Here is a 54446-nt window from a genome sequence, read left to right on the forward strand (position 1 = left end):
CGTCACTGCATATCTGAACTGCATCATCACACTCCTAATTAATTGTCCACCGCTGACATTTGCAAAGTAATGCTCAATGACGTGGGAATTATCGTATTTCACTTTGGTTAATCAAGTCGATACCGCCACAAATTGCCGTCGGCCATAGCTGGACAAGAATCGGGTGGTTTCAAGGCCTAACCCGGCGAACCTCTTCCAGATAGAAGCGATCGGCAAATTCCTGCATGCTTTTGTCGCGCGCTCGATCTTCGCGAAACCGGCCTGAGAAGTCAGAATAGCGTGCGAGCGAGGCCGTCAGAAATTGCGTGAGGGGCAGTGGCGGGACGCCCTCTCCCATTTCGCGCGTCTCTTTCTTGACCGCCACCAATTGCAGAATTGTTGCCCGAATATCCTTGGCTATGTCGATGTCTGCGAGACATTCGAGCATGTTCATTGGCGGCAATTTGGCAAAATCCGTCTGACACATCCATTCGAGCGCTATCGCCGGACGAATGGAATAGAGCAGCTTCTTCAAGCGAACAGGCTCGGCTCCATCGTCTGGCTGATGCCGTTTCATTAAGCCGACATAGTGCTGAGCGACCTTCTCCGGCACCATGATCGCATCCAGCAGCGCGCCGAGGCGATCTCGAAAGCCGGGCTCTTCCTCATAGACGATCGGTGATTTCAGCCATTCGACAAGAACGGCATTGCCCTTCAGTGCCAAAAGCAGCGCCTTGCGCAGATCCCACCCACCGGTATCGATATCGTCAACGATGGGAAACTCGATGACGTCCCGATGCGGGAACAAAGTCAGATGATCCCGCTCCTGCCTGATATAGACGAAGCGGCAATCATAATCGCTATCGGGCGAGGGAAAGCCCCAGGCGCGGCTGCCGCTTTCGATGGCAAGACCGATGCGAATGCCCTCGGCCTTGACCGAAGCAAGCCGCAACCGAATTTCGGCCACGGCCTCTGGCGCAAAGCCTTCTATCGTCATGCGAACATAATCCTCATCGCCGCCGAATTGGCGAATGATGGTCGACGGTCAAACCCGCCGTTCGACCATCATCTTCTTGATTTCGGCGATTGCCTTGGCCGGGTTCAGACCCTTCGGGCAAGTCTGGGCGCAGTTCATGATCGTGTGGCAGCGATAGAGGCGGAACGGATCTTCGAGATTGTCGAGACGTTCGCCCTTGGCCTCGTCTCTGGAGTCGATCAGCCAGCGATAGGCCTGCAGCAGGACGGCAGGACCCAGATAGCGGTCGCCATTCCACCAATAGCTCGGACAGGAGGTCGAGCAGCAGGCGCACAGGATGCATTCGTAAAGGCCGTCGAGTTTCAGGCGGTCTTCGTGGCTCTGCTTCCATTCCTTGGCCGGCGGGGGCGATACCGTCTTCAGCCAGGGTTCGATCGAACGATGCTGCGCGTAGAAATTCGTCAGATCCGGCACGAGGTCCTTCACGACGGGCAGATGCGGCAGCGGATAGATCTTCACCGTACCCTTGATCTCGTCCAGACCCTTGGTGCAGGCGAGCGTGTTGGTGCCGTCGATATTCATCGCGCAGGAGCCGCAGATGCCCTCGCGACAGGAGCGGCGCAGCGTCAGCGTCGGGTCGATCTTGTTCTTGATGTAGAGCAGACCGTCGAGCACCATCGGGCCGCAATCGTCGATATCGATGTAATAGGTATCGATGCTCGGATTCTGGCCGTCGTCCGGGCTCCAGCGATAAACGCGGAATTCGCGCGTATTCGTGGCGCCGACCGGCTTCGGCCAGACCTTGCCTTCGCGCATCTGAGAGTTCTTGGGGAGAGCGAGTTCAACCATGGTCAGTTCCTCTCAGATCAGTACACGCGTGCCTTAGGCTCGATCTTATGCGGATCGATGCCTTCGGCGATCAGGTCAGTATGGACGGGACGATAGTCGAGCTTCACATCGCCGGCCTCGTTGACCCAGGCAAGCGTATGCTTGCGCCAGTTCTCGTCGTCACGGCCGCCGAACTTGCCCTCGGTGTAGTCCTCGCGAGCATGCGAGCCGCGGCTTTCCTTGCGTGCCTCGGCGCCGTAGATCGTCGTGATGGCATTGGACATCAGATTGTGCAGTTCCAGCGTCTCGACGAGATCGGAATTCCAGATCAGCGAACGGTCCGTGACCTTGATGTCGGACAGTTCCTTCCAGATCTCCGAAATGCGGCGGCAGCCGGATTCCAGCGATTCCTGCGTGCGGAACACCGCGGCGTCTTCCTGCATGGCGCGCTGCATTCTCTCGCGCAGCGCCGCCGTCGGCGTGCTGCCGCTGGCGTGGCGCAGACTGTCGAAGCGTTCCATGATCTTGTCGCAGGCGGCAACGTTAACAGGCGGAACCGGGCCGACGCGGTCGATGACCTGACCGGCGCGGATGGCTGCGGCACGGCCGAAGACCACAAGGTCGATCAGCGAGTTGGAGCCGAGACGGTTGGCGCCGTGCACCGAGGCGCAGCCGGCCTCGCCGACGGCCATCAAGCCCGGCAGAATGCGCTCGGGATTGTTGCTGTCGGCATTCAGCACTTCGCCCCAATAATTGGTGGGAATGCCGCCCATGTTGTAGTGGACGGTCGGCAGCACCGGGATCGGCTCGCGGGTCACATCGACGCCAGCGAAAATGCGCGCGCTCTCGGAAATGCCAGGCAGGCGTTCGTGCAGCACGGCCGGATCGAGATGGTCGAGATGCAGGAAGATATGGTCCTTGTTCTTGCCGACGCCGCGACCCTCGCGGATTTCCAGCGTCATGCAGCGTGAAACCACGTCGCGCGAGGCAAGGTCCTTTGCCGAAGGAGCATAGCGTTCCATGAAGCGCTCGCCCTCGGAATTGACGAGATAGCCGCCTTCACCGCGCGCGCCTTCGGTGATCAGACATCCCGAACCATAGATGCCGGTCGGGTGGAACTGCACGAATTCCATGTCCTGCAGCGGCAGACCGGCGCGGGCCACCATGCCGCCGCCATCGCCGGTGCAGGTATGGGCCGAGGTCGCCGAGAAATAGGCGCGGCCGTAGCCGCCGGTCGCCAGCACCACCATCTTGGCGGCGAAGCGATGGATCGTGCCGTCGTCGAGACACCAGGCGACGACGCCGGTGCAGCGGCTGCCGTCATCCGACATGATGAGATCGAGCGCGAAATATTCGATGAAGAATTCGGCATTGTTGCGCAGCGACTGGCCGTAGAGCGTATGCAGGATGGCGTGGCCGGTGCGGTCGGCGGCAGCGCAGGTGCGCTGCACCGGCGGTCCATCGCCGAAATTCTGCATGTGGCCGCCGAACGGGCGCTGATAGATCTTGCCTTCCTCATTGCGCGAGAAGGGCACGCCGTAATGCTCGAGCTCGTACACGGCCTTCGGCGCTTCCATGACCATATATTGCATGGCGTCGACGTCGCCGAGCCAGTCGGAACCCTTGACGGTATCGTAGAGGTGCCACTGCCAGCTGTCCGGCGTCATGTTCTGCAGCGAGGCGGCGATGCCGCCCTGGGCTGCGACCGTATGCGAGCGGGTCGGGAAGACCTTGGTGATGCAGGCGGTGCGGAAGCCCTGCTCGGCCATGCCGAGCGTAGCGCGCAGGCCGGCACCGCCGGCGCCGACGACGATCACGTCATAGGAGTGATCGACATATTTGTAGGCTTTGCCATTCTGAGCGGGTGAGGTCGGTGCCATGATACAATTATCCTACGAACGCGATCTTCAGAATGGCGAAAAGACAGAGCCCCGCCACGAAAATCGCGAAGAATGTGTTGAGCATGAGAAGGACGATCTTGCCGAATTCGCCGTGGACATAATCCTCGATGATGACCTGCATGCCGAGCTTCATGTGAATGACGCCGGAGATCACCATGAGCCCCATGATGACGGCGACGAGCGGGTTCGACAGCGCATGCACGACTTCCGCGTAAGGCGCGCCGGCATAGATCAGCAGGAAAATGACGAAGAAAATGAAGAGCGGAACGTTGGCGACGGCGGTCAGGCGCTGACGCCAGAAATGATCGGTGCCTTCCTTGGCGGAACCGAGACCGCGGACTTTACCCAAAGGGGTGCGCATATCCATGAGAAATATCCTCTAAAGCATGATCCCGAAAATCATCGAGCGGTTTTCGGAAACGATCACACCAATCAACCCAGCCTGATGACGATGCCGATGATCCAGACCAGCACGGTGAGACAGATCGACGCGATAAGCGTGACCTTGGCCATCCTGGTCGAGACGGCAGGATCGAAACCGTAACCGAGATCCCAGACGAAATGGCGCAGGCCGCCGATCATGTGATGCAGCAGCGCCCACGTATAGCCGAACAGGATGATCCGGCCGATGATCGTGCCCAGGATCCAGTTGACCAGATCGAAATAGCCCTGGCCGGTCGCCGCGGCGATCAGCCACCAGGCGACCAGCACCGTGCCGAAGTAGAGCGCGCCGCCGGTGATGCGGTGAACGATCGACATGACCATGGTGGGAATGGGTTTGTAGATTTGCAGATGCGGCGACAGGGGCCGGTTTTGTGTGACGTTCGCCATCAGAACCTCGCGGCGTTACGATACGCTTAAAACCCGGATATCCGGGACAACGCGCGCGCAAAGACATGCTGTGTGCGTTGCATCATTGCGACCATTAATCACCCGGACGCCTATCGACAAGCACAATTGATGCCTGCACCGAATTTAATCGATTGGGATCGCTTTGCACTTTAGCGAGTATGCAAGGACGCGCTCCCCATTCGACCTCATTTACCATTTCCTCAACCCTGACGTGGACTTCGCGCCGGTCTTGGGGCAATCTGCCGTTAAGATTTCATTAACCGACCCAAACGGGGGCGAATCATGAGCTTGCATCTTTTCAGGGCATCAGCGCTCGTTTTGGCGGCAACAGCCGCATTTTCGTCAAGCGCGGTGCTGGCAGGCGATTACCGTCACTGGCATCACCGCGACCATTCGGGCCTCGTGCGCCTGAACCAGACATCGGCGCCGCAGGGTTCCGGGCAGCAGCAGCCGACCAGAATCATTCTCATGGAACCACGCGAAGCCGCAGACACCGGCACCTATGCCGGTACGGCCGATGTCTATCAGGCGAATGGTGGCACCTATGTCGTCGGCTATGGCGGCTACAATCCTTATGCCCGCCCTGCCGCGATGCAGCCAAGGCCGCGCGCCAAGGTCATCAACGTACGCTATGCCGACAATCCCTGCTCGTACGAAGCCGGCGTCTGCGTGATCAGGCCCTGACGGTCTTCAGCCGGCAAGAAACCGCCAGACAGTGGTCTTCTTGATCTCGCTGTCCTCCAGCGCCCGCGTTACCGGCACCTGATAGGTCGCCTGCTCTTCCAGGCGATCCTTGGGAAGATAGGCCCTGCCGGGATCACCGACCAAAACCAGCTTCCCCTCGCCTGCCAATTGCCGCAGCCAGGGAACCAGGCTCCCGGCAAAATCGTGGTCGTAAAAGACGTCACCAGCAAGTATGACGTCCGCCTCCACAGCGTGGCCGATGATGTCGTCGCCGGCGAAGTCGAGATCGACACCGTTTTCGTCCGCATTCAGTCGTAACGCGGTACCGGCCCATGGATCAATATCGACCGCCAGCACATGGCGGGCGCCGGCGCGCTTCGCCGCAATCGCCACGAGCCCGGAGCCGCTGGCGAAATCCAGCACCGTCCGGCCGGCAACCATTTCAGGATGGTCGAGAATGTAGCGTGCCAATCCTTGCCCGCCCGCCCAGGCAAAGGCCCAGAAGGGCGGCGGCAGGCCGATCTCTTCCAACTCCTCTTCTGTCTTCAGCCAGAGTTCATGTGCTTCGCTTGCCAGATGCAGCCGGACCTCCGGCACATGCGGCGGCGCCATGAGGCTGGTATTGGCGCGGATGAAGCTTTCCGGATCGGTTTTCAACGATTCCTCGAACCGGGATCAGACGGGAGGATTGTCAAGTTCGCCCATGCGGCAAACTTCGAGCCATTCTTCGTCGGTTACCGGCTGGACCGAAAGCCGCATGGAGGTGACGAGCGCCATCTGCGACAGCTTCGGATTGGCCTTGATATCCTTCAAGGAGACTAACTTCGGCATGTCGCGGACGGCGCGGATATCGACGCATTCCCAGCGCGGGTCGTCCTTGGCGGTCGAATCCGGATGCGCCAGCGCGCAAACCTCGACGATACCGACGATCTCCAGCCCATCATTGGAATGGTAGAAGAAACCCTTGTCGCCGATCTGCATCGCCCGCATGTTGTTGCGGGCGAGATAGTTGCGCACGCCGGTCCATTCGGTCCCCTTTTCGCCAGCCGCCTTCTGCTGCTGCCACGACCAGGAAGACGGCTCGGATTTATAGAGCCAATGCGCCATGCCTCATGCCTCCGGATTGTTGAAGACCCAATTGAACGGCTTGATCTCGACGCTCTCGAACAGGCCGGCCTTCGTATAGGGATCGGCATCCGCGATCGCCTTGGCCGCCTCGATGGTCTCGGCGCTGACGACGACGAGGCTGCCATTCGGCTTGCCGTCGGCATCGAGGAAAGGCCCCGCTATCTTCAGCGTTCCTTCGGCATTCAGCTTGTTCAAATGCTCCACATGCGCCGGGCGCGTCTCCATGCGGACATTCAGATGACCGGGTTTATCCTTGCAGACAAAGGCGAACAGCATTGCTTGGGCTCCTTCAGATATCGAGAAAACTATTCCGTGGTGATAGGCCGCGTCATCAATTGGCCGATGGCGGTCGCTATGTCGAGCTTGCCGTCGATGATGGCCGAAACTGCTTCGGTAATCGGCATGTCGACGCCGATTTCGCCAGCCAACCGCGCGGCGATAGAGGCGGCATAAGCACCTTCAACCAGCGTGCCGTGCGTCGGATCGCCCGCTTCTCCGCGACCGAGCGCGATGCCGAATCTGAGATTGCGGGATTGATGGCTGGTGGCAGTCAGCACGAGGTCGCCGAGACCGGAGAGCCCGCGCACCGTCTCCGCCTTGCCGCCCTTGGCCGCGACGAAGCGTGACATTTCGGCCAGGCCGCGGCTGATCAGGGCCGCACGCGCGGAATCGCCGATGCCACGGCCTTCGACGATCCCGCAGGCAATGGCCAGCACATTCTTCAAGGCGCCCCCGAGCTGCACGCCGATGCGATCGTCCGATGCATAGAGACGGAAACTCGGGCCGGAGATCGCCTGCGCAAGCCTTTCAGCCACGGCCATGTCGGCCGCCGCGATCGCCATGGCCGTCGGCAGGCCCTTGGCGATATCGGTGGCAAAGCCCGGTCCGGAGAGGACGGCGATGGCATGTTGCGGCAGTTCCCGCTCGAGCATGTCGGTCAAAAGATCACCCGAGACCTTGTCGATGCCCTTGGCGCAGGTGACGACGACGGCGTCCTTGGCAAGGTAAGGCCCATAGAGCCTGGCCGCATCGGCTTGCGCTTGCGACGGCATGGCGAAGAGCACGATGCCGGCATCGGAGATGGAATCAGGTTCGGCCGAAAACCGCAGCGAATCCGGAAGCAGGATCCCGGGCAAGACGGCATCATGCATCCGGTCGGCTGCGAGATCCGCCATCAGCGCCGCCTTGCGCCCGACGAGCGTCACATCGCTGCGGCCGGTCAGTGCGATGACGGCCGCGAGCGCCGTGCCGAAGGCGCCTGCGCCGATGACTGCGATCCGTTCGTTGCCGCTCATGCCTTCGCTCCGCGTTTGCCATGACCCAGGAGAGTTTCCGCCTTCTGATCCAGCGGCCAGCGCGAACGCGGCTGCACATCGAGATCGTCAGGTGCTGCGCCCTTTGCCATGCGCTCCAGTCCGGCCCAGGCGATCATGACGGCATTATCCGTACACAGTCTCAATGGCGGCGCGATGAAGCGAAAGCCGTTGGTGTCGCAAAGCTCCTGCAGGGTGCGGCGCAGCTCGAGATTGGCGGCAACGCCGCCGGCGACCACGAGCGCCGGCGTTTCCGTCGTCTTCGGGAATTCCGCCTTGAAGCGTTGCAGGCCGCGGCCGATGCGATCCTTCAACGTGCGCGAGACCGCCTTCTGGAAAGAGGCGCAGATATCGGCAATGTCCTGCTCCGTGACCGGCGCGATGGCCGTTGCCGCCTGTCGTACCGCGGTCTTCAGGCCGGAAAAAGAAAAATCGAGGCGCGTTTCGCCGACGAGCGGCCGCGGGAAATCAAAGCGATCCGCATTACCGCTTTTGGCCGCCGCCTCCACGGCCGGGCCGCCGGGATAGGGAAGACCCAGGAGCTTGGCCGTCTTGTCGAAGGCTTCGCCCAGCGCATCGTCGATGGTCGTGCCCCAGCGCTCGTATTCGCCGACGCCGCGCACGAGGATAAGCTGCGTATGGCCGCCGGAAACGAGCAGCATCAGATAGGGAAAGGCAAGCCCATCGGTCAGCCTCGCCGTCAGAGCATGGCCTTCCAGATGGTTGATGGCATAGAGTGGCTTGCCTGTGGCGCGCGAGATCGCCTTGCCGGTCATCAGGCCGACAAGCAGCCCGCCGATAAGGCCTGGGCCCGATGTTGCGGCGATGGCATCGACGTCCAAGAGCGACACATTGGCGCGTTTCAATGCCTCGTCGATCAGCGTATCCAGCGCCTCGACATGCGCACGCGCAGCAATTTCCGGCACGACGCCGCCATAAGCGCTATGCTCCACCAACTGGCTGAGGACGACATCGGAGCAAATCGTGGACGTGCCGTCTTCTAGGCGTTCGACAATGGCTGCAGCGGTTTCGTCGCAGCTTGTTTCGATGCCGAGAATACGAAGAATGGACGCCATGGAAGCTGTTCGTTGCCTTTTGGTCGATTGCGATGAAGCGGAAATATGGTTACGGGAACTGTCGGTAACAACGGATCAAAGCGGATGCAAACAAAACCTTTCCGGATCGGCACGCGCGGCAGCCCGCTGGCGCTCGCCCAGGCACATGAGGCACGCGACCGCCTGATGGCGGCGCACGGCCTTCCGGAGGAGATGTTCGAAATCGCCGTGCTCACAACCAAGGGCGACCGCATCACCGACCGCTCGCTGGCGGCGATCGGCGGCAAGGGCCTGTTCACGGAAGAGCTTGAAGAGAAGCTGGCCTCGGGCGAGCTCGACTTCGCCGTGCACTCGGCCAAGGATATGGCGACGAAACTTCCGGAAGGCCTGGCGCTATCAGCCTACCTGCCGCGCGAGGACATCCGCGATTCCGTCATCGGCCGCACGGCACCGAGATTGATCGAGCTGCCGCGCGGCGCGACCGTCGGTTCCGCGTCGCTGCGCCGCCAGGCGCTGATCCGTCGGCTGCGCCCCGATATCAACGTCATCACCTTTCGCGGCTCGGTCCAGACCCGGCTGCGCAAGCTGGAAGAGGGGCAGGCAGACGCAACGCTGCTCGCCGTTGCCGGCCTGAAGCGGCTCGGCAAGGTCGAAGTCATCACCGATATCCTCGATCCCGACGAATTTCCGCCGGCACCGGCACAGGGCGCGATCGCCATCGAAAGCCGCATTGGCGACGCCAGGATGAACGACCTGCTCGCCGCCATCAATGACGGCCCTACCTTCGATACCGTCTCCTGCGAGCGCGCATTTCTCGCCGCGCTTGACGGCTCCTGCCGCACGCCGATTGCCGGCTATGCAATTTGCGAGGGGGATCACCTGCGGTTCTTCGGCATGATCCTGACGCCTGATGGACAGCAGGTGCATACGACCACCATCGAGGGCAACCGCCGCGACGCCGAGGCGCTCGGCACCAATGCCGGCCAGGCTATACGCGCAGAGGCAGGCAGCACCTTCTTCGAAGACTGGATCTGACATCCGATGCGCGTTGTCGTCACCCGTCCCCAGTATTCGGGTGAACGCACCATCCGGCGACTGACGCAGATGGGTCACGAGGCGCTGCTGCTGCCGCTGGCAGAGCCGGTCCATCATGCCGACGAGGCCAGGCGCGCGCTCCTGGACACACAAGGCGCCATTGCCGTCACCAGCGCCGAAGCTATTCGGGTTCTGGCCGCATTGGGATCCGATCTCGGGCCTTATCTCGGCCGACCGCTCTTTGCGGTCGGCAAGGCAACCGCCAAAGAGGCGGCAAGCCTCGGCTTCACCAATGTCGTCATATCCGAAGGGGGCGGCACGGAGCTTGCGGCCTTGATTTCCGACCAAGCGGCAAGCCTTGCCAAGGCTCCCCTCCTCTATCTCGCGGGCCATCCCCGCGCCGCCGGCTTCGAGGCGAGATTGGCGGAGCTGCAACTGCCGTTCTACACGGTTGAATGCTACCGGATGCGGGATATCGCTCCGAAAGATGATATTCTTCGCCGGCTTTTTATCGATATCAGCGCCAATGCGGTGCTGCTTTATTCCCATCAGACGGCGCAGCGTTTTTTCGGCCTGTCTTTCGTGCAGGAAAATCCTGAGATCTTCGCCGAAACGCACTTCCTCTGCCTGAGCGAGGCCATCGCGGGAGCGATTCCCCCTCAGATGCGTTTACACGTCGATATCGCTGACATGCCGAATGAGGACCGACTTCTGGCGCTGCTCGACGCTGAGTAAGGCCGCAATTTTGATCTAAGGTCTTTCCATAATCGCCTTGTCTGTCTAACTTCGTTGCAGCGCATGAAAAGAGGACCTCATGGTACCGGGAAAACCGCCTAACCATTCGAAGCCCAACGACGAGCCGGTCACGATTGATCTGGAGGCCGAAAAAACTGCGCAGGACGCAGCCCCCGAGGATATGACGGAGCACGCCCACGGCGAGTTCGGCTCATCCTCCGCCAATGAAGTGGAAATGCCGCTGGAGGCGGACAAGGAGCCGCTGCGCGAGGAGCCTCGCGAGCCCACCCCTGATCCCGTCCCGGAAGAGCCGCAGGCCACGACGACGCGACAGGCCGAACCTCATGCCTCCTATGCAGAACATCAGCAGCGACGGGAAGGTTCAACCTCCGGCCTGATCGCCGCCGGCATCGTCGGCGGCCTGATTGCGCTCGTTTGCGCCGGCGCCGTTCAATATGCCGGCCTGTTGCCGGGCGGCGGCTCGCGCAAGGACAATTCCGCCGATATTGCCGCACTGAACGCTGAGATCGACGGGCTGAAGCAGAGCATCGCCAGCCTCGCCGCAGCGCCTGCAGCAAAGCCCGACGGCGCTCTTGCTGCCCGCATTTCAGCGCTCGAAACGGCTGCCGCCAACGGCACCTCGACTGGCGGATCGGCGGGAACGGCAAGCGCCGATGCTGATCAGAGGATCGCTTCCCTGAGTGCGGAAGTCGATCAGCTGAAGGCGGACCTCGGCAAGGCAACCCAAAGCCAGGCCAGCTCCGACGCCGAGGTCGGCAAGCGTCTCGACGACGCAGAGAAGAAGCTCAATCAACCGAGCCAGGAAAGCGCGGTCGCCCGCGCGATTGCCGCCGCGGCACTGAAGGCGGCGATCGACCGGGGCGGCCCCTTCCAGCCCGAGCTCGACACCTTTGCCAACGTCGCCTCGGACGACCCTGCCGTTGCCGATCTCAAGACCTTCGCCCAGACCGGCGTTCCCTCCCGCGCCGACCTGATCCGTCGGGTCACGGATGTCGCGACCGCGATCGTCGCTACGACTGAGAGCAACGATCCGAATCAGAGCTGGAGCGACCGCCTGATCTCGAGCGCCAAGACCCTGGTGCAGGTCCGCCCCGTCGGCAACGTTCCCGGCGACAGCGTCGATGCGATCGCCGCGCGATTCGAAGACAAGGTGAAGAATGGCGATCTGCCGGGTGCGGTGACCGAGTGGAACAGCCTGCCCGATGCCGCCAAGTCGGCCTCCGCCGCCTTCAAGCAATCGCTGGAAGCCCGCATCCGCGTCGAGGATCTGGTGAGCGATGCGCTGTCGAAGGCAATCGCTAACACCGGGAAACAGAATTAAGGACGGAGCGCAGGAATGATCAGACTGCTTATCTTCGCCGTTTTCGTCCTGGCTCTCGGCTACGGCTTCTCTTGGCTCGCGGATCGCCCCGGCGATCTTTCGCTGGTCTGGGAAGGCCAGCTTTACCAGACCAGGCTGATCGTGGCCGCCGGCATCCTGATTGCGTTGATCGCCGCCGTCATGATTGTCTGGTGGTTCCTGCGTTTGATCTGGACCTCGCCGCATTCCGTCACCCGCTATTTCCGCGCCCGTAAACGCGACCGCGGTTATCAGGCGCTCTCCACCGGGTTGATCGCCGCCGGTGCCGGCAACGCCCTGCTCGCACGGAAGATGGCGGCGCGCACGCGCGGCCTCATCCGCGCCGATCAGGAACCCCTCATCAACCTGCTCGAGGCGCAGGCGGCTCTGATCGAAGGCAAGCACGACGAGGCGCGCCAGAAATTCGAGCTGATGGCCAACGATCCGGAAACGCGCGAGCTCGGGTTACGCGGCCTCTACCTCGAAGCCAAGCGCCTCGGCGCGCACGAAGCGGCGCGGCAATATGCGGAAAAAGCGGCCGATCAGGCTCCCTATCTGCCCTGGGCGGCACAGGCGACGCTGGAATATCGCAGCCAGGCCGGCCGCTGGGATGATGCCATCAAGCTTCTCGACCAGCAGAAGATCGCCCACGTCGTCGACAAGACCACCGCGAACCGCCAGCGGGCCGTGCTGCTGACGGCACGCGCCAACGACAGGTTGGAGAGCGATCCGGCCGGTGCCCGCGACGATGCGCTTGCGGCCGTGAAGCTGGTGGATGATTTCGTGCCGGCGGCGCTGATAGCGGCGAAAGCTCTCTTCCGCGAAGACAAGGTGCGCAAGGCCGCCTCCATGCTCGAGCAGGTCTGGAAAGCGCATCCGCACCCCGAGATCGGCAGGGCCTATGTGCGTGCCCGCAGCGGCGATTCCGTCATCGACCGGCTGAAACGGGCCGAACGGCTGGAGGCCATCCGCCCGAACAATGTCGAAGCGTTGCTGCTGACGGCAAAGGCGGCGCTGGATGCCGGGGATTTCAACAAGGCCCGCGCCAAGGCCGAAGCCGCCGCGAGGATCGATGCGCGCGAAGGCGCCTTCATGCTGCTGGCTGATATCGAGGAGGCCGAAACCGGCGATCAGGGCCGCGTGCGTCACTGGATGGCGCAGGCATTGCGCGCCCCGCGCGACCCGGCCTGGGTCGCCGATGGTTTCGTATCCGACAAGTGGCTGCCGCTGTCGCCCGTGACGGGCCGCCTCGACGCCTTCGAATGGAAGGCCCCCTTCGGCCAGATCGAGGGACCTGTGGAAGAAGGTTCTGCCGTGTCTGTCGATGCAGCGTTGAAATCGCTGCCGCCGGTGCGCGAGGCGGTTTCCGCAACCGTGCCAGCGAAATCGACCTCACCGAAAGTTGCATCGCCGGCAGCCGATGCCTATGTCATGGAGTTGGAGCCGGCGGCGGCAAAACCCGCGCCCGACGCATCCGCCGCAGCGTCAGAGCCGGCTCAACAGGAGCCGGAACCGCGGCCCTTCTTCGGCGGTGCGCCGGACGACCCGGGTGTGAAAAATCTAAAACTTGAACCGGAACCCAAGACACGGCTCAAGTTGTTCTAAAGCATGGTGCCCCAAGAACCCTGCTCGACTTGTTTTAAGAATGGAATCGGATGTTTGAACGCTTTCAGGAATTCTTCCATAACCTGACCCAGGATCGCCCCAAATCCGGCTTTGCTCCCGATGATCCGCGCATAGCGGTGGCGGCGCTCTGCATCCAGGTCATGGAAGCGGACGGCAAGATCGAGAACAGCGAGAAGAAGCGGCTTCGCAAGCTGCTGAAGGAGCAATATGGCCTGGACGGCCGTCAGCTCGATCGGCTGATCGCCGCCGGCGAGGAGGCCGAAAGCGAGGCCGTCGACTATTATCGCTTCACCTCGGACTTGAAGCGCCATCTCGACAATGCCCAGCGGCTGGAGCTGCTCGGCATCCTCTGGGATATCGTCTATGCCGATGGCGAGCGCAGCGAGATGGAAGATCACGCGATCTGGCGCATCGCCGACCTCATGGGCATTTCCGATCGCGAACGCATCATGAAGCGCCAGGAGGCAGCAGCCCGCGCGCCTGGTTCCAAGATGGAGACAGGCAATGATGATTGAAGCGCCGGAGAGCGCTGGCCGCCCCATTTTGATCGTGCTCCATCAGGAGCACTCCAGTCCGGGCCGCGTCGGCCAGATGCTGCTGCAAAAGGGCTACGATCTCGATATCCGCCGCCCGGTTCTCGGCGACGGCCTGCCCTCCACGCTTGCGGCCCATGCCGGCGCCGTCATCTTCGGCGGCCCGATGAGCGCCAACGACCCGGACGAGTTCGTCAAGGCCGAGATCGATTGGCTGAAAATCCCGCTCAAGGAAAATCGCCCCTATCTCGGCATCTGTCTCGGCGCGCAGATGCTCGCCCGTCATCTGGGCGCCAAGGTGAAGGCGCGCGACGACGGCAAGACCGAGATCGGCTGGTATGCGCTGAACCCGACGGAAAAGGGCCGGCTGCTGATGCGCTGGCCGCAGATGGTCTATCATTTCCATCGCGAGGGTTTCGAACTGCCGCGCGGCGCCGATCTGCTTGCGACGGCCGAGACCTATCCCAACCAGGCCTATCGCTACGGCGCCAACGCCTGGGGACTGCAGTTCCATGCCGAACTCACGCGCGCCATGATGCAGCGCTGGGTCGTGCATGGCGAACACCGTTTCTGCATGCCGAACGCCCAGCAGGGACGCGAGCATCTGGAAGGCCGCATGATCTTCGACTCGGCGCTCAAGGCCTGGCTTTCCGAATTCATCGACATGGTTTTCGAAGGCAAGCAGGCCATGGCTGCCTGAGGCGGCCAACCCAGCTTGTTTCCGGGTCGCCCCTGTCCGTTCGGCCGTGAATGGCGACGACGATCGGTGATTTTGACACCAGACCGAGAGCCATCGGCTCGTCGAAACGTTCGGAGGTGACGTGCAGCTCATGGTGCGACCTGTCCGTAGCCAACCCCTCGAAGCAGTAGAAGGAAAAGCTCTCCGCCGCTATTTCAAGCGTGATCTGCGAGGTGGCCGGCTCAATGAAGCCGCCATGCGGAGCGATAACAACGACACGCGACGACCGATCCTCAATACGGATGCGATAGTCAACGCCCTCCGCTTCATGTTCGCGCAGCGCTGAAAACGAACCGTATCGATCAGGCTGCCTTTTCATTCGGCAACCTCACGCCGGCTGCGGCTCGCCCTTGCGATCGGGCGCGTTCAGGCTGTCGATCCGGCGAAGCTGCGGGAAGGCCGTCGCCCAGAGGGCGGCCACGGCGAGCGTGCCGACGCCGCCGATGACGACGGCGGGGATCGCGCCGAAATAATGGGCCATGGTGCCGGCGCGGAACTCGCCGAGCTCGTTCGACGCCCCGACGAAGACCATGTTGACGGCGTTGACGCGGCCACGGACGTGATCCGGCGTCCAAAGCATGATCAAGGTTTCGCGGACATAGACCGAAATCAGGTCGGATGCCCCCATGATGGCGAGTGCGGCAATCGACAGCCAGGCCGTATGCGAAATGCCGAAGATCAGCGTTCCCAGGCCGAACAAGGCAACGCCGATGAACATGCAGATCCCGGCGCGATGCCGGATGGGATAGGTCGCCAGAAACAGGCCCATGGCGATCGCGCCGAAGCTCGGCGCGGCGCGCAGCAGGCCGAGGCCCCAGGGGCCGAGCGTCAGGATATCGCGTGCAAAGATCGGCATCAGGGCAACTGCGCCGCCGAGCAGCACGGCGAAGAGATCGAGCGAGATCGCGCCGAGCACCACTTTTTCCGACCAGATGAACCGGAAGCCGGCGAGCATCTCGTTCAGGCTTCGCGCCTCATGGGCGACGCGCTGCTGCGGCTTCGGGATCAGGAAGGTCAGCACCGAACCGGCCGCAAAGAAAAGAACGGCCACAGTATAGGCAACCTCGGGACCGACGCCATATAGCAGACCGCCGGCCACCGGCCCGAGGATGGCCGCAGCATCCCATGACATCGAATTCCACGTGATGGCATTCGTCAGGTCTTTGGGCGGTATGAGATTGGGCGCCAGCGATTGCATCGCCGGCGTCATGAAGGCGCGCTCGATGCCGAAGACGGTGAGGATCATGAAGACCGGCAGCGGTGCGAAGGTGCCGGAGACCGTTAGGAACAGTAGGGCGGCCGTACAGAGGGTGCCGATGAAAATGCAGGTGGCGGCAATCATGCGCCTGTTATAGCGGTCGGCAACCGTGCCCGTCACAAGGATAAGCAACAACGAAGGCAGGAACTGTGCCAGGCCGATAAGGCCGAGATAGATCGGCTGGCCGGTATGCGCATACATCTGCCAGCCAACGGAAACGCTGACCATTTGGGTGGCGAAGCCAGTCAAAAACCGCGCAAAGAAGAAATAGGTATAGGCGATGTGCCTGAAGGCGGCAAACCGGTCTCCGCTTGCAGCGAACGACATTGGGCGAGACTTTCCGGCGCGGCGGCCTGCACTAAAAGCACGCTCGGCTGCCTTTTAAACATGATTCAACATGCATCAGTGCATGGGACTTGCCCGTTTAGTCGTCAATGTCTACATGTCTGTCAACCGCGAAATGGAGACGGATATGCTCGCCTTATTTCAAACCATTGATCTGGCTTTGAATCTTTATACCTGGGTGCTGATCGCCAGCGCCATCTTTTCATGGCTCCATGCTTTTAATGTCATCAATTCGAGCAATCAGTTCGTCAACTCGGTCGGCAATTTCCTCTATGCCGTGACGGAGCCGGCACTGCGCCCGATCCGCCGCATCCTGCCCGATCTCGGCGGCATCGACATCTCGCCCGTCATCCTGCTCCTGATCATCTTCTTCGTCCGCTCGCTGATGTGGAACTCGCTGGTTCCGCTTTTCTTGCGGTGAGCACGCCCTGGCAGGTGTCTTCGGATCACCTGCGACTATCCGTCCGTCTCACGCCCAATGGCGGTCGTGACGCGATCGATGGCGTGGAGACCGGCAGCGAGGGCGAGTGCTATCTGAAGGCGCGTGTCTCGGTCGCCCCGGAAAAGGGTAAGGCCAACAAGGCGCTGATCGCGCTCATCGCCAAGAGCATCGGCATTCCCAAATCCGCGCTCAGCCTGGTCAGCGGCGAGACCGCGCGTAAAAAAATCCTCCGGATCGAGGGCGAGCCGGAGGATTTGATAGAAAGATTAAAGGCTATCGCGAAGAACTGATCAGGCCTTCTTGGCGCGCTCGATGGCTTCAAGAATGAGCTCGCCAGCTTCCTTGGAGCCGCCCCAGCCAAAGATCTTCACCCACTTGCCGGGCTCCAAATCCTTGTAGTGCTCGAAGAAGTGCTCGATCTGCTTCAGCGTGATCTCGGGCAGGTCGGTATGTTCCCTGACCTTCTCGTAGCGCAGCGTCAGCTTCGGCGAGGGAACGGCAATGATCTTCTCGTCCCTGCCGGAATTGTCTTCCATCTTCAGCACGCCGATCGGGCGGACATTGATAACGCAGCCCGGAACCAGCGGACGGGTGCTGGCGATGAGGACGTCGATCGGGTCGCCGTCTTCGGAGAGCGTGTGAGGCACGAAGCCGTAATTGCCCGGATAGGTCATCGGCGTGTAGAGGAAACGGTCGACGACCAGCGTGCCGGCCTCCTTGTCCATTTCATACTTGATCGGATGACCGCCGACCGGCACTTCAACGATGACGTTGACGTCTTCGGGCGGGTTCTTGCCAATGGAAATCGCGTCGATGCGCATGCGTGTCCCCTAATAAGGATGGTTGCCGCCAGCCAAATAATAGGAATCATGGCGCAACGCAACAATCCATCGAGAAAGCAGAGGATTTAGTTGGCGTCAGGGCCAGACGAAGCCGATCTTCTTCAGCTGTCGATGATCGAAGGTTTCGATGCCCTCGCAGAAATCGGCGCCACCCTGCCCTCGATAGAACTGGTAGGCATTTTCGTTTTCCTCGAGGCACCAGACGACGAGCCCCTTGCAGCCGAGCGACTTCAACAGCCGGCGCGCCTCGCCGAAAAGCATCCGCCCGAGGCCGAGGCCCTGATATTGCGGGCGCAGATAAAGCTCATAGATCTCGCCTTCCTGCGGAAGGGCGCGGGCGCGGTTGAGCCCAAGCGTGGCATAGCCCGCAATCTCGCCGGCGACATCGAGAACCAAGAGCGTGGCCGGACCGCTGGTTGCCTTGCGCCACCAGGATTCGCCGCGGCGTTCGATCATCTGGCCGAGTGCGCGATGCGGGATAATGCCGGCATAGGTGTACTGCCACGACTGGCGGTGCACCTCCGAAATGGCCCGGGCGTCATGGGGTTCTGCCCGCCGAACATCAATCGACAACGTCTTCATAACGTCTACTCTGGTCTCGCGACTCCGAATTAACCATCCTCATTCATAAAGACGGCAGACTTGCCCACAGCCTTTATCCGTGGATGATCGCTGAAAATTAACGCCTTTTTAACCTTTCCCACAAGGGTCCAAAAATCGAACACACAAAATAAAACCCCGGCACAATGGCCGGGGTTGATTGGTTCGAAGCGGTACAGGCTTTGCCGTTACGCGGAACGCGCCTTTTCGAAGCGCTTGCGCTCGTTCGGGTCGAGATACATCTTGCGCAGGCGAATCGACTTCGGCGTGACTTCCATCAGCTCGTCGTCCTGAATCCAGGAGAGAGCGCGGTCGAGCGTCATGCGGATCGGCGGGGTCAGCTTCACGGCTTCATCCTTGCCGGCGGCGCGGATGTTGGTGAGCTGCTTGCCCTTGAGCACGTTGACTTCGAGGTCGTTGTCTCTGGAGTGAATGCCGATGATCATGCCGGCATAGACCTTTTCACCCGGTTCGATGATCATCGGACCGCGGTCTTCCAGGTTGAACATCGCGTAGGCGACTGCTTCGCCTGAAGCGTTGGAGAGCAGGACGCCGTTGGTGCGGCCGCCGATCGCGCCCTTGAAGGGCTGATAGTCATGGAACAGGCGGTTCATGATCGCGGTGCCGCGCGTATCCGTCAGCAGTTCCGACTGATAGCCGATGAGACCGCGGGTCGGCGCGAAGAATTTCAGGCGCAGGCGATTGCCGCCGGACGGACGAAGCTCGACCATTTCGGCCTTGCGCTCCGACATCTTCTGCACGACGACACCCGAATGCTCTTCATCGACGTCGATGACGACTTCTTCGATCGGCTCCAGCATCTGGCCGGTGGCTTCGTCCTTGTGCATGACGACGCGCGGACGCGACACGGCAAGCTCGAAGCCTTCGCGGCGCATGGTTTCGATCAGAACAGCAAGCTGCAATTCGCCGCGGCCGGAGACGTAGTACGAATCCTTGCCTTCGGCTTCCTCGATCTTCAGCGCGACATTGCCTTCGGCTTCCTTGAAGAGGCGATCGCGGATGACGCGTGAGGTAACCTTGTCGCCTTCAGTGCCAGCGAGCGGGCTGTCATTGACGATGAACGACATGGTGACGGTCGGCGGATCGATCGGCTGGGCGTGTAGCGCCTCGGTGACGGACGGATCGCAGAATGTGTCGGCGACGGTACCCTTGGACAGACCGGCGATGGCGACGATATCGCCTGCATGAGCTTCCTCGATCGGCGTGCGCTCGATGCCGCGGAAGGCGAGGATCTTGGAAATGCGGCCGGTTTCGATCAGCTTGCCATCCTGGCCCAGAACCTTGACGGACTGGTTCGGCTTGATCGAGCCGGAATGAATGCGGCCGGTGATGACGCGGCCAAGGAAGGGATTGGCTTCGAGAAGCGTGCCGATCATGCGGAATGCGCCGTCTTCTTCGCCGACACTCGGCTCCGGCACATGCTTCAGCACCAGATCGAGAAGCGGGCCAAGGCCATCCTCGACGGGGCCTTCCGGCGAATAGTTCATCCAGCCGGCGCGGCCCGAGCCATAAAGGATCGGGAAATCGAGCTGCTCGTCGGTGGCGTCGAGCGCTGCGAAGAGATCGAAGACCTCGTTGATGACTTCTTCGTGGCGCGCATCCGGACGGTCGATCTTGTTGATCGCGACGATCGGGCGGAGGCCGACTTTCAGCGCCTTGCCGACCACGAACTTGGTCTGCGGCATCGGGCCTTCCGAGGCATCGACCAGCACGATGGCGCCATCGACCATCGAAAGGATGCGCTCGACTTCGCCGCCGAAGTCGGCGTGGCCAGGCGTGTCGACGATGTTGACGCGAACGCCCTTCCAGACAACGGAGGTCGCCTTGGCGAGAATGGTGATGCCACGCTCTTTTTCCAGATCGTTGGAATCCATCATGCGCTCAACGGTGCGCTGGTTCTCGCGGAAGGAACCGGACTGCTTCAGAAGCTCGTCAACGAGGGTGGTTTTCCCATGGTCAACGTGCGCGATGATCGCGATGTTGCGGAGTGTCATAATGTTATATCTCTGAGGCTGAGGCGCGATATAAAGTAAACACGCCAATTACGTTTGGCGCGCTCATAGCCTTTTTTTCGCGATTGCGAAAGGGGGGAGGCGCGAAAGCTCGCTTGCACGCCTCTTCAACCCATCAACAACATGGTCCCGACCTTCGAACCCAAGGGCGAGGATCAGGCCGCCAGCCCCTTCTTCTTCAGCATCGCATCCGGGCTCGGCAGCTTGCCGCGGAAGGCCTTATAGGCGTCTTCCGGGTCGATCGAGCCGCCGACGGAATAGATGTTGGCCTTGAGTTTCTCGGCCATGTCGGCATTGAAAGCATCGCCGGTTTCCTCGAAAGCGGAGAAGGCGTCCGCATCCAGCACTTCCGACCACATGTAGGAATAGTAGCCGGCCGAATAGCCATCGCCGGCGAACACATGCTGGAAATGCGGGGTGGCATGACGCATGACGATCGATTTCGGCATGCCGATCTCGGCAAGCACTTGCCCCTGCACCGCCATCGGATCCTCGACGGCGCCGCGAGTATGGAACGCCATGTCGACCAGCGCCGACGAGGTAAACTCCACCGTGTTGAAGCCGGCATTGAAGGTGCGGGCTGCCAGCACCTTGTCGAGCAGCGCCTGCGGCATCGGCGCGCCGGTCTCGTAGTGGACGGCATATTCCTTCAGGATGGCAGGCACGGTCAGCCAGTGCTCGTAAAGCTGCGACGGCAGCTCGACGAAATCGCGGGAAACGCCGGTGCCCGATACCGAGGGATAGGTGACGTTCGACAGCATGCCGTGCAGCGCATGGCCAAACTCGTGGAACAGCGTGCGGGCATCGTCGAGCGACAGCAGCGCCGGCTTGCCTTCGGCCGGCTTGGCGAAATTGCAGACATTGTAGATGATCGGCAATTCGCCCACGTCACCGTTCTTCAATGGCAGTTTGTGCTGCGATTGGAACGAGCTCATCCAGGCGCCGGAGCGCTTGGAGCTGCGGGCAAAATAATCGCCAAGGAACACCGCGACGAGCTTGTCGGAACGGTCGCGGATCTCGAAGACACGCACATCGGGATGATAGGCGGGAACGCCCTTCTGCTCGACGGCATGAATGCCGAACAGGCGGCCGGCGACATCGAAGCAGGCGGCAATGATCTTTTCCAGCTGCAGATAAGGCTTGAGTTCGGTTTCGGAGAAATCGAACTTCTGCGTGCGGATCTTTTCGGCATAGTGCCGCCAGTCCCAGGGCATGACCTCGTGGTTGCGGCCTTCCTCGGCGATCAGCGCGGCAATATCCTTTTCTTCTTCGGCAGCGCGTGCTGCCGCCTTCGACCATACGGTCATGAGGAGGTCATTCACTGCGTCAGGCGTCTTCGCCATGGTGTTGTCGAGCTTCAATTCGGCAAAGTTGCCGTAGCCGAGCAGCCTCGCCTTCTCGGCTCTGAGCGCCAACATCTCGCGAATGATCTCGCGGTTGTCCGTCTTGCCGCCATTGGCGCCGCGTGCCACCCACGCCTTGAAGGCCTGCTCGCGCACATCGCGGCGCTCGGATGATGTCAGGAACGGTTCAATGATCGAGCGCGACAGCGTGACGGCATATTTGCCCTCTTCGCCGCGCTCGCGCGCCGCGGCCGCCATTGCATCGCGCAGATAGCTAGGAAGGCCGGCGAGATCGGCCTCCTCCGACAGCAACAGCGCCCAGTCCTTTTCATCGGCAAGCACATTTTGCCCGAACTGCGCACCGAGGCCGGCAAGCTTTTCGTTGATCGCGGAAAGCCGCTCCTGCTCCGCTTTCGGCAGCTTGGCACCCGACTTCACGAAACCCTTCCAGTGCCGTTCGAGCACGCGGGTTTCCTCCAGCGTCAGACCGAGTTCGTCACGGCCCTCCCAGAGAGCGTCGAGGCGGGCAAAGAGCGCGGCATTCGTGCCGATCTTGGAATAATGCCGCGCCATCTTCGGCGCGATCTCGCGCTCCAGCGCCTGGATCGTCTCGTTGGTATCAGCACCGGCCTTGTTCCAGAACAGCGCCGATATGCGCGACAGCTCATCACCGGCGAGTTCGAGCGCTGTCACCGTATTGGCGAAGCTCGGCGCATCGCTATCCCCGGCAATCGCATCGATCTCCGCCTCGTGGAACACAAATGCGGCGTTGAAGGCGGGAGCGAAATCCGTGTCCTTCACCGCGTCGAAGCGTGGCAGCCCTCGATGTCCGGTCCATTCGACGAGCGCGGGATTGACGGCGGCGTGGGAAGACATGCAGGGCATCCTTTCGACAGATATCTGATCGAAGCACGATATAAGGCCCGCCCCGCCAAATTGGTATGGCGGCGACAAACAAATTCATGGGGAAGGGTCAGGCCTTGCGCCAGCCGAGCAGGCCAGGCGTGGCGTGCCAGAGCGCCTGCGCCGCAAAGCCCATGAAGAGCACGCCGGAGCAGCGCACGATCAGCCGTTCATGCGCGCGATAGAAACGTCGCACAGCCCCCGCGCCGATAATGCTGATCAGGATGATATCCGCTGTCACGAAGCCGGCGAAGGAAACCGTGAGCAATAGCGGCAGCGCGCTGAAAGTCAGCGCTCCGGCTGAACCCGCCACCAAAGCGGTGAACGTCGCCAGCGCAACCGGATATCCCTTCGGGTTGGTGACGCCGAAGATCAGGCCCCGGCGGAACGGCCGGTCGACATTGACAAGCGATTTCCCATCTCCCTTAGGCTTGGCCGTCACCGCGCTCCAGCCGATCCAGGCAAGATAGAAGCCGCAAAGCAATCCGAGCAGATCGAAGACGAAGGTGCCGATGGTCTTGGCGCCGACGATGGCGACCAGCGCAAGCGACGACCAGACGATATCGCCCAGCAGATGGCCGCTGACGAAAAATGCGCCGGCCTTGCGCCCTTGCCCCGCGCCGATGCCCAGCAGCGCCAGAAAAGCCGGGCCCGGAATAAGGACATAAAACAACGCGGCCAGGAAAGCGCCGACAACGAGCGATTGCGTCATGATGGAGGTCCCCACTGCTGATCGCGGGAGAGTAGCAACCTGCTGAATCGGGTCAAGTCGCTGTTCGTTTTATGACAGAAGAAGCCGTTGTGTTCATGGGTTTAAACCAATAAGAACGTATCGGGGCCCAAGAACTGAAAAGCGTAGGTAGGGAAGCGCTTATGAACAGCAGGATTAATACGGATTCGCTCGCCTTTCTTGTGAGCGATTGCGCCCGATTGATCAGGACGGCCTTCGAGCGACGTATTCTTGTCGCAGGGCTCGGCCTGACAGCGGGTGAAGCACGAACGCTGATGCAAGTCGCTGCCATTAACGGTAGTCGGCAGCTCGACATCGCCTCCCGCATGGGGTTGGAGCCGATGACCGTCAGCGCCTTTCTGGACAAATTGCAGGCGCGGGGCCTGATCGAACGCCAACCCGACCCGCTCGACCGCCGCGCCAAGCGGATCGTCTTGTCGGAAACGGCCGCCGCCAAGCTGAAGCAGATCGACAGAGAGGTTTGCGAGGTCGAGCGCAATGCGACGCAAGGCTTCGATCAGGGATTGCAGACGCAGCTGCACGACGCGCTCTGTACGTTCCGCAGCAATCTGCAGAAGGCAGAACTGCCCGCCGAGACCGAACGTGAGTTGAGGCCGGTCGACTAGAGCGATCCCGGTAAAAGTGCGTAGCGGTTTTCCGTCCGGAATTGCGCAAAACAACAACATAGAGCGGTCAGGCGTTTCACGGAATCGCCTGACCGCTTAATGTCCGGCACAGTTCCGCTTTCCAGCAAGAAAAACCCGCCTCCGGCAACCGGAAGCGGGTCTTTTGTTGTTTGGATTCTGATTACTTCGACAGGTTACGCTTGGCGAGCGTGCGCAAGCGCAAAGCGTTGAGCTTGATGAAGCCGGCTGCGTCCTTCTGGTCGTAGGCGCCCTGATCGTCCTCGAATGTGACGAGCTTATCGGAGTAGAGCGACTTCGGGCTTTCGCGGCCGATGACCATAACATTGCCCTTGTAGAGCTTCAGCGTCACTTCGCCTTCGACATGTTCCTGGCTCTTGTCGATGAGGGCCTGCAACATCTCGCGCTCCGGCGAGAACCAGAAGCCGTAATAGATGAGCTCGGCATAACGCGGCATCAGCTCGTCCTTGAGGTGCGCGGCACCGCGGTCGAGCGTGATGGATTCAATGGCGCGATGGGCCGCGAGCAGGATCGTGCCGCCGGGCGTTTCGTAGACGCCGCGCGACTTCATGCCGACATAGCGGTTCTCGACGAGGTCCAGACGGCCGATGCCATTATCGCGACCGTAATCGTTGAGCTTTGCCAGCAGCGTCGCCGGGCTCAGGTGCTGACCATTGATCGAGACGGCATCGCCCTTTTCGAAGCCGACCTTGATAACCGTCGCCTTGTCGGGAGCGGCTTCAGGGGAAATCGTGCGCATATGCACATATTCCGGCGCTTCCTGCGACGGATCTTCCAGCACCTTGCCCTCCGAGGAGGAGTGCAGAAGGTTGGCATCGACGGAGAACGGCGCCTCGCCCTTCTTGTCCTTGGCAACCGGAATCTGGTGCTTCTCGGCAAATTCGAGCAGGTCGGTACGGCTCTTGAACGACCAGTCGCGCCAGGGAGCGATAATCTTGATGTCGGGGTTCAGCGCATAGGCCGAGAGTTCGAAACGAACCTGGTCGTTGCCCTTGCCCGTCGCGCCGTGCGCGATGGCGTCAGCGCCGGTCTTTTTGGCGATCTCGATCAGGTGCTTGGAGATCAGCGGGCGGGCGATCGACGTGCCGAGCAGGTAGACGCCTTCGTAGACGGCATTGGCGCGGAACATCGGGAAGACGAAATCGCGCACGAATTCCTCGCGCACATCCTCGATATAGATTTCCTTGATGCCGAGCATTTCGGCCTTCTTGCGCGCCGGCTCCAGCTCTTCGCCCTGGCCGAGATCGGCGGTGAAGGTGACGACTTCCGCACCCAGCTCCGTCTGCAGCCACTTCAGGATAATCGAGGTGTCGAGACCGCCGGAATAGGCGAGAACGACTTTCTTCACGTCTTTATGTGATGCCATGATGAGATCCGTTTCAATGCAAGCCGAAGGAAAGGCCCGCAAACCCTGTATCGCGGCACTTTTAGCGAGATTATCGCGAGGCGCAAGGGGAAGTGCGGCGGAGCGCCTCGCACGGGTTCGACGCGGGTTTGACTCGCCTCGGGAAAGCACCATATTCGGCGGCGAGCAAGCAATGCCTCGGAGGGCACCCTTTGACCGATATTCAAGACATTTTCAAGAAATCCAATGTAGCCGTCATCACCGGCGGCGCGTCCGGCATCGGCTTTGCTGCGGCGAAATATTTTGCTTCGCTCGACATGAGCGTCGTCATTGCCGATCTCGGCGGCGACCGCCTGGCGGAAGCGAGCGCCGAGCTCAAGACGATCACAGGCGAGGAGCATGTGATGGCCATCGAGACCGATGTTTCCAGCAAAGACTCGTTGGAGGCGTTGGAGCGCGCAGTCCTGCAGCGCTTCGGCCGGGTGCATGTGCTGATGAACAATGCCGGTATCGGACCGGAAACCTCGATCTTCAGCGCACAGGCCGGCTGGGATGCCATTCTCGGCGTCAATCTGCTCGGCGTTATCAACGGCACGCGGACCTTCGGGCCCGGCATGCTGGCCCATGGCGAACCGGGTGTTATCATCAACACCGGCTCGAAGCAGGGCATCACCACGCCGCCAGGCAATCCGGCCTACAATGTCTCAAAGGCCGGCGTGAAGGTGTTCACCGAAGCGCTGCAGCACGAGCTACGCAATACTGCGGGCGCGAAAATATCAGCCCATCTCCTTATCCCCGGCTTCGTCTTCACCGGCCTCACCAAGGGCGAGCGCAGGGAAAAGCCGGCCGGTGCCTGGACGCCGGAACAGACGATCGACTTCATGGTGGAGAGCCTGAAGCGCGGCGACTTCTATATTCTCTGCCCTGACAATGACGTGGCCCGTCCGACCGACGAGCGCCGCATGCTGTGGGCCGCCGGCGATATCGTCGAAAACCGTCCGCCGCTGTCGCGTTGGCACCCCGACTATGCCGACCAATTCAAGGCATTTCTCGAAAAGAAGGATTGATTTGCAATCCCCCCAAAGCCGGATAAGAGAACACGGATCCCCTATCCGGCTTTCGGAGCATCTCATGGACTTCATACCCAGCCTGCCGACCCTTCTCGCCTTTTCGGCGGCAAGCCTGTTGCTGGCGCTGACCCCCGGTCCCGACATGACGTTGTCGATCAGTCGCGCTTTGGCGCAGGGCAAGAAGGCAGCGCTTTTCGTCGTTCTCGGCACCAGCCTCGGCGTCATCGTTCACACCTGTTTGGTGGCCTTCGGCATTTCGGCGCTGATCACCGCTTCGCCGGTCGCCTTCACGGTGCTGAAAACGGGTGGTGCCGCCTATCTCCTGTGGTTGGCGATCCAGGCGATCCGCTTCGGTTCCAGCTTGTCGATCAAGAAGGTCGATGCCGTCAAGGGCACGCCGCTCGCCAATATTTCCACCGGCTTCTCAGTCAATCTGCTGAACCCCAAGGTCATCATCTTTTTCATGACCTTCCTGCCGCAATTCGTCACGGCAGGCGATCCGGCCGTGACGCACAAGCTGCTGTTCCTCGGCTTCTTCTTCATCGTCATCGGCATTCCGGTGAACGTGCTCATCGTTCTTGCCGCCGACGGCCTGTCGTCCTGGCTGCAGAAGAACCGGGGCGTCATGCGCGGCCTCGACTATGCCTTTGCCACCGTCTTCTCGATCTTCGCGGTGAAGATCTTCTTCACTCAGGCTCGTTGAGGACTGGGCCTCGCCCGGCGAACCGGCCGGCGATCCACCAATAGACGGTGGCGCTGACTGCCCCCAAGAAGGCGAAGCAGACCGCGATCGTGATCAGATTGAGGGTCTGCGGCTTTTCCACGCCGCCGGAAATAAGGATGGAGGCCACCGCAGACAAGACGGCGCCATAGATCGCATAACCGTACCAGCGACGCATACCGCGCCATTCCAGAATGGGGATGACGATGAGCGACGGCAGAATGCTGACGATCATTGCGAGCTTGGTGAGCGCAATCGTCAGGACGAAAAGTTCGGGGGCGGCCGTCTCCGGCACCGTCCACGCTGCAACGCAGGCCAGCACGAAGCCCATCAGAGCGCAGGCGGCGACATAGCCCCACAGGAGGCGTATCGGCTTGCGCAGCCCAACGAGCATCGATCTCAATCCTCACCGTGATTGGCGATCATCATCGCTTCGAAGGCCAGGCGTTCGGTCTTGCGCATGCGCTCCGATTCCGACTTTAGCTGGCCGCAGGCGGCGAGGATATCACGCCCGCGCGGCGTGCGGATCGGCGAAGCATAGCCGGCCGAATTGATGAAATCAGCGAATTTCTCGATCTGCTCCCACTCCGAACACTGGTAATTCGTGCCGGGCCAGGGATTGAAGGGGATCAGGTTGATCTTGGCCGGAATGCCCTTCAGCAGCTGGATCAGCCCCTTCGCATCCTCGAGGCTGTCGTTGACGCCCTTCAGCATCACATATTCGAAAGTGATGCGCCGTGCGTTCGAAAGGCCGGGATAGGCGCGACAGGCATCCATCAGCTCCTTCAGCGGATATTTCTTGTTGATCGGCACCAGCATGTCGCGCAAGTCGTCGCGCACCGCATGCAGAGAGATCGCCAGCATGACGCCGATCTCATCGCCTGTGCGGTAGATTTCCGGCACGACGCCCGACGTCGAAAGGGTGATGCGTCGCTTCGACAGAGAGAGGCCGTCGCCGTCGGAAGCGATCAGCAGCGCCGTCTTGACGCTGTCGAAATTATAGAGCGGCTCGCCCATGCCCATCATGACGACATTGCTGACCTTGCGGCCTTCCGCCGGCATGACCGTGCCCTGCGGCGCTTCGCGGTCGGGGAAATCACCGAGCCGGTCGCGCGCCAGAAGCAGCTGCGACAGGATCTCTTCCGCCGTCAGGTTGCGCACCAGGCGCTGCGTGCCCGTATGACAGAAGGAGCAGGTCAGCGAACAGCCGACCTGGCTGGAAATGCAGAGCGTGCCGCGGCCCTCTTCCGGAATATAGACGGCCTCGATCTCGACGGGACGGCCGGCGCCGCGCGGTGGGAAACGCAGCAGCCATTTGCGGGTGCCGTCGTTGGACACCTGCTCCTCGACGATTTCGGGACGTGCGACGGTGAAGTGCGTCTTCAGCATTTCGCGCATGTCCTTCGAGACATTCACCATGGCATCGAAATCGGAGACACCGCGCACGTAGATCCAGTTCCAGAGCTGGCTGACGCGCATCTTGATCTGCTTGTCGGCAACGCCCTTTTCCTTGAGCGCGGCACCCATTTCCTCGCGCGTCAGACCGATGAGCGACGGTTTCGGCGAAAGCTCCACCGGCTGCGACAAGGGCATCGGCTTCAGCTTGGGATGGGTCATGATATCGGTGGCGGACATAGGATCATTCCAACGGTTCACATCGGCGATGCCGCAAAAGCTGAAAGAAGCTGCGGATGCGGGCAAGGCACGGAAATCTGAAGATTCATGCGGTGGCGGGACAAGCTGTCTGCCGCACACCTGCTGTTGGCGCGGCCTTTAGCACTAATTTCCGCTCGCGTCATCCCTTTCCCTCAAAAGCAAAGGCCGGCGTGCTTGCCGGCCTTGTCATCACGGTCGCGGCGGCAGGACGATCACATTGACGTGATCCCTTGGCCCTCGAACTTACTTGCAGTTCTCGATCTGCTTCAGCGCGGCGGTAACGCCCTTCAGCGAATAGGTATAGGAAGTGGCCGTACCCTTTTTCGAAGTCGCCGAAACCTTCAGCGAATGGCCTGATTTGAGGGCTGCGACCAATGCAGGCTCCTGCGCGGCATTCTCGACCCAGGCAGCCTTGTCCTTGGTGAACATCACGAAGGTCTTGTTGTCGATAATGACGTCGACCTTCGAATTGTCCTTGAGCGGATAACCCATCATCGCCTGCGGTTCATAGGAGATATTCTGGCCCGGACGCTGGGATACGATGAAGAAATTGTCGCCATGGTCGATGCCGGCGGTCGGCGCCTTGGCGGTGGGCACGGAGAGAACGTAGCAGACCTTGCCCGCCGCGGACTGGTAGGAATAGGCGCCCCAGGCGTCGAACTGCTGGATGCGCGTCGGAGCCGCCGGCGCTGCTGCTGCCGCTGCCTGCGTCTGCTTCTTGGTCTGGGCGGAGGCAATGCCGGTGCCGGCGAGAACAAGCGAGAGGGCGATTGCGAAGCTTTTTACAAACATGGTTTCCTGCCGATTTCTTGCGGTCCAGAGCGCGTGGCGAGTCGATTAACGCACGCCTATGCTCGTGAGCTGCCTTATTTTGACTTTATTCAGGTTACCAAACCGTCAACGGAGCACTAACCGCCCTTGGCTCCGTGCCATTTCAACCCAGGTATTGCGCAGAGCTTGAAACGCTTCAGAAGGAATTGGAAAACCCGGATGGTGGAACACCACCCTACGGGATCGATTTAAGACAGAAAGATTCAGGCAAGAATTTGTCCTCGCTAAAATCAGTGGGGCCTCATAAAGGTCTGGAAACCCGAGAGGATTCAGATCGACCCCTGTTGGGCGGGCATCAAGCCGTTTTTACAGCCTCTGGCTCGTTCTCCAACGCCCTGTCGGCAGCGTCGTAATGTTCCTGGCGGATATGGCCCCTGATCATGCTGAAGGCGAGCGTCAGCACCGCGACATCGTCCGTAAAGCCGACCACGGCAAAAAAATCGGGGATAACATCGAACGGCATGACGAAATAGCCGAGCGCAGCCAGCAGGATGCCGCGGACACGAGTCGGTGTCTGCGGATCGAACGCGCAATAGAAAGCCGCCACGACGTCGCGGGAAAACGGGATATGACGAGCCGCCTTCCGCAAGGTCGGCCAGAATTTGCTGCGCACCGTCTTCTCCTGCTCCTTTTGGGTTTCTTCATCACCAGGCATCAGGATTTCCCCGTACTTGATGTCATCCATTCCATTCACCTCTATCGAGACCCGTTGCCCGGGCCGTGTAAACATATGGTGATCGCATCAGGCGATTCAATCGATCCGCCGGGCCGCCGCCTTCTCCATCGCCTTCGCGAGCTTGATGTCGTGATCCGTCAGACCGCCAGCATCATGCGTCGTCAGTTTGACGTCGACACGGGAATAGACATTGAACCATTCCGGGTGATGATTGAATTTCTCCGCCGAAAGCGCCGCCTCTGTCATGAAGCCGAAGGCCTCGACGAAATTGCGGAATTTGAACGTCTTCGAAATCGAAATGCGGTCGCCCGAAAGCGTCCAGCCGTCCAGTTCCTTCAGGCTTTCATCGATTGCGGTCGGCTCCAGCTTCTCGTATTTCATGGCAAGGTCACTCCTCTCTAGCGATTGAACGATATCATGGATCGTCAAAGGATTCTTTTTGTCTGCGCCGGCAACATCTGCCGATCGCCGCTTGCCGAAGGCATTTTCAGGCATCTGGCGACCGAAGCCGGTCGCTCCCTTGAATTCGAGATCGATTCGGCCGGCATCGGCGGCTGGCATCAAGGCGAGCGACCGGATCGCCGTTCGGTGGCTGTTGCCGCCGGCCGCGGAATCGATATTTCCAGCCAGCGCGCCCGCCGCATCGCATCATCAGATTTCGGCAGGTTCGATCTGATCCTGGCAATGGATCGGGACAATTTAAAGAATCTACGCAAAGTCGCGCATGCCGATCTTCACGGCAAGCTGCACCTCTTCAACGCCCTTGCGCTTGGCAGCAACAAGGACATTCCCGACCCGTATTATGGCGGCCGCGATGATTTCGAGGCTGTTTACACCATGCTCTTGGCCGGCTGCAGCGCGTTGTTGCCCAAGGCCGGGAAGGCGCTGTGGGGTTCGTGAAGCGGAAATATCTCTTCGGTGAGATAGGGTCCGCCGCCAACCGATTCGCGCGATGACAGAAGCACGAAGCGCCCCACCGTGAACGGCTGGGTATAGAAGTTGCCGCGGCCGGAGAGGTAGTGCACGACATCGTCGACCCGCGAGGACTTCAACCTGGCGAGCGTGACGTGCGGCGTGAACTTGCGGGGATCGGACTGTAATCCGATACGCTGGCAGATGCGCTCGATCTCGCCTTGCAGCGCGTACATGTCCGGTGTCTGCGAGACCCCGGCCCAGACCGAATGCGGCTTCTTGGAACCGAAGGAGCCTATGCCCTCCAGACGAAGCTGAAATTCTGGGCGGTCTATCCGGTCCAGCCGGTCGACGATCTCATCAGCCGTCCGACCATCGACATCGCCGATGAACCGAAGGGTAATGTGATAATTTTCAACGTCGATCCACCTGGCTCCGGGAAGACCACCGCGCAACAACGAGAGGCTCATGGCCGCGTTGCGCGGAATTTCGAGGGCGGTAAAAAGTCTCGGCATCACGAGCACTCCCCGAATCTCTTGCAGGTATAAGTAGGGAATCACGCATTTGCAGTCGGTGCAAGCACCTATTTCGCACCTGCGTCAATCATCCCTACGAAAGTGACAATAGCTGGCAGAATGCGCTCGACCATTACATCGACGCCCTTAGGATTCGGATGCATGCCGTCGGACAGCTGCAAATCCGCATGCGTGGCCACGCCGTCGAGGAAAAACGGATAGAGCGCGAGCTGATATTTGTCGGCCAGGCGCTTGTAGATCGGATTGAACTTCTCGGCATAATCCGCCCCCATGTTCGGCGGTGCCAGCATGCCGACGAGGAGAACCGGGATCTTTCGCTGCTTGAGCTGGCCGATCATCGTTTCGAGATTCTTTTCCGTCTGTTCCGGCGGAATGCCGCGCAGGGCGTCATTGGCGCCGAGCTCGAGAATCACCCCGTCCGTGCCATCGGGCACGGACCAGTCCACGCGGGAAAGCCCGCCGGATGTCGTGTCGCCCGATACGCCGGCATCGGCGACGGCCACATCAAGCCCCTTGGCCTTCAGCGCCGCCTCCAGTTTGGCGGGAAAGCCGTCGCCCGGCGGCAGTTGATAACCGGCCATCAGGCTGTCGCCCAATCCGACGAGCTGGATGGTCCGCGCCTCGACGGCATCCACAGCGCCAAACAAAAGACCGAAAGTGATGACAGCGAAGTGAAACGCAGCAACTTTAAAACTCATGATCAATTTCCTAAATTCGCTGTCCGGGCCAATTTGCGCCCGCCACTATCTCTGATGTTCTCTGATATATAGGGCGTTCGCATTGGCAAAAACCATCATCGAGCTGAAGAAGGCGGATTTAACGCTCGGCAGTGCCGCCGCCTCCGTCCATGTGCTGAAGGGCATCGACCTCACCGTCATGGAGGGCGAGGCCGTGGGTATCGTCGGCCCTTCCGGTTCCGGCAAGTCGACGCTGCTGATGGTGCTGGCCGGCCTCGAGAAGCTCGACAGCGGCGAATTGCTGATCCGCGACACGCCTCTGCATAGCCTGAGCGAAGACCGCATCGCCGATTTCCGCGGCCGCAATATCGGCATCGTCTTCCAATCCTTCCATCTCATCGCCAATATGACGGCGCTGGAAAACGTTGCCGTGCCTCTGGAACTCGCCAACAACAGAGACGCCTTCGACATCGCCCGGCGGGAGCTGCAGGCGGTCGGTTTGGGAGAGCGGCTCAATCACTATCCCGGCCAGCTTTCCGGCGGCGAGCAGCAGCGCGTGGCGATTGCCCGCGCACTTGCGCCCTCGCCTGCTGTCCTCATCGCCGACGAACCGACGGGCAATCTCGACACGGATACCGGCCGGCAGATTGCCGACCTGCTCTTTGCCCAGCAGGCCGAGCGCGGCACCACCATGCTGCTCGTCACCCACGACCCGGCGCTTGCCGCCCGCTGCTCGCGCCAGATCCGCGTACGATCAGGCGAAATCGAGAAGGATAGCGCTCCGTCGCGCGTCAATCAGGCGGCCATCGCATGAACATGGCGGGGATGCGCCTGACGCTCGCCTTCCGCCTTGCCTTGCGCGAACTGCGCGGCGGTCTTGGCGGCTTCTATATCTTCCTCGCCTGCATCGCGCTCGGCACCGGCGCCATCGCCGCCGTCAACTCCGTATCCCGCTCGATCACCGATGCCATCTCGACGCGGGGCCAGTCGCTTCTGGCTGGCGACGCCCGCTTCGAGCTGCGCAATCGCGAGGCAAGCCCTGAGGAACTGGCCTATCTCCAAGGCCTCGGCAAGCTCTCCCGCTCCACCAGCTTGCGTTCCATGTCCCGCCTGCCCGACGGCTCCGACCAGGCGCTGGTCGAGGTCAAGGCGGTCGATGACGCCTATCCGCTCTATGGCACCTTTCAGGCCGATCCCGACCAGCCGCTATCGACCCTGCTTGCCGCCAAGGATGGCGCCTTTGGCGCCGTCGTCGCTCCCCTCCTGCTCGAGCGTTTGAACCTCAAGGTTGGCAGCGATCTGCTGCTGGGCAATACAAAGCTCCACATCACCGGCACCATCACGAATGAGCCGGATGCCGTCTCCGAAGGCTTCGGCTTCGCCCCCCGTCTGCTCACCAGCCGCGATGCCTTGGCCGCCTCCGGCCTGATCACCACTGGCAGCCTCGTCGAGCAGGCCTACAGGATCCGCATGGACGATCCCGCGACCGGGCTGCGCAACCTCGGCGATCGCGCCAATGCCGCCTTCCCGCAGGCCGGCTGGTCGATCCGCACCAGCAGCCGCGCCGCACCCGAGCTTGCCGACAACATCACCCGCTTCTCGCAGTTTCTAACATTGGTGGGACTGGCGGCTCTCATCGTCGGCGGCGTCGGCGTCGCCAATGCCGTGCGCGCCTTCCTCGATTCGAAGCGCACCACCATCGCCACCTTCAAATGCCTGGGCGCCCCGGCCTTCGTCGTGGTGCTGATCTATCTCATCCAAATTGCCGTCATTGCGCTCGCCGGTGTTGCCGTCGGCCTGGTCCTCGGCGCCATCGCGCCGCTGGTCGCCTCGCAATTCATGGCGGAATTCCTACCCATATCGACTGCACCGCGGCTCTATCCCGGCCCCTTGATGCTGGCGGCCCTCTTCGGTCTGCTGACGACGCTTGCCTTTGCCATCCCGCCGCTCGGCCACGCCCGCGAGGTGCCGGCGACGGCACTTTTCCGCGAACAGGGCTTTGAAGCGCGCCGCCTGCCCGGCTGGCCCTATCTGCTCGCCGCCGGCGTGCTGATGGCGGCTCTTGCGGCTCTCGCGATCGTCACCGCCTATGATCGCTTCATCGCCATCGTCTTCGTCGTCTCCATCGCCGCCGCCTTCGTCGTGCTGCGCGTGGTCGCCGCACTCCTCTCCCGGCTCGCCCGCCGCAGCCCGCGTGTGCGCTCGCCGGCCCTGCGGCTTGCGATCGGCAATATCCACCGGCCCGGCGCGCTCACGGGTTCCGTCGTGCTGTCGCTCGGCCTCGGCCTGGCGCTTCTGGTGACCCTGACGCTGATCGACGGCAACATGCGCCACGAGCTGACCGGACGCATGAGCGAAAAGGCGCCGAATTTCTTCTTTGTCGACATACAGGGACCGGAACTTGAGGGCTTCCGCAAGATCGTCCTCAACGAGGACCCCAAGGGCAAGCTCGTCGAGGCGCCGATGCTGCGCGGCCGGATCGTCGCCTTCAACGGCGAGGATGTCACGAAAATGAAGGTGCCGGCGGCCGGACAATGGGTGTTGCGCGGCGACCGCGGCATCACTTATGCCGAGACCTTGCCCGAAAACGCCGCCCTTACCGAAGGGCAGTGGTGGGACAAGGATTATAGCGGCGAGCCGCTGGTCTCCTTTTCCAACGATGAAGGCAAGGCGCTCGGCTTGAAGATCGGCGACAAGGTGACCGTCAATGTCCTCGGCCGCAACGTGACGGCAAAGATCGCCAGCTTCCGCAAGGTGCAATGGCAGTCGCTGTCGATCAACTTCGTGATGATCTTCTCGCCCAACACCTTCAAGGGAGCCCCGCATGCGTGGCTGGCAACCCTGACCGATGCCTCCGCCACCTCGGCGCAGGAGGCGGCGATCCTGAGGAAAGTCACCAACGCCTATCCGACCATCACCAGCGTCCGCGTCAAGGATGCCCTCGATGTCGTCAATACGCTTGTGGGACAGCTCGCCACCGCCATCCGCGCCGCCGCCTCGGTCGCGCTTATCGCGTCAGTGCTGGTGCTCGCCGGCGCGCTTGCCGCCGGCAATCGCGCCCGCACCCATGATGCGGTCATCCTCAAGACGCTCGGCGCGACGCGGGCAATGTTGATCCGTGCCTTCAGCTACGAATATCTGATCCTCGGTTCGGCAACCGCCGTCTTCGCGCTGATCGCCGGCTCCGTCTCCGCCTGGTACATCGTCAGCCGCATCATGCACCTGCCCTCGACCTTCATGCCCGATGTCGCTTTCTCCACGCTCATCATCGCCCTGGTGCTGACGGTCGGCATCGGTCTGATCGGCACCTGGCGCATCCTCGGCCAGAAGGCGGCGCCCGTTCTGCGCGAACTGTGAATCGTCTTCGCGGATTAACCGAACGCCGCGAAAGCCGCCCGATATTACGCCGATTTAACACGGCGCCGACAGCTAGACCCTTGTGTATAAGGCATGAAAGCCTCATATTCTGTGGAGGCATGCTGGAGCTCCGCAGCGGCGCCTGGGCCTGGAAGGCCCGACACCGTACTCACATCGGAGCTTAAAAGAGGAAAACATGGCTGACTTTCGCAACTACCAAAACCGGGCGCAGAGCGGTGCGCAATCCGGTGCGATGATAGACGAAGGCCTTCGAGCTTACATGCTCAAGGTCTATAACCTGATGGCGCTGGGTCTGGCGATCACGGGTGTTGCCGCCTATCTCTCCTTCACCCTCGCTTTCGCCAATGGACAGATCACGACCTTCGGTCAGGCGATCTATCTGAGCCCGCTGAAGTGGGTGGTGATCTTCGCTCCGCTGGCAATGGTCTTCTTCCTGAGCTTCAGGATCAACCGCATGAGCGTAGCCGCCGCGACGACGACCTTCTGGGTCTATGCCGCGCTGGTGGGCCTGTCGCTGTCGTCGATCTTCATTATCTACACCGGCCAGAGCGTGGTGCAGACCTTCTTCGTGACCGCCGCCTCCTTCGGCGCGCTGTCGCTCTTCGGCTACACGACGAAGCGTGATCTCTCTGCGATGGGCTCGTTCATGATGATGGGTCTCTTCGGCCTGATCATCGCCTCGCTCGTCAACATCTTCCTGGCTTCGTCCGCCTTGCAGTTCGCGATCTCCGTGATCGGCGTGCTGATCTTCGCAGGCCTCACCGCCTACGATACGCAGCGGATCAAGGAAATGTACTACACCGCCGACGATGCGACCGTGGCCGGCCGCAAGGCCATCATGGGCGCCCTGTCGCTCTACCTGGACTTCATCAACCTGTTCATGTTCCTGCTGCAGTTCATGGGCAACCGCCGCTAATTGCACGGTTTGAACAACTCATCGGAAAGGCGGCTTCGGCCGCCTTTTTTATTTGCCTGGCTGCCGGCTCTGCGATTTGATATCGACGTTCAAAATCCCAGATCAGGCAATAGAAGCACATGTCCGTCAGCCTTCGCAGCGCAACTCCAGACGACCTCCCGCAAATCACCGCCATCTACCGCGATTCCGTCCTGAACGGCACGGCGAGCTACGAGATCACGCCGCCGAGCGATGAGGAGATGGCAGACCGCTTTCAGGCAATCCGGGAGAAGGGCTATCCCTACATCGTCGCCGAAGACGAGGGCGGCGCATTCCTCGGCTATGCCTATGCCTCGGCGTTCCGCACGCGGCCGGCCTATCGCTGGATGGTGGAGGATTCGATCTATCTTGCCCCGGAAGCCCGCGGGCGGGGCGTCGGGAGGCTGCTGCTGGACGCCTTGGTGGAGAGCTGCCAGACGCTCGGCTTCCGCCAGATGATCGCCGTCATCGGCGGAGCACATCCGGCCTCCGTCGCCGTGCATCGCGCCGCAGGCTTCACCGAGGTAGGGTTGCTGAAAGGCACCGGCTACAAGCACGGCCGATGGCTGGATACCATGCTGATGCAAAAGGCGTTGGGCGATGGTGCGGATACCGATCCGGATCCGTCGGTTTATCCTGGGACGTTGTTCGGCGGGTAGCATTACCCGTATGCCGAGCCTCTGATACCCCCTCGGTCACTTCGGGACAGAGGGGGGCCGCACTATCCTCATACCCACCGTCAATTCAGGGAAACTACTTCTCCACCAGCTTCAGCTGCTTGTCGAAAACCTTCAGCACCTGGCTCAGGTCATGCCCGCGTTTCAGGATCATGCCGCTGGTGCTGACCACCGAGAAGGCGCCCTGCTTGGCGGCCAGCTTCGGGTTCTTTTCGATACGGAAGAGCGGCATCTCGCCGGAGCGTTTGAAGACGGAGAAAACCGCCTTGTCCTTGAGATGATCGATTGCGTAGTCCCGCCACTCGCCTTCGCCGACCATGCGGCCGTAGATCCACAAAATGGCGTCGAGCTCCCGGCGATGAAAGGTCACCGGTATCGGATCCCTGCTCTGTTTGTATTCCCTGAGATCAACAACGACGGAGGTGGTGGTATCGACGGAGCGGCTTTCGCTATGTCGCAAATCCGGCTGATCAGTCATCAATCCCCCAAGGGCTATCTCATGACAGGAGAATGACAGTTTGCCTCAGCCGCTTCAAATTGCAAGACACCTGGCCGCTCACAATTTCTTTTCGGCGCGAGAAAGCATCTTGGCAGCGCCGCATTTCAGTCAAAACGACGCCCAATTTACAAGAATTATAGTCAGCCGTTTGGCGCCGCCGCGCCAAACGGCCCGGCCGGGGCGCATCGATTAAACCCCAGCCCCGAATGCGTCCTCGCCGGGCACCTCCCCTTTTTGGCGGCAGCCAAAATAGGGGCCTTTTCGGCGCTAGCCGAAACGGAGAGCTTTCAGGCTGATGTGGGAAAAGCCACTCAGCCGTCCGAGCCGATCGTCAAGACAGTTGCCCCGATGATGGCGGCCGGATCACCCGAAGGCGTCGAAGCCTGCAGGAGAACGGCAAGCCCTTTCCTACCGGCTTTATCAAGCACATTGGCGGGCAAGACGATGTTCATGGCCTTGCCATCCCACATGCCCACGGTTTCGACATCGGAGACCGCATGCATATAGGCAATCTGCTGGCCGTTGTTTTCGCCGCCCTTCGGAGCCACCATCTGTTCCTTGTCGAAATAGACGACGACCACATTGGCCTTGCCCTGGCCAGCACCGATCTTGATCTCGAGCTCGTCGCCCTTCATGGCGGCATTCACCGGCACGATCAGCCCTTCGCCTCCACGCTGGAAGTCATCAAGCTTGACATTGATTGCGCCGAGGTCGGCACCATTCATATGATCCCGGCCATTGACGACGGCCTGGGGGGTATAGACCCCGCTCCGGCCCAGCGCGCGGGCATAGGCATATTGGCGCGCCGTATTGTCCTTGGACGCCATGGTGTCGCTCCAGCCGAGATAGTTCCAGTAGTCGACATGATAGGCGAGCGCCACAACGTCGCCCTGGCGGATCAGCTTGCGGAACGCCGCATCGGCGGGCGGACAGGAGGCGCAGCCCTGCGCGGTGAAAAGCTCGACCACGCCCTTGATCTTCGCAGCCTCCTGCGCATGCAGCGAACTTGCCAGCGCGATGCCTGCCAGAAGTGGAACCGAAAATCGAAGGCGCATTCCCTTGTACCTCTTTCTCAAATTCGAGAGTGTCTGCCCGTGCAGACCTCGAAACCGCTCACGCTCCCTGGGGCAGCCAAGTCCGTATCAAGCCCGAAAAATCTGAAACAAGAGATAATAGTTTAGCGCGATGACGCAAAGTCACGATGGGGTGAGGCAAAGGCCCGACAACGCGCGTCTCGTACACATCAGCGTGAAAAAAGACGCCGCCGGGAAACTTCCCCGGCGGCATGCAATCATGGCTTCAAAGCCTATCAGGCCTATCAGGCAGCGAGATCGCGCAGAACGGTCTGCAAGATGCCGCCATTGTTGACGTAGATGATCTCATCCAGCGTATCGATACGGCAGATGATCGGGATATCGCGAACCGTGCCGTCGCCATAGGTGATCTTGGCGATCTTGCGCTCGCGCGGCTTGATATGTTCCAGGCCCTCGATCGAGACGATCTCGTCGCCCTTAAGGCCAAGGGTTGCCCAGGTGGTGCCTTCCTCGAAGACGAAGGGGATGACGCCCATGCCCACCAGGTTCGAGCGGTGGATGCGCTCGAAGGACTGGGCGATCACGGCGCGAACGCCGAGCAGGTTGGTGCCCTTGGCAGCCCAGTCGCGCGACGAGCCGTTGCCGTATTCGACGCCGGCGAAGATGACGAGCGGAACGCCCTCGGCCTTGTACTGCATGGCCGCATCGTAGATCGAGGTCTCTTCCTTGGACGGATAGTGGATGGTGTAGCCACCCTCCTTGCCGTTCGGGCCGAGCATGTGGTTGCGGATGCGGATATTGGCGAAGGTGCCGCGCATCATCACTTCATGATTGCCGCGGCGCGTGCCGTACTGGTTGAAGTCGGCAACGCCGACGCCATGGTCGATGAGATAGGAACCGGCCGGCGAGGCAGCCTTGATCGAACCGGCCGGGGAAATATGGTCGGTGGTGATCTTGTCGCCGAACAGGCCGAGAACGCGGGCGCCCTTGATGTCGGAAATGCCGGCGCCGGTCTTGCCCATGCCGACGAAGTAAGGCGGGTTCTGCACATAGGTCGAGTTGTCGTCCCAGGCATAGGTCTGGCCCGGAGGAACCTGCACGGCCTGCCAGTTGGCATCGCCCTTGAAGACGTCGGCGTACTTGGATTCATACAGTTCGCGGGTGACGTATTTCAGGATGAATTCCTGGATCTCGTGCGAGGTCGGCCAGATGTCCTTGAGATAGACCGGCTTGCCGTTCTGGTCTTCGCCGAGCGGCTCCTTGGTCAGATCGAGCTGCACCGAGCCGGCGAGCGCATAGGCGACGACGAGCGGCGGCGAGGCCAGGTAGTTTGCCTGGACATCAGGCGAAATGCGGCCTTCGAAGTTGCGATTGCCGGAGAGGACGCCTGATACGATCAGGCCCTTGTCGTTGATCGTCTTCGAGATCGGCGCCGGCAGCGGGCCGGAATTGCCGATGCAGGTGGTGCAGCCGAAGCCGACCAGATTGAAGCCGAGCTTGTCGAGATCGGCCTGCAGGCCGGACTTGGCGAGATATTCGCCGACGACCTGGCTTCCCGGTGCCAGCGAGGTCTTGACCCACGGCTTGGTCTTCAGGCCCTTGGCGACGGCGTTGCGGGCGAGAAGGCCGGCAGCGATGAGTACCGACGGGTTCGAGGTGTTGGTGCAGGACGTGATGGCGGCGATCGCAACGTCACCATGGCCGAGATCGAAGTCCGTGCCTTCCACCGCATAGCGGTTCGAAAGCTGGCCGGGCTTCTTGTATTCGGTGTCCAGCGAGGTAGCGAAGCCGGAGGCGATGTTTTCCAGCGCGATACGGCCTTCAGGACGCTTCGGGCCGGCCATCGACGGCACGACGTCGCCGAGATCGAGCTCCAGCGTATCGGTGAAGACGAGATCGGCACCGTCATTGTCACGCCACATGCCCTGCGCCTTGGAATAGGCTTCGACGAGCGCGATGCGGTCCTTGGCGCGGCCGGACATGTTGAGATAATTCAGCGTTTCCTTGTCGACCGGGAAGAAGCCGCAGGTCGCTCCATATTCCGGACCCATGTTGCCGATGGTGGCGCGGTCGGCGAGCGGCAGCGCGTCGAGGCCGGGGCCGAAGAATTCGACGAACTTGGAAACAACGCCCTTCTTGCGCAGCATCTGCACGACGGTCAGCACGAGGTCGGTCGCGGTGACGCCTTCCTTGAGCTTGCCGGTCAGCTTGAAGCCGATGACTTCTGGCAGCAGCATGGAGACGGGCTGGCCGAGCATGGCGGCTTCAGCCTCGATGCCGCCGACGCCCCAGCCGAGAACGCCGAGACCGTTGATCATGGTCGTGTGCGAATCGGTGCCGACGCAGGTGTCGGGATAAGCGATCGTTTCGCCGTCTTCTTCCTTCGTCCAGACGGTCTGGCCGAGATATTCGAGGTTGACCTGATGACAGATGCCGGTGCCGGGGGGAACGACGCGGAAGTTCTTGAACGCCTGCTGGCCCCACTTCAGGAAGCGGTAACGCTCGCCGTTGCGCTGATATTCAAGCTCGACGTTGCGGGCGAAAGCCTGCGGCGTGCCGAATTCATCGACGATGACGGAGTGGTCGATGACGAGGTCGACCGGAACAAGCGGGTTGATCTTTTCCGGATCGCCACCGAGGGAGACCATGGCGTCGCGCATGGCGGCGAGGTCGACAACGGCTGGGACGCCGGTGAAGTCCTGCATCAGCACGCGCGCCGGGCGATAGGCGATTTCATTCTCGACTGTGCCCTTGTTGGTCAGCCATTCGGCGACGGCAAGGATATGCTCCTTGGTGACCGACTGCCCGTCTTCGAAACGCAGCAGGTTTTCCAAAAGCACCTTCATGGAATAAGGCAGCTTGGAAACATCGGGCAGACCATTCGCTTCAGCCTTGGGCAGGCTGAAATAGATGTAGTCTTTCCCGTTCACGGTCAGCGTGGAACGACAATTGAAACTGTCAAGAGATTTAGACACGAGATACCCCGTTTCTGATAGCCAACACAGTCGTGCGAACGCCTATGCACTTTATGCACATCAGGATGCGGGTACGGCCATTTCCGCTGTCCGCACGTAAGGCAGAAAACCTTATGTTCGGCGCAAGGATGAAATTCACGCCGACCGCTGGCGTGGTTGCAGGTCTTATAGATAATTTCGTAAAGACTTGCCAGAGTGGCAAGATGCAAATTTGGACAATTTTTTGCGCGTTGCGGCAACGAAAATAGGGAAAGCCTGAGCGAATGCATCTAAGGGCTGAAAATCTGGCGGCGAGGCGGGGCGAAGACCTGATTTTCTCGAACGTTTCCTTTGGCTTGGAGGGTGGCGACGCCCTCGTTCTGACCGGCCGCAACGGCTCCGGAAAGTCCACGCTTTTGCGCGTGGTCGCCGGTCTTCTAAGGCAGGAGAAGGGCCGCGTCACATTCACTGGTGCCGACGGCGATTCGGACCGCCTACCCGGCGAGGCCAGCCACTATCTCGGCCATCGCAATGCAATGAAATACGAGCTCACGGTAGCCGAAAACCTGACCTTCTGGAAAGCCTTCCTCGGCGATATGCCAGGCGGCGCCGGCCTCGGCATCGAGGCGGCGGCGGACGCTGTTGGACTTGCCGATATCACCCATCTCCCCTTCGGCTATCTCTCAGCCGGCCAACAACGGCGAATCGCTTTCGCCAAACTCCTGGTCGCCCATCGCCAGATCTGGATCCTCGATGAGCCGACAGCCGCGCTCGACACTTCGGCGGACCAGCTCTTCACCGATCTGATCTCGGCACATCAGAAGAAGGGCGGCATCGTCCTTGCGGCGACGCATCAGCCGCTGGGATTAAATAATGTGCGGGAAATGCGGATGACCGGATTTGCCGGGGTGAGTGAAGGGGTTTGGGGATGACGAGAACGACGATTTTCCTCTTCTCCCCTTGGAGAGAAGATGCCCGAAGGGCAGATGAGGGGGGCGAGGAGCGAAGCACAGAGCATCTTGAGCGGAAGCGAAAGATCAGACTTTTATGGAGAAGAAGCCCCCTCATCCGGCCCTTCGGGCCACCTTCTTCCCGAGGGGAGAAGGGGATTGGTGCCACATCATGACCGCCCTCTTCCTCCGCGATCTCAAACTCTCGGTGCGCGCCGGCGGCGGAGCCTTGATCGGCATACTCTTCTTCCTCACCGTCGTCGCCGTCATTCCCTTCGGCGTCGGCCCGGACCTGAAACTGTTGTCGCGAATCGGCCCGGCCATCGTCTGGATCGGCGCGCTGCTTGCCTGCCTGCTCGGGCTCGACCGTCTGTTTCAGGCCGAACGGGACGACGGCTCGCTCGATCTGCTCGTCATGCAGGAGACGCCGCTGGTCCTCACGGTTCTGGTCAAATGCGCCGCGCATTGGATAGCCACAGGCCTTCCGCTGGTCATTGCCTCGCCGCTGCTCGGTCTCTTTATGAATATGAGTGAAACGGCGATCGCCGCCACGGCCCTGACCTTGCTCGTCGGCTCGCCGGCGATCACCTTCATCGGCGCGGTAGGCGCAGCTGTTGCCGTGGCGCTGCCGCGCGGCGGCCTGCTGGTGTCGATCCTGGTGCTGCCGCTGGCCATCCCCGTGCTGATCTTCGGCGTCAGCGCGACCTATGCTGCCGTCGAGGGGCCGCAACCCTTCCTGCCGCCTTTCCTGATCCTGATCGCCCTCACCCTGTTCTTCGCCGTGCTCGGCCCGGCGGCTGCCGCCCTTGCCTTGCGGAACACGACGGATTGATCGCGATGAGATACTGTTTCGCCCATCTGAGACAATGCTGTCGATTGCCGGAAAAGCCATATCGGGTTAAACAAGCCGCATGAGCGATATCAGCCCTGCGATCAGCCGATTTTCCGACCTCGCCAACCCCACGCGGTTCCTGGCCTTTTCGGCGCGTCTCATTCCCTGGCTGGCAGCGATCTCGGCCATACTCTTTGCGATCGGCCTCTACCTCTCCTTCTCGACCGAGGGCGATTACCAGCAGGGCGACACCGTCCGCATCATGTATATTCACGTTCCGGCCGCCTGGCTTTCGATGATGTGCTACACGATCATGAGCATGTCGGCGATCGGCACGCTGGTCTGGCGTCATCCGCTCGCTGACGTCGCCGGCAAGACCGCCGCCCCGCTCGGCGCCGCCTTCACCCTGATCGCGCTCGTCACCGGCTCGCTGTGGGGCAAGCCGATGTGGGGCACCTATTGGGTCTGGGATGCGCGGCTGACCTCGGTCTTCATCCTGTTCCTGATGTATCTCGGCCTGATCGCGCTGAACCGCGCCATGGACGATCCGTCCAAAGCCGCGCGCGTCGCCGCCGTGCTGACCCTGGTCGGCTTCATCAACATTCCGATCATCAAGTTCTCGGTCGACTGGTGGAACACATTGCATCAGTCGGAAAGCATCATGCGTCTGGATGGCCCGGCCATCGACACCGCATTCCTCTGGCCGCTCTTCATCATGGCGCTGGCCTTCACCCTGCTGTTCTTCACCCTGCATCTGATGGCGATCCGCAACGAGATCTGGCGCCGCCGCATTGCCGCGCAGCGCCGTATCGCCGCACGCATGGCAAGCCGGGAGGAATAGCATGACCCATCCCTTCTACGTCTTCGGCTCCTATGGCTTTGCTGCCGTCATGATTCTCGCCATCATCGCCTGGACATGGATCGATGGACGCCTGCGTCGTCGCGAGCTGGCCGCACTCGAAGCATCAGGCATCCGCCGCCGTTCGCAGCGCGCGCCCGAAGGCGATGCGAAATGACCACCGATGCCGGCAACAAGGATCAGCCGAAATCGGGCGGCGGCACCGGGCGCTATCTGCTGGCGCTGATCCCGCTCATCGTCTTTGCCTGCATCGCACTTGCCGTCGGCAAGGTCATGTACGACCAGGAGGTTCATGGCACTGACATCTCCGCCATCCCCTCCGCGCTGATCGGCACGAAAGCGCCAAAGCTCGCTCTGCCGCCGCTCGAAGGCTCCAACCTGCCGGCGCTGACCGATGAGGCCATCAAGGGCAAGCTGACGCTTGTCAATGTCTTCGCCTCATGGTGCGTTCCGTGCCGGGACGAGCATCCGGTACTGAAGGAGCTCGCGAAAGACGGCCGGCTGAACATCGTCGCGATCAACTACAAAGACACGAGTGAGAACGCCCTGCGCTTCCTCGGTGAACTCGGCAATCCCTACAACGCCATCGGCATCGACCCCAACGGCTCCGCCGCCATCGACTGGGGCGTCTACGGCATCCCGGAATCCTACCTCGTCGCCCCCGACGGCACGATCCTCTACAAACAGGTCGGCCCGTTTACGCCGACGAGTTTGAAGGAAGGGCTCTATCCGGCCATAGCGAAGGCGCAGGGGAAGCCGGTATCCTGAACTCCTTCTTCCCTCGGGGGTCCGAAGGACGGGTTGAGACCTGCGGCTCAACCCCGGTCATGTGCCCGAAGGGCGGATGAGGGGGCCGAAAAGCAAAACAACAATGGCCTCAAGCGACAAGCGAACGGCAATTTCCCGGTAACGCCCCTCACCCGGCGACCCTTCGATAAACTCAGGATTGCCACCCTCTCCCCGTAGGGGCGAGGGGGAACAAGCTAAATCCCGCCCTGCCAGGTCTTGATCGCTTCGACCGGCCAGACGAGCATCAGCACGTTCAGCGTGAGATTGTCGCGGATCAGGTAACCCGTCAGCAGCTCGAAGAAGATGGCGATGGCGATCGTGACGATCACCGGCGCACGCCAGGCAAACAGGAAGCCAACCACCATGAACACCGCGTCCATCGCCGAATTCAGAATGCTGTCGCCAACATAATCGAGCGAGATCGTCGCGGCGCGGTAGCGGTTGATGATGATGGGCGAGTTCTCCAGCAGTTCCCAGCCGGATTCGATCAGCATGGCGACGAACAGGCGCATCGACAGCGGCTTAGTGCGCATAAGCAAATGCGTGAGCCCGAAGAACAGGAAGCCGTGAATGATGTGAGATGGCGTGTACCAATCGGCGATATGCTGCGAATTGCCGCTGGATTTCACGACGGGCTCGAAAAGCTTCACGTAACCGCAGGTGCAGATCGGCACGCGGCCCATCATATATTCCGCGACGATCTGCACGAGCAGGACAAGGGCGCAGGCGATGAACCAGAAGCTTTGCTGCCGGTAGCGGTTTTGCGCGTCGACTGCTTCGGTCATTTTCCGCTTTCCGCCGGCTGCTCGATCGTATGCTTCATGATCAGCGGCATTTGCGACAGCGTGAAGAGGATGGTGATCGGCATCGTTCCCCAGACCTTGAAGTTCACCCAGAGATTATCCGCGGCCTTGACGTCGGGCAGGTAATACCAATTCGACAAGCGCCAGACGACTTCGTTGAGCACGGCAAGAACCAGGAAGAAGAGACCCCAGCGAAGCGTGAGCTTGCGCCAGCCTTCGCTATCCAGCTGAAAGGCGGCGTTGAAAACGTAGCCGAGCAACGATTTTCCGAAAGCGAGCCCGCCAAGCAGGACAACACCGAACAGAGCGTTGACGATGGTCGGCTTCATCTTGATGAAGGTTTCATTCTGCAGGTAGATGCCGAGCGCACCGAAGACGAGGACGACGATGCCTGACACGAAGGGCATCAGCGGCAGATGGCCGAGCACAACCTTCGAGACGACGAGCGAGATCACCGTTGCCGCCATGAACAGGCCGGTGGCGACGAAGAGCGGCCCTCCCAGCGCGGACAGCGCCGGGAACTGCTGCGCCAACCAGTCGCCGCGCAGATTGCCGAAGAAGAACACCAGCAAAGGCCCGAGTTCCAGCACCAGCTTCAACAGCGGATGATGCTTGTCGGCGGCACTTGGGGTGAGTTCGTTATCGCTGGTCGTCATTGCGGCACTTTCGCTATCGTCGAATTTGTTCTTATCGTTCATTGGCTGCTTCCGGCACCTGTCCCTGCGATGGCGTTGGCGAAATCCTCGGCCTCGAACGGCTCGAGATCGTCTACACCCTCGCCGACGCCGATGAAATAGACCGGCAGCTTGTGCTTGGCCGAGATCGCCACAAGGATGCCGCCGCGCGCCGTGCCGTCAAGCTTAGTCATGATCAGGCCGTTGACGCCGGCAACGTTGCGGAAAATCTCCACCTGGTTCAGCGCGTTTTGGCCGGTGGTGGCATCCAGCGTCTGCAGCACGGTATGCGGCGCGTCCGGATCGAGCTTGCCGAGCACGCGCACGATCTTTTCGAGTTCGGCCATCAGCTCCGCCTTGTTCTGCAGGCGGCCGGCGGTATCGATGATCAGCACGTCGCTCTTGTTGGCCTTGGCCTGCTGGAAAGCATCGAAGGCTAGACCGGCCGCATCCGCGCCGATCTTGGTGCCGATGAATTCCGACTTGGTGCGCTCGGCCCAGATCTTCAGCTGCTCGATGGCAGCCGCGCGGAACGTGTCGCCGGCGGCAACCATGACCTTGAGCCCGGCGCCGGATAGCTTGGCCGCCAGCTTGCCGATGGTCGTCGTCTTGCCGGTGCCATTGACGCCGACGACGAGGATGACGTGCGGCTTGTGGCTGAGATCGAGCTGCAGCGGTTTGGCGACCGGCTTCAGCACCTTGGCGATTTCCTGCGCCATGATGCGGCCGACATCCTCGCTTGTCACGTCCTTGCCATAGCGCTCGGAGGCCAGCGTATCGGTCACCCGCATCGCCGTCTCGACGCCGAGATCGGCCTGGATCAGCAGATCCTCCAGATCCTGCAGCGTCTGGTCGTCGAGCTTGCGCTTGGTAAAGAGCGCGGCGATCTGGCCTGTCAGTTGCGAAGATGTGCGAGCAAGGCCGGCGCGCAGGCGCTGGAACCAGGAGAGCTTCTGCTTGAGGGCTTCGGGAGCGGGCTCGGGGATGCTGGAGGCCGTGGCGAAGCCTTTGGGGAGGATGGGGGCTGCGGCTGGGGTTTCGGTAGTTTCCGGCGACTGTTCCGAGTCCGTCTGAGCTTCGGTGCTTTCCGACGAGAGCTCCGAGCTAGCCGAAACTTCCTCACCCCCCTCTGTCTTTTCGGACATCTCCCCCACAGGGGTGGAGATCGGTTCTGGAGTGGTATCTTCCGCTACAGCATCAGCCTCAGCGTTTTTGGCTTGCTCCGGCTCGACAATTTCACTCTTACCAGCCTGCTCCGGAGCAACCGGCTCATGCGAAACAACCGCCTCTGCGGCCTTTTCAGCCAACTGTTCGTGCTCGACCGGCGCGGCATCCTCCAACCGATCTCCCCCCGCGTGGGGGAGATGTCCCGACGGGACAGAGGGGGGCGAGGTAGGTTCGGCCAACTCGGAAGCCGGCGAAACATCCGCGACAGGCGCTTCTTGCTCCGGAGCGGGCACGTCCGGTGCAATAACCTCCGCAGGCGCCTGTTCTTCCGCCGGCTTCTCACGGCCGAAGGTGAAGACTTTTTTAATGAAACCAAGCGCCATGAAGTATCCGTTGAAGCATTAGGCCGCGTTAGCGGCCAGAAGTTGCATGTCGAGGTGCTTGCCATTGTGGCCGGTGATTGCGACCTGCACAAGGTCGCGCGGGCGAAGGCCGGGGGCGGCGACAAGCGTGAAATTTTCGGTATGGGCCAACCCGTTATTCTCCACAAGCAGCCATTGTCTTGTTCCGACCATGCTGTCGAGATGGGTCTGGTGCAGTCTTTGTCCAGCCTCGCGCAGGCGGGCGGCGCGTTCCTTGATCAGGACGCGGTCGAGTTGCGGCATGCGGGCGGCTGGCGTGCCGGGGCGCGGGCTGTAAGGGAAAACATGCAGATGCGCGATCGCGGCCTGTTCGGCAAGGCCAACGGCATTGTCGAACATCTCTTCCGTCTCTGTGGGAAAACCGGCGATCATGTCGGCGCCGAAGCTCGTCTCGGGTCGCAGGCGGCGCACATCCTCGATGAACCGCATAGCGTCGGCGCGCGAGTGCCGCCGCTTCATCCGCTTCAAGATCATATCGTCGCCATGCTGCAGCGACAGATGCAGATGCGGCATGAAGCGCGGTTCGTCGGCGATAAGATCCATCAGGTGCCTGTCGGCCTCAATACTGTCGATCGAGGAGAGGCGCAGGCGGCGGATATCCGGGATCTGCTTCAGCAATGTCTTGGCAAGCAGGCCGAGCGTTGGCGTTCCGGGCAAATCAGCGCCGTAACTCGTGGCATCGACGCCGGTCAGCACGATCTCGCGATAACCGCTTTCAACCAAGTTACGGGCCTGATCGACGACCGCGCCCATCGGCACAGAGCGCGAATTGCCGCGGCCATAGGGGATGATGCAGAAGGTGCAGCGATGATCACAGCCGTTCTGCACCTGGATGAAGGCGCGCACATGGCCGTCGATATGGCGGATCATCTGCGGGGCGGTCGCCCGCACGCTCATGATATCGTTGACGCGGAGCTTCTCTTCTGCCGAAACGCCGAAATCCGGCAGCGCGCGATAGGAGGCGCTCTTCAGCTTCTCCTCGTTGCCGAGCACGGCATCCACTTCGGCCATTTCGGCAAAGATCTGCTTTTCCGTCTGCGCGGCACAGCCTGTCACGATGATGCGCGCATGCGGATTGTCGCGCCGCGCGCGGCGGATCGCCTGGCGTGCCTGGCGCACGGCTTCGCCTGTTACGGCGCAGGTATTGACCAGGATGGCGTTGTTGAGCCCGGCTTTCTCCGCCTGCGACCTCATCACTTCGGATTCATAGGTGTTGAGACGACAGCCGAAGGTAATGACCTCGACCCCGCTCACCGCGCCTGAGCCCCCTGCTCCTGATCGCGCGTGAAGCTGCCCGTCACGGGATCGACCATACCGGACCACTCCCATTCGGCAGGACCGGTCATGACGACATGCTCGTCACTCTCTCGCCATTCGATGGTGAGCTGGCTCGGCGCAGGCGCGGAGGCGACGTCGATCGTCACCTTGCGGCCGGTGCGGCCGGTGCGAGCAGCGCTGACGGCGGCAGAACAGGCGGCGGAGCCGCAGGCCAGCGTCAGACCGGCGCCGCGCTCCCAGGTGCGGGTCCGCACCGTCGTCCGCGAAAGCACCTGCGCCAGCGTGATGTTGGCGCGCTCGGGAAACATCGGATGGTTTTCAAGCAGCGGCCCGAAGCGAGCGAGATCGAAGGACATCGGGTCCTTGTCGACCCAGAAGATCGCATGCGGATTGCCCATCGACATCACAGAGGGCGAATGCAGGACGGGATTGTCGATCGGCCCGATCTGCAGCTCGATATGGCGCGTGTCGGCGAATTCCTCGGCGAGCGGAATCTTGTCCCAATCGAATACCGGCTTGCCCATGTCGACAGATATCGTGCCGTCCTCGTGCTCGACGGCGTTCAAGATACCGGCGACGGTCTGGAAGGTGAACACCTTCTTTCCGGTCTCGGCTGATAGCGCCTGCACGACGCAACGCGTGCCGTTGCCACAAGCCTGTGCCTTGGTGCCGTCGGAGTTGAGGATATCGATCCAGGCGTCGGTTCCCTGCGCCTTCGGATCATGGATCGCCATGATCTGATCGAACTCGGTAGCAGGATCGGCATTGAGCGCAATCGCAGCCTCAGCCGTCACCACGTCCTTGCGGCCGCGCATGTCGACGACCAGGATCTTGTTGCCAAGCCCGTTCATCCGCGCGAATTCGACCATATTGCTCATGGTGGTATGTCCATCAGTGTTTTCGAGCTGTATATGGCGGAAATGCGGGGGAATTACCAGTGCCGTGATATTCGCTGCTCATGGCCAGGCTTAGGCCGCGCTTGACGAACACAAACGACCGCTTCAACCTCGACAGAGAAGCGACAAAGCTGTCCCGCGATCCTGCTCTATGCGACCGATGTGGTTTGCTCGCGATCCGTCATGTGATTTCTCAGGTGCATCAGCGTCAGCTCGGTTCCCGGGTGGGGCAGTTCGGTCGCCGCCGCACACCGGATTCCAAGGACGGCCGAAGCTCTCTGGTGTCGTAGACGGAGGCCGCGAAGGCGACTTCCAGCCGCCCGTGAAGCCCTGCATGCAAACAGTACCCACCTTCTTGCCGGCTTCTCGCACGATGAGGTCGCACCCTCGTGGCGCAATGATAGTTTGAAATCGCGCATATCCGGACATGGCGGAACGCAGAGACTGTTTCTCCCACAAACCCGTACATCCAATATCCCGCCTGCTCGTAGGGACGGCATCGCCATGGCGGATAAGGCGGCTCTCTGCCTGATCTCGGCAAAAGACCTTGCGGCGCTGAGCCTGGCGCGATTTATTTCGACAAAAATTTGCTCCAGTGTCGGATTGCAGAAGGTTTGCTCGTCCTAGGATCGTCCACTCCGTCAATTCAGAAGGATCATGACCATGCCGAATACCATTCGCCTGCACCGCGTCCTGGCAACCAGCCCGGAAAAGGTCTATCGCGCGTTCCTCGAAGCGGACGCGCTCGCCAAGTGGCTTCCCCCCAATGGCTTTACCTGCAGCGTGCATCACTTCGAACCGACAGTCGGCGGTACGTTCAAGATGTCGTTCCGCAACTTTACGACGGGCAAAAGCCATGCCTTCGGAGGCGAATATGTCGAGCTCATTCCCGGCGAACGCCTGCGTTACACGGACAGGTTCGACGACCCCAACCTGCCGGGCGAAATGGACGTGACCGTCACCTTGAAGAAGGTGCTGGTCGGAACCGAGGTGAATATAACCCAGGCGGGCGTACCGGACGTCATCCCGCCTGAAGCCTGCTATCTCGGCTGGCAGGAATCACTGCGAAACCTGGCAAAGCTCGTCGAGCCAGAGATCAATCAGTAAGCTCGGCACTCACAAGGCTTCTGCACGCAACTCCTTCTCCCCGAGGGGAGAAGGGGTTTTCGGTGCGAACAGGCGGCGCCCCTTCAAACGACCGGCACGTCGAAAACTTCCCCGGCCCTCAGCGGTCGAAACCGGTCCGGCTCCACGCCTTCGGCCTTCAGCGCCGCATCCAAAGCGTGAACGGGCTCATCGATCCCCTCGTCCGTCAGCTGGAAGGTCGCGAAATGATGCCCGGCGACATAAGCGGCGTTGCAGAGCTTCATGCCCTTGACCGCCTCTTCGGGGTTCTGGTGCTGGCCCTTCATGAACCAGCGCGGCTCATAGGCGCCGAAAGGCAGGATCGCGAGGCGGAAGCCGCCATGTTTCTGCCTGACAGCCTCATAGTTGATGCCATCGTGAAAGCCTGTGTCGCCGACATGGTAGATTCTGCCAGCCGGCGTCGTCAGCACGAAAGCGGCCCAAAGGGCCATGCGCCGGTCGCCCATGCCCCGCGCCGACCAGTGATGGCAGGGCTCGACATCGATGGTCACCCCGCCATTGACAGCGATGCGATCGCCCCAATCGACCACGACGATTTCGGCGTCGGGCACGGCGCGGCGGATAATCGTATCGTTGCCGAGCGGTGTAACGATCTTCGGCCGCTGGCGCGCCTGCAGGCTCGCCAGCGTGGCGAGATCGAGGTGGTCATAGTGGTTGTGCGAGACCAGCACGAGGTCGATGGGCGGCAGATCCTCGAAGCGGATGCCGGGCGGCACCACGCGCTTCGGCCCGATCGAGCGGAACGGACTGACGCGTTCGGACCAGACCGGATCCGTCAGCATGTTCAGGCCGGCGATCTGCACCAGCATCGACGCATGCCCGACCATGGTCACCCGCATTTGATCGCCGAACACATGCCGGTCTGGCTTTGCCGAGGGAAAGGCGCTGATGACCGGATTGGGCCAGCGCACCCGGCCGCCCGCGAACTGCCATTTCAGCAGATCAAGCGGACTTCCCGGCCCGACACCGCCGGGATTGAAGAAGCGCAGACCATCGAAATGGTCGGAAGCCGGGCCTTGATAATAGGGGTTCTTTTTCTTGCCGGAGCCGGATGCGCTTGTCATGGCTTGTCCACTCCTTGCCCGCCCATCATTTCCCCTTCGCCAGGCAAGCCAGCCTTCGCCAGCCACTCCTCGACCTCGCGCGCCGTCAGCGTTCGCTCAAGCACGACATTGGCCGGCATAACGAAAAGCTGCGGCGTAAAGAAGCTCGTGTCCCACAGCGCAGCACCTTCGACAGGGGGCGAAAGCAGGATGACCTGCGTGCCATCGATGCGCGTGATGGTATCGACAGATGCCTCGCCCGATATCCCCACAGTGCCAGACTGATTAGGTTGCACCGTTTCATAGCGCCACCATGGCTCGTCGTTACCGTCTTCCACCACGGTTACGCAACGCGCCATGTCGATGATGAACCTGTTTGGCGAGCGGCCGCCTGGCAGGGTCTCCCCGAAAGCCGCCTGGATCAGCGTGAAGAGATGAAAGCAGTTGACGATATTCTCATAGCGCAGGCGGAAGCCTCGACGGCTTGGCACATGCAGGACAAGCAAGAGGTCGCTGCGGCTCAGAAGCATATGGCGCACCCAAGCCGCACCCGGCGTATAATCCTGCAGCTCGGCGAGCTGCGCCATCAGGCTGGTATCACCGGCGGCAAGCGCACGCTCCTTCGGCATCGCCGCGAGGTGGGAGACGACCGGCTGACCGAGCAATTGGAAAGCTTCGAGCAGCTGCTGTTGCCGCGGGCTCAGCTCCTTGCGGCCGGCAAAGCCGCGATGGATCTGCGGCAGCCAGGTCGTAAATAGCTCCCACACGGCGGGACCGCTACGCTCCACCGAACCCCCGGTCTCGACCACGGTACCCAGCATATTCGCCAGGATCGCGGCACCGGGAGGCGGCAGGCTGCGCAACTCGCGCGCCGCCCGCGTGACGATTTTCGGCTGCACCTTGGCGTCGGCATAGAAGGCCTGCGCCGCGGCGTTGAACCGCGCGTCGACCCGGCCGCCGGCATAGCTGCGGCACGCGGCAAGAAGATTGGTCAGGGCTGCATCGTTCATTCAGTTCTGTCTCGGGGAAACATGATTTGGCGGGGATCAATACAATAACTAGAGGAGCGTATTGGCGGTAAAACGACGTTCATATAGCGATATTGGGCATGCATCCCAGGCATTTCCACCGCCTCGGGTTGACTTTGGCGGCCTTTTCCTGTTTATCGCCCGCAATCTGCGACGAGCACAAGCCTCCGAGCCACCGACCGGGACCCATAAAGGTATAAAGAGATCCCGGAGGTCAACACCCGACAGCGCGACGCGCCCTCGGGTGCTTTTTGGCTTTGCGTCTTGTTTTCGTCATGGAAAAGCACGACGTTTTCGGGCGAGGATCCGCGCATCTCCCTTTCGAGGCAAAGCCGAGGAAGATAAGGAATAGGCGCAAATCTAAAGCCCAGAGCGATCGATAAGGAAGAATTGATGTTTGAAAACCTCCAGGACCGTCTTGGTTCCATTCTGAATGGACTGACAGGCCGCGGCGCGCTTTCGGAAGCTGATGTTTCCGCAGCACTCCGCGAGGTTCGCCGCGCGCTTCTCGAAGCCGACGTGGCGCTTGATGTCGTGCGCTCCTTTACCGACCGAGTCCGCGAGAAGGCCGTCGGCGCCGGGATCCTGAAGTCGATCAAGCCCGGCCAGATGGTCGTCAAGATCGTCCATGACGAGCTGATCGAAATGCTCGGCGGCGAAGGCGTGGGCATCGACCTTAACGCGCCGGCCCCGGTCGTCGTCATGATGGTCGGTCTGCAGGGCTCGGGCAAGACGACCACGTCGGCGAAGATCG

The 54446-nt window shown here is 61.2% G+C and carries 60 protein-coding genes (2 of these 60 cut by a window edge); 24 read left to right on the forward strand and 36 right to left on the reverse strand.

All coding sequences use genetic code 11. The features are described 5' to 3' along the window. From AB8B29_RS15040 to sdhC, 6 genes are all read right to left on the reverse strand, one after another. Positions 1 to 24, reverse strand: the start of a protein-coding gene (locus tag AB8B29_RS15040) for a protease inhibitor Inh/omp19 family protein (RefSeq protein ID WP_047554363.1). 498 nt of this gene lie to the left of the window's left edge; 24 of the gene's 522 nt are visible here — the first part of the coding sequence; it begins with the start codon at positions 22 to 24; its stop codon lies off the left edge, out of view. Between the two features lie 145 nt (positions 25 to 169). Next, entirely contained in the window at positions 170 to 976 is an 807-nt protein-coding gene (locus AB8B29_RS15045; protein WP_047637813.1) for a nucleotidyltransferase domain-containing protein, read from the reverse strand. A 48-nt stretch (positions 977 to 1024) separates the two neighbouring features. Beyond that, positions 1025 to 1804, reverse strand: a complete 780-nt coding sequence (locus AB8B29_RS15050) for a succinate dehydrogenase iron-sulfur subunit (RefSeq protein WP_047553621.1) — start codon at positions 1802 to 1804, stop codon at positions 1025 to 1027. A 17-nt stretch (positions 1805 to 1821) separates the two neighbouring features. Continuing rightward, on the reverse strand, positions 1822 to 3663 hold the full coding sequence (gene sdhA, locus AB8B29_RS15055; RefSeq protein ID WP_037196817.1) for a succinate dehydrogenase flavoprotein subunit: 1842 nt from the start codon (positions 3661 to 3663) through the stop codon (positions 1822 to 1824). 7 nt (positions 3664 to 3670) lie between these two features. Further along, entirely contained in the window at positions 3671 to 4051 is a 381-nt protein-coding gene (gene sdhD, locus AB8B29_RS15060; protein ID WP_037196818.1) for a succinate dehydrogenase, hydrophobic membrane anchor protein, read from the reverse strand. Positions 4052 to 4116: 65 nt separating this feature from the next. After that, on the reverse strand, positions 4117 to 4515 hold the full coding sequence (gene sdhC, locus AB8B29_RS15065) for a succinate dehydrogenase, cytochrome b556 subunit (protein WP_037196819.1): 399 nt from the start codon (positions 4513 to 4515) through the stop codon (positions 4117 to 4119). 303 nt (positions 4516 to 4818) lie between these two features. On the opposite strand from sdhC, the gene AB8B29_RS15070 reads away from it, so the two are divergent. Further along, positions 4819 to 5220: a hypothetical protein gene (locus AB8B29_RS15070; RefSeq protein WP_047637812.1), complete on the forward strand. Its 402-nt coding sequence runs from the start codon at positions 4819 to 4821 to the stop codon at positions 5218 to 5220. 6 nt (positions 5221 to 5226) lie between these two features. Here the strand turns inward: AB8B29_RS15070 and AB8B29_RS15075 are convergent, their stop codons facing one another. Genes AB8B29_RS15075 through tsaD form a run of 5 tightly spaced genes read right to left on the reverse strand, consistent with a single transcriptional unit; the run spans position 5227 to position 8737 of the window. Then, positions 5227 to 5877, reverse strand: coding sequence for a class I SAM-dependent methyltransferase (locus AB8B29_RS15075; RefSeq protein ID WP_047637810.1), 651 nt, complete (start codon positions 5875 to 5877; stop codon positions 5227 to 5229). Between the two features lie 18 nt (positions 5878 to 5895). Next, entirely contained in the window at positions 5896 to 6327 is a 432-nt protein-coding gene (locus AB8B29_RS15080; protein ID WP_113118708.1) for an EVE domain-containing protein, read from the reverse strand. Positions 6328 to 6330: 3 nt separating this feature from the next. Further along, on the reverse strand, positions 6331 to 6624 hold the full coding sequence (locus AB8B29_RS15085) for a YciI-like protein (RefSeq protein WP_037196823.1): 294 nt from the start codon (positions 6622 to 6624) through the stop codon (positions 6331 to 6333). 29 nt (positions 6625 to 6653) lie between these two features. Then, entirely contained in the window at positions 6654 to 7643 is a 990-nt protein-coding gene (locus tag AB8B29_RS15090) for an NAD(P)H-dependent glycerol-3-phosphate dehydrogenase (protein WP_113118709.1), read from the reverse strand. Next, positions 7640 to 8737 (reverse strand): tRNA (adenosine(37)-N6)-threonylcarbamoyltransferase complex transferase subunit TsaD, encoded by a 1098-nt coding sequence (gene tsaD / locus AB8B29_RS15095; RefSeq protein WP_113118710.1) that lies wholly within the window; start codon positions 8735 to 8737, stop codon positions 7640 to 7642. Before tsaD ends, AB8B29_RS15090 begins: the two co-directional genes overlap by 4 nt. Positions 8738 to 8821: 84 nt before the next feature. Here tsaD and hemC point away from each other — a divergent pair, with 84 nt between their 5' ends. From hemC to AB8B29_RS15125, 6 genes are all read left to right on the forward strand, one after another. Next, entirely contained in the window at positions 8822 to 9751 is a 930-nt protein-coding gene (gene hemC / locus AB8B29_RS15100; RefSeq protein ID WP_037196827.1) for a hydroxymethylbilane synthase, read from the forward strand. A 6-nt stretch (positions 9752 to 9757) separates the two neighbouring features. Continuing rightward, entirely contained in the window at positions 9758 to 10486 is a 729-nt protein-coding gene (locus tag AB8B29_RS15105; protein ID WP_037196828.1) for a uroporphyrinogen-III synthase, read from the forward strand. Between the two features lie 79 nt (positions 10487 to 10565). Beyond that, entirely contained in the window at positions 10566 to 11828 is a 1263-nt protein-coding gene (locus AB8B29_RS15110) for a COG4223 family protein (RefSeq protein ID WP_037196829.1), read from the forward strand. A 15-nt stretch (positions 11829 to 11843) separates the two neighbouring features. Then, entirely contained in the window at positions 11844 to 13451 is a 1608-nt protein-coding gene (locus AB8B29_RS15115; RefSeq protein WP_113118711.1) for a heme biosynthesis protein HemY, read from the forward strand. Between the two features lie 50 nt (positions 13452 to 13501). Then, the gene (locus AB8B29_RS15120) at positions 13502 to 13987 is read left to right on the forward strand and encodes a TerB family tellurite resistance protein (protein ID WP_037196832.1); all 486 of its coding nucleotides are present in this window, start codon (positions 13502 to 13504) and stop codon (positions 13985 to 13987) included. Next, entirely contained in the window at positions 13980 to 14705 is a 726-nt protein-coding gene (locus AB8B29_RS15125) for a glutamine amidotransferase (RefSeq protein WP_037196930.1), read from the forward strand. Before AB8B29_RS15120 ends, AB8B29_RS15125 begins: the two co-directional genes overlap by 8 nt. On the opposite strand, the gene AB8B29_RS15130 is transcribed toward AB8B29_RS15125, so the two are convergent. After that, complete coding sequence (locus AB8B29_RS15130) at positions 14662 to 15063, reverse strand: poly-gamma-glutamate hydrolase family protein (protein ID WP_081938726.1); 402 nt, start codon at positions 15061 to 15063, stop codon at positions 14662 to 14664. The two genes, AB8B29_RS15125 and AB8B29_RS15130, sit on opposite strands and share 44 nt — an antisense overlap. Before the next feature lie 9 nt (positions 15064 to 15072). Beyond that, a complete protein-coding gene (locus AB8B29_RS15135) occupies positions 15073 to 16329 on the reverse strand; it encodes an MFS transporter (protein WP_113108182.1) in 1257 nt (418 codons plus the stop codon). 115 nt (positions 16330 to 16444) lie between these two features. On the opposite strand from AB8B29_RS15135, the gene AB8B29_RS15140 reads away from it, so the two are divergent. Then, entirely contained in the window at positions 16445 to 16768 is a 324-nt protein-coding gene (locus tag AB8B29_RS15140; RefSeq protein WP_092573259.1) for a YggT family protein, read from the forward strand. After that, entirely contained in the window at positions 16765 to 17079 is a 315-nt protein-coding gene (locus tag AB8B29_RS15145) for a DUF167 domain-containing protein (RefSeq protein WP_037196835.1), read from the forward strand. The genes AB8B29_RS15140 and AB8B29_RS15145 overlap by 4 nt, the downstream gene beginning before the upstream one ends. On the opposite strand, the gene ppa is transcribed toward AB8B29_RS15145, so the two are convergent. From ppa to AB8B29_RS15170, 5 genes are all read right to left on the reverse strand, one after another. After that, entirely contained in the window at positions 17080 to 17610 is a 531-nt protein-coding gene (ppa, locus tag AB8B29_RS15150) for an inorganic diphosphatase (protein ID WP_037196836.1), read from the reverse strand. Positions 17611 to 17706: 96 nt separating this feature from the next. Next, positions 17707 to 18213, reverse strand: coding sequence for a GNAT family N-acetyltransferase (locus tag AB8B29_RS15155; RefSeq protein WP_034509000.1), 507 nt, complete (start codon positions 18211 to 18213; stop codon positions 17707 to 17709). A gap of 206 nt (positions 18214 to 18419) precedes the next feature. After that, positions 18420 to 20246, reverse strand: a complete 1827-nt coding sequence (gene typA / locus AB8B29_RS15160; RefSeq protein ID WP_037196837.1) for a translational GTPase TypA — start codon at positions 20244 to 20246, stop codon at positions 18420 to 18422. Between the two features lie 173 nt (positions 20247 to 20419). Next, entirely contained in the window at positions 20420 to 22483 is a 2064-nt protein-coding gene (locus tag AB8B29_RS15165; protein WP_047637954.1) for a M3 family metallopeptidase, read from the reverse strand. A gap of 97 nt (positions 22484 to 22580) precedes the next feature. After that, positions 22581 to 23222 carry a LysE family translocator gene (locus tag AB8B29_RS15170; protein WP_037196839.1) on the reverse strand — a complete coding sequence of 214 codons (642 nt, stop codon included), beginning with the start codon at positions 23220 to 23222 and terminating at the stop codon, positions 22581 to 22583. Between the two features lie 161 nt (positions 23223 to 23383). Here AB8B29_RS15170 and AB8B29_RS15175 point away from each other — a divergent pair, with 161 nt between their 5' ends. Next, the gene (locus AB8B29_RS15175) at positions 23384 to 23866 is read left to right on the forward strand and encodes a MarR family winged helix-turn-helix transcriptional regulator (protein ID WP_037196841.1); all 483 of its coding nucleotides are present in this window, start codon (positions 23384 to 23386) and stop codon (positions 23864 to 23866) included. 181 nt (positions 23867 to 24047) lie between these two features. On the opposite strand, the gene AB8B29_RS15180 is transcribed toward AB8B29_RS15175, so the two are convergent. Further along, positions 24048 to 25271, reverse strand: a complete 1224-nt coding sequence (locus AB8B29_RS15180; protein ID WP_037196933.1) for an argininosuccinate synthase — start codon at positions 25269 to 25271, stop codon at positions 24048 to 24050. 191 nt (positions 25272 to 25462) lie between these two features. On the opposite strand from AB8B29_RS15180, the gene AB8B29_RS15185 reads away from it, so the two are divergent. Beyond that, positions 25463 to 26317 (forward strand): SDR family NAD(P)-dependent oxidoreductase, encoded by an 855-nt coding sequence (locus AB8B29_RS15185; RefSeq protein ID WP_037196842.1) that lies wholly within the window; start codon positions 25463 to 25465, stop codon positions 26315 to 26317. Between the two features lie 64 nt (positions 26318 to 26381). Next, positions 26382 to 27023: a LysE family translocator gene (locus AB8B29_RS15190; protein ID WP_037196843.1), complete on the forward strand. Its 642-nt coding sequence runs from the start codon at positions 26382 to 26384 to the stop codon at positions 27021 to 27023. Here the strand turns inward: AB8B29_RS15190 and AB8B29_RS15195 are convergent. The 5 genes from AB8B29_RS15195 to AB8B29_RS15215 form a co-directional block, all read right to left on the reverse strand. Continuing rightward, positions 27007 to 27435 (reverse strand): hypothetical protein, encoded by a 429-nt coding sequence (locus tag AB8B29_RS15195; protein ID WP_037196844.1) that lies wholly within the window; start codon positions 27433 to 27435, stop codon positions 27007 to 27009. The two genes, AB8B29_RS15190 and AB8B29_RS15195, sit on opposite strands and share 17 nt — an antisense overlap. 5 nt (positions 27436 to 27440) lie before the next feature. Continuing rightward, a complete protein-coding gene (rlmN, locus tag AB8B29_RS15200) occupies positions 27441 to 28658 on the reverse strand; it encodes a 23S rRNA (adenine(2503)-C(2))-methyltransferase RlmN (protein ID WP_439006689.1) in 1218 nt (405 codons plus the stop codon). A gap of 282 nt (positions 28659 to 28940) precedes the next feature. After that, a complete protein-coding gene (locus AB8B29_RS15205; RefSeq protein WP_037196846.1) occupies positions 28941 to 29489 on the reverse strand; it encodes an invasion associated locus B family protein in 549 nt (182 codons plus the stop codon). 334 nt (positions 29490 to 29823) lie between these two features. Continuing rightward, the gene (locus AB8B29_RS15210) at positions 29824 to 30213 is read right to left on the reverse strand and encodes a YkvA family protein (protein ID WP_037196847.1); all 390 of its coding nucleotides are present in this window, start codon (positions 30211 to 30213) and stop codon (positions 29824 to 29826) included. A 66-nt stretch (positions 30214 to 30279) separates the two neighbouring features. Continuing rightward, positions 30280 to 30585, reverse strand: a complete 306-nt coding sequence (locus tag AB8B29_RS15215) for a 4a-hydroxytetrahydrobiopterin dehydratase (RefSeq protein WP_047553663.1) — start codon at positions 30583 to 30585, stop codon at positions 30280 to 30282. 36 nt (positions 30586 to 30621) lie between these two features. Between AB8B29_RS15215 and AB8B29_RS15220 the strand changes: the two genes are divergently transcribed. Next, entirely contained in the window at positions 30622 to 31104 is a 483-nt protein-coding gene (locus AB8B29_RS15220) for a low molecular weight protein-tyrosine-phosphatase (protein ID WP_047553666.1), read from the forward strand. Here AB8B29_RS15220 and thpR read toward each other — a convergent pair. Further along, entirely contained in the window at positions 31035 to 31631 is a 597-nt protein-coding gene (gene thpR / locus AB8B29_RS15225; protein ID WP_037196852.1) for an RNA 2',3'-cyclic phosphodiesterase, read from the reverse strand. The genes AB8B29_RS15220 and thpR overlap by 70 nt on opposite strands. Positions 31632 to 31699: 68 nt before the next feature. Continuing rightward, entirely contained in the window at positions 31700 to 32350 is a 651-nt protein-coding gene (locus AB8B29_RS15230; protein WP_113118713.1) for an arylesterase, read from the reverse strand. Between the two features lie 82 nt (positions 32351 to 32432). On the opposite strand from AB8B29_RS15230, the gene AB8B29_RS15235 reads away from it, so the two are divergent. From AB8B29_RS15235 to AB8B29_RS15250, 4 genes are all read left to right on the forward strand, one after another. After that, the gene (locus AB8B29_RS15235) at positions 32433 to 33143 is read left to right on the forward strand and encodes an ABC transporter ATP-binding protein (RefSeq protein ID WP_047553670.1); all 711 of its coding nucleotides are present in this window, start codon (positions 32433 to 32435) and stop codon (positions 33141 to 33143) included. After that, a complete protein-coding gene (locus AB8B29_RS15240; RefSeq protein ID WP_113118714.1) occupies positions 33140 to 35686 on the forward strand; it encodes an ABC transporter permease in 2547 nt (848 codons plus the stop codon). Before AB8B29_RS15235 ends, AB8B29_RS15240 begins: the two co-directional genes overlap by 4 nt. A gap of 196 nt (positions 35687 to 35882) precedes the next feature. Then, positions 35883 to 36623, forward strand: a complete 741-nt coding sequence (locus AB8B29_RS15245; RefSeq protein ID WP_037196856.1) for a Bax inhibitor-1/YccA family protein — start codon at positions 35883 to 35885, stop codon at positions 36621 to 36623. Positions 36624 to 36742: 119 nt separating this feature from the next. Then, positions 36743 to 37300, forward strand: coding sequence for a GNAT family N-acetyltransferase (locus tag AB8B29_RS15250; protein ID WP_047553674.1), 558 nt, complete (start codon positions 36743 to 36745; stop codon positions 37298 to 37300). A 94-nt stretch (positions 37301 to 37394) separates the two neighbouring features. Here the strand turns inward: AB8B29_RS15250 and AB8B29_RS15255 are convergent, their stop codons facing one another. The 3 genes from AB8B29_RS15255 to acnA all read right to left on the reverse strand — a co-directional run bounded on the left by AB8B29_RS15255 (position 37395) and on the right by acnA (position 41826). Further along, positions 37395 to 37796: a DUF2794 domain-containing protein gene (locus AB8B29_RS15255; RefSeq protein WP_037196858.1), complete on the reverse strand. Its 402-nt coding sequence runs from the start codon at positions 37794 to 37796 to the stop codon at positions 37395 to 37397. A gap of 332 nt (positions 37797 to 38128) precedes the next feature. Then, positions 38129 to 38872 carry a DUF1223 domain-containing protein gene (locus AB8B29_RS15260; RefSeq protein WP_047553677.1) on the reverse strand — a complete coding sequence of 248 codons (744 nt, stop codon included), beginning with the start codon at positions 38870 to 38872 and terminating at the stop codon, positions 38129 to 38131. Between the two features lie 263 nt (positions 38873 to 39135). Next, entirely contained in the window at positions 39136 to 41826 is a 2691-nt protein-coding gene (gene acnA / locus AB8B29_RS15265; RefSeq protein ID WP_037196860.1) for an aconitate hydratase AcnA, read from the reverse strand. 263 nt (positions 41827 to 42089) lie between these two features. Between acnA and ccmA the strand changes: the two genes are divergently transcribed. The 5 genes from ccmA (at position 42090) to AB8B29_RS15290 (ending at position 45214) form a co-directional block, all read left to right on the forward strand. Then, complete coding sequence (gene ccmA / locus AB8B29_RS15270) at positions 42090 to 42737, forward strand: heme ABC exporter ATP-binding protein CcmA (protein WP_037196861.1); 648 nt, start codon at positions 42090 to 42092, stop codon at positions 42735 to 42737. 190 nt (positions 42738 to 42927) lie between these two features. Next, positions 42928 to 43587 (forward strand): heme exporter protein CcmB, encoded by a 660-nt coding sequence (gene ccmB, locus AB8B29_RS15275; protein ID WP_037196862.1) that lies wholly within the window; start codon positions 42928 to 42930, stop codon positions 43585 to 43587. 79 nt (positions 43588 to 43666) lie between these two features. After that, a complete protein-coding gene (locus tag AB8B29_RS15280; protein WP_037196864.1) occupies positions 43667 to 44428 on the forward strand; it encodes a heme ABC transporter permease in 762 nt (253 codons plus the stop codon). Position 44429: 1 nt separating this feature from the next. Beyond that, the gene (gene ccmD, locus AB8B29_RS15285; RefSeq protein WP_037196865.1) at positions 44430 to 44603 is read left to right on the forward strand and encodes a heme exporter protein CcmD; all 174 of its coding nucleotides are present in this window, start codon (positions 44430 to 44432) and stop codon (positions 44601 to 44603) included. Continuing rightward, complete coding sequence (locus AB8B29_RS15290; protein WP_037196867.1) at positions 44600 to 45214, forward strand: DsbE family thiol:disulfide interchange protein; 615 nt, start codon at positions 44600 to 44602, stop codon at positions 45212 to 45214. Before ccmD ends, AB8B29_RS15290 begins: the two co-directional genes overlap by 4 nt. 215 nt (positions 45215 to 45429) lie before the next feature. On the opposite strand, the gene AB8B29_RS15295 is transcribed toward AB8B29_RS15290, so the two are convergent. From AB8B29_RS15295 to dapF, 5 genes are read right to left on the reverse strand one after another with little or no spacing between them, the layout of a single operon-like run. Then, a complete protein-coding gene (locus tag AB8B29_RS15295) occupies positions 45430 to 46020 on the reverse strand; it encodes a DUF2585 domain-containing protein (protein WP_092573178.1) in 591 nt (196 codons plus the stop codon). Continuing rightward, positions 46017 to 46694, reverse strand: a complete 678-nt coding sequence (locus tag AB8B29_RS15300; RefSeq protein ID WP_376774248.1) for a septation protein A — start codon at positions 46692 to 46694, stop codon at positions 46017 to 46019. The genes AB8B29_RS15295 and AB8B29_RS15300 overlap by 4 nt, the downstream gene beginning before the upstream one ends. A gap of 38 nt (positions 46695 to 46732) precedes the next feature. After that, positions 46733 to 48262: a signal recognition particle-docking protein FtsY gene (gene ftsY / locus AB8B29_RS15305; protein WP_092573177.1), complete on the reverse strand. Its 1530-nt coding sequence runs from the start codon at positions 48260 to 48262 to the stop codon at positions 46733 to 46735. A gap of 18 nt (positions 48263 to 48280) precedes the next feature. Continuing rightward, positions 48281 to 49555, reverse strand: coding sequence for a tRNA (N(6)-L-threonylcarbamoyladenosine(37)-C(2))-methylthiotransferase MtaB (gene mtaB, locus AB8B29_RS15310; protein WP_037196874.1), 1275 nt, complete (start codon positions 49553 to 49555; stop codon positions 48281 to 48283). Further along, positions 49552 to 50457, reverse strand: a complete 906-nt coding sequence (gene dapF, locus AB8B29_RS15315) for a diaminopimelate epimerase (protein WP_037196876.1) — start codon at positions 50455 to 50457, stop codon at positions 49552 to 49554. Before dapF ends, mtaB begins: the two co-directional genes overlap by 4 nt. A 681-nt stretch (positions 50458 to 51138) precedes the next feature. Between dapF and AB8B29_RS15320 the strand changes: the two genes are divergently transcribed. Then, positions 51139 to 51582: an SRPBCC family protein gene (locus tag AB8B29_RS15320; RefSeq protein ID WP_037196878.1), complete on the forward strand. Its 444-nt coding sequence runs from the start codon at positions 51139 to 51141 to the stop codon at positions 51580 to 51582. 83 nt (positions 51583 to 51665) lie between these two features. Here AB8B29_RS15320 and AB8B29_RS15325 read toward each other — a convergent pair whose 3' ends face one another. Further along, positions 51666 to 52685, reverse strand: coding sequence for an MBL fold metallo-hydrolase (locus AB8B29_RS15325; RefSeq protein ID WP_047637779.1), 1020 nt, complete (start codon positions 52683 to 52685; stop codon positions 51666 to 51668). Next, a complete protein-coding gene (locus AB8B29_RS15330; RefSeq protein WP_047637778.1) occupies positions 52682 to 53674 on the reverse strand; it encodes a hypothetical protein in 993 nt (330 codons plus the stop codon). Before AB8B29_RS15330 ends, AB8B29_RS15325 begins: the two co-directional genes overlap by 4 nt. A gap of 411 nt (positions 53675 to 54085) precedes the next feature. Between AB8B29_RS15330 and ffh the strand changes: the two genes are divergently transcribed. Beyond that, positions 54086 to 54446, forward strand: the beginning of a protein-coding gene (gene ffh / locus AB8B29_RS15335; protein WP_113118717.1) for a signal recognition particle protein. It continues 1208 nt past the right edge of the window; the window shows 361 of its 1569 coding nt (coding positions 1-361); its start codon is at positions 54086 to 54088; its stop codon lies off the right edge, out of view.

Origin of the sequence: Rhizobium sp. 11_C7_N12_5 (genome assembly GCF_051811145.1) — a bacterium.
Classification (GTDB): domain Bacteria; phylum Pseudomonadota; class Alphaproteobacteria; order Rhizobiales; family Rhizobiaceae; genus Rhizobium; species Rhizobium lusitanum.

Excerpts from the sequence above, each read along its gene's own strand:
- AB8B29_RS15045 (WP_047637813.1), bottom strand. The coding sequence starts at position 976 with ATGACGATAGAAGGCTTTGCGCCAGAGGCCGTGGCCGAAATTCGGTTG.
- AB8B29_RS15050 (WP_047553621.1), bottom strand. The coding sequence starts at position 1,804 with ATGGTTGAACTCGCTCTCCCCAAGAACTCTCAGATGCGCGAAGGCAAG.
- sdhA (WP_037196817.1), bottom strand. The coding sequence starts at position 3,663 with ATGGCACCGACCTCACCCGCTCAGAATGGCAAAGCCTACAAATATGTC.
- sdhD (WP_037196818.1), bottom strand. The coding sequence starts at position 4,051 with ATGGATATGCGCACCCCTTTGGGTAAAGTCCGCGGTCTCGGTTCCGCC.
- sdhC (WP_037196819.1), bottom strand. The coding sequence starts at position 4,515 with ATGGCGAACGTCACACAAAACCGGCCCCTGTCGCCGCATCTGCAAATC.
- AB8B29_RS15070 (WP_047637812.1), top strand. The coding sequence starts at position 4,819 with ATGAGCTTGCATCTTTTCAGGGCATCAGCGCTCGTTTTGGCGGCAACA.
- AB8B29_RS15080 (WP_113118708.1), bottom strand. The coding sequence starts at position 6,327 with ATGGCGCATTGGCTCTATAAATCCGAGCCGTCTTCCTGGTCGTGGCAG.
- AB8B29_RS15085 (WP_037196823.1), bottom strand. The coding sequence starts at position 6,624 with ATGCTGTTCGCCTTTGTCTGCAAGGATAAACCCGGTCATCTGAATGTC.
- AB8B29_RS15090 (WP_113118709.1), bottom strand. The coding sequence starts at position 7,643 with ATGAGCGGCAACGAACGGATCGCAGTCATCGGCGCAGGCGCCTTCGGC.
- tsaD (WP_113118710.1), bottom strand. The coding sequence starts at position 8,737 with ATGGCGTCCATTCTTCGTATTCTCGGCATCGAAACAAGCTGCGACGAA.
- hemC (WP_037196827.1), top strand. The coding sequence starts at position 8,822 with ATGCAAACAAAACCTTTCCGGATCGGCACGCGCGGCAGCCCGCTGGCG.
- AB8B29_RS15105 (WP_037196828.1), top strand. The coding sequence starts at position 9,758 with ATGCGCGTTGTCGTCACCCGTCCCCAGTATTCGGGTGAACGCACCATC.
- AB8B29_RS15110 (WP_037196829.1), top strand. The coding sequence starts at position 10,566 with ATGGTACCGGGAAAACCGCCTAACCATTCGAAGCCCAACGACGAGCCG.
- AB8B29_RS15115 (WP_113118711.1), top strand. The coding sequence starts at position 11,844 with ATGATCAGACTGCTTATCTTCGCCGTTTTCGTCCTGGCTCTCGGCTAC.
- AB8B29_RS15120 (WP_037196832.1), top strand. The coding sequence starts at position 13,502 with ATGTTTGAACGCTTTCAGGAATTCTTCCATAACCTGACCCAGGATCGC.
- AB8B29_RS15125 (WP_037196930.1), top strand. The coding sequence starts at position 13,980 with ATGATTGAAGCGCCGGAGAGCGCTGGCCGCCCCATTTTGATCGTGCTC.
- AB8B29_RS15130 (WP_081938726.1), bottom strand. The coding sequence starts at position 15,063 with ATGAAAAGGCAGCCTGATCGATACGGTTCGTTTTCAGCGCTGCGCGAA.
- AB8B29_RS15135 (WP_113108182.1), bottom strand. The coding sequence starts at position 16,329 with ATGTCGTTCGCTGCAAGCGGAGACCGGTTTGCCGCCTTCAGGCACATC.
- AB8B29_RS15140 (WP_092573259.1), top strand. The coding sequence starts at position 16,445 with ATGTCTGTCAACCGCGAAATGGAGACGGATATGCTCGCCTTATTTCAA.
- ppa (WP_037196836.1), bottom strand. The coding sequence starts at position 17,610 with ATGCGCATCGACGCGATTTCCATTGGCAAGAACCCGCCCGAAGACGTC.
- AB8B29_RS15155 (WP_034509000.1), bottom strand. The coding sequence starts at position 18,213 with ATGAAGACGTTGTCGATTGATGTTCGGCGGGCAGAACCCCATGACGCC.
- typA (WP_037196837.1), bottom strand. The coding sequence starts at position 20,246 with ATGACACTCCGCAACATCGCGATCATCGCGCACGTTGACCATGGGAAA.
- AB8B29_RS15165 (WP_047637954.1), bottom strand. The coding sequence starts at position 22,483 with ATGTCTTCCCACGCCGCCGTCAATCCCGCGCTCGTCGAATGGACCGGA.
- AB8B29_RS15170 (WP_037196839.1), bottom strand. The coding sequence starts at position 23,222 with ATGACGCAATCGCTCGTTGTCGGCGCTTTCCTGGCCGCGTTGTTTTAT.
- AB8B29_RS15175 (WP_037196841.1), top strand. The coding sequence starts at position 23,384 with ATGAACAGCAGGATTAATACGGATTCGCTCGCCTTTCTTGTGAGCGAT.
- AB8B29_RS15180 (WP_037196933.1), bottom strand. The coding sequence starts at position 25,271 with ATGGCATCACATAAAGACGTGAAGAAAGTCGTTCTCGCCTATTCCGGC.
- AB8B29_RS15190 (WP_037196843.1), top strand. The coding sequence starts at position 26,382 with ATGGACTTCATACCCAGCCTGCCGACCCTTCTCGCCTTTTCGGCGGCA.
- AB8B29_RS15195 (WP_037196844.1), bottom strand. The coding sequence starts at position 27,435 with ATGCTCGTTGGGCTGCGCAAGCCGATACGCCTCCTGTGGGGCTATGTC.
- rlmN (WP_439006689.1), bottom strand. The coding sequence starts at position 28,658 with ATGACCCATCCCAAGCTGAAGCCGATGCCCTTGTCGCAGCCGGTGGAG.
- AB8B29_RS15205 (WP_037196846.1), bottom strand. The coding sequence starts at position 29,489 with ATGTTTGTAAAAAGCTTCGCAATCGCCCTCTCGCTTGTTCTCGCCGGC.
- AB8B29_RS15210 (WP_037196847.1), bottom strand. The coding sequence starts at position 30,213 with ATGGATGACATCAAGTACGGGGAAATCCTGATGCCTGGTGATGAAGAA.
- AB8B29_RS15215 (WP_047553663.1), bottom strand. The coding sequence starts at position 30,585 with ATGAAATACGAGAAGCTGGAGCCGACCGCAATCGATGAAAGCCTGAAG.
- AB8B29_RS15220 (WP_047553666.1), top strand. The coding sequence starts at position 30,622 with ATGGATCGTCAAAGGATTCTTTTTGTCTGCGCCGGCAACATCTGCCGA.
- thpR (WP_037196852.1), bottom strand. The coding sequence starts at position 31,631 with ATGCCGAGACTTTTTACCGCCCTCGAAATTCCGCGCAACGCGGCCATG.
- AB8B29_RS15230 (WP_113118713.1), bottom strand. The coding sequence starts at position 32,350 with ATGAGTTTTAAAGTTGCTGCGTTTCACTTCGCTGTCATCACTTTCGGT.
- AB8B29_RS15240 (WP_113118714.1), top strand. The coding sequence starts at position 33,140 with ATGAACATGGCGGGGATGCGCCTGACGCTCGCCTTCCGCCTTGCCTTG.
- AB8B29_RS15245 (WP_037196856.1), top strand. The coding sequence starts at position 35,883 with ATGGCTGACTTTCGCAACTACCAAAACCGGGCGCAGAGCGGTGCGCAA.
- AB8B29_RS15250 (WP_047553674.1), top strand. The coding sequence starts at position 36,743 with ATGTCCGTCAGCCTTCGCAGCGCAACTCCAGACGACCTCCCGCAAATC.
- AB8B29_RS15255 (WP_037196858.1), bottom strand. The coding sequence starts at position 37,796 with ATGACTGATCAGCCGGATTTGCGACATAGCGAAAGCCGCTCCGTCGAT.
- AB8B29_RS15260 (WP_047553677.1), bottom strand. The coding sequence starts at position 38,872 with ATGCGCCTTCGATTTTCGGTTCCACTTCTGGCAGGCATCGCGCTGGCA.
- ccmA (WP_037196861.1), top strand. The coding sequence starts at position 42,090 with ATGCATCTAAGGGCTGAAAATCTGGCGGCGAGGCGGGGCGAAGACCTG.
- ccmB (WP_037196862.1), top strand. The coding sequence starts at position 42,928 with ATGACCGCCCTCTTCCTCCGCGATCTCAAACTCTCGGTGCGCGCCGGC.
- AB8B29_RS15280 (WP_037196864.1), top strand. The coding sequence starts at position 43,667 with ATGAGCGATATCAGCCCTGCGATCAGCCGATTTTCCGACCTCGCCAAC.
- ccmD (WP_037196865.1), top strand. The coding sequence starts at position 44,430 with ATGACCCATCCCTTCTACGTCTTCGGCTCCTATGGCTTTGCTGCCGTC.
- AB8B29_RS15290 (WP_037196867.1), top strand. The coding sequence starts at position 44,600 with ATGACCACCGATGCCGGCAACAAGGATCAGCCGAAATCGGGCGGCGGC.
- AB8B29_RS15295 (WP_092573178.1), bottom strand. The coding sequence starts at position 46,020 with ATGACCGAAGCAGTCGACGCGCAAAACCGCTACCGGCAGCAAAGCTTC.
- AB8B29_RS15300 (WP_376774248.1), bottom strand. The coding sequence starts at position 46,694 with ATGACGACCAGCGATAACGAACTCACCCCAAGTGCCGCCGACAAGCAT.
- ftsY (WP_092573177.1), bottom strand. The coding sequence starts at position 48,262 with ATGGCGCTTGGTTTCATTAAAAAAGTCTTCACCTTCGGCCGTGAGAAG.
- dapF (WP_037196876.1), bottom strand. The coding sequence starts at position 50,457 with ATGAGCAATATGGTCGAATTCGCGCGGATGAACGGGCTTGGCAACAAG.
- AB8B29_RS15320 (WP_037196878.1), top strand. The coding sequence starts at position 51,139 with ATGCCGAATACCATTCGCCTGCACCGCGTCCTGGCAACCAGCCCGGAA.
- AB8B29_RS15325 (WP_047637779.1), bottom strand. The coding sequence starts at position 52,685 with ATGACAAGCGCATCCGGCTCCGGCAAGAAAAAGAACCCCTATTATCAA.
- AB8B29_RS15330 (WP_047637778.1), bottom strand. The coding sequence starts at position 53,674 with ATGAACGATGCAGCCCTGACCAATCTTCTTGCCGCGTGCCGCAGCTAT.